The organism is Sulfitobacter sp. M85 (genome assembly GCF_029285915.1).
Lineage (GTDB): Bacteria > Pseudomonadota > Alphaproteobacteria > Rhodobacterales > Rhodobacteraceae > Sulfitobacter > Sulfitobacter faviae.
This window is the reverse complement of the sequence record NZ_JABECQ010000009.1, coordinates 1-57,671: the sequence shown is the minus strand read 5'-3', so window position 1 is coordinate 57,671 and position 57,671 is coordinate 1. Positions and strand designations below refer to the sequence as shown.

Below are 57,671 nucleotides of genomic sequence, written 5' to 3'. Positions count from 1 at the left end.
ACGCCAGATGCTGCAGGACAGCCTGCGGCGCTTCCTGCGCGACAAATACGACACCGAGACCCGCAACCGCATCCTTGAAAGCGAGACCGGCTATTCGACCGAGATCTGGGAAGGTCTGGCTGAACTGGGCGTGATCGGCGCGCTCTTCACAGAAGAGCAGGGCGGTTTCGGCGGCGCGGGTTTCGACCTTGCCGTGGTCTTCGAAGAACTGGGCCGCGCCGGGGTGGTTGAGCCGCTTCTGGACAGTGCCGTGCTGGCCGGGGGGCTGATCGCCGACCTTGGGACCGAAGAACAGCAGGAGCATATCGAGCAACTGATCGGCGGCGCGCGGCAACTCGCCTTCGCCCATGGCGAACCGGGCAGCCGCTATGACCTCGAGCGCGTCACCACTTCGGCCACGCAAAACGGCGACCAGATCGTGCTCAGCGGTCGCAAGGCCGTGGTGGCGAATGCCGAGGCCGCCGACATACTCGTCGTCTCCGCCCGCGAAAGCGGTGAGGCGGAGGGCCGCGACGGCATCTCGCTCTTCCTCGTGCCCGCCGATGCCAAGGGGCTCTCGGTGACCGGCTATGCGTTGCTTGCAGGTGGCCGCGCCGCCGAGGTAACGCTGGATGACGTGACCCTGCCGGAAAGCGCCCGTCTGGGCGCGGCGGGCAAGGCATTTGACGCCATCGAGACACGCACCGCCAAGGCCACCGCCGCGCTCTGCGCCGAAACGCTGGGCGCGATGGAGACCGCCTGCGACCTCACTCGCGAGTACCTCGGCACCCGCAAGCAGTTCGGCCGCCCCATCGGCAGCTTCCAAGCGCTGGCGCATCGCATGGCGGACCTGCTCATCGACCTCGAACAGGCGCGCTCGGCCGTGATCAACGCGGCGGGCCATCTGGAGGACGATCGCGCCAGCCGCGAGCGTCACGTCTCGGCGGCGAAGAACCTGATGGGCCGCGTTGGCCGTCTGGTCTCGGAGGACACGATCCAGATGCATGGCGGCATCGCCATGACGCAAGAGTACGAACTGGCGCATATCGCCAAGCGCATCACCATGGCGGACCACCGCTTTGGCGATGTTGACCATCATCTGGAGCGGTTCATTGCACTATCCGCCGCATAATGCACCGACCAGCGGGGTTCAGCAGCTGATCGGGTTTACCCCCGACCTGTCGAACCCCGATGGCAGCACCCGCGTGACGCTTGATCTCGGCCCGCAGCACCTCAATGTCTCGGGCGTGCTGCACGGCGGGCTGCATACGCTGATGCTTGACGTTGCTGCCGGTTTCGCCTGCGCGCGGCACTGCGCGATGAGCGGACCTTTCGTGCCGATGCTGACGCTCTCGCTGACCACCGATTACATCGGCGCGGTCCGCGAAGGGCAGGTCATCGCCACGGGGCGCGTCACCGGCGGGGGCTTCAAGATTCTCTACGCCGAGGCACAGCTTCACGATGCCGAAGGCCGCCTGCTGTCGCGCGCCACCGGCGTATTCAAGAGGGCCAAGACATGAGCGCAAGGATCGAGGACCGCGGCGACCGGCTGATCGTCTGGAACGGTAACGCCGAGAAACGCGGCGCGCTGACGCCCGCGCTCTACGACGCCATCGCCGAGGCGATGCGACTGGCCGAGGAGCCGCGCATTCGCACGGTGATCCTGACCTCCGAGGGGCGGTTCTTCTGCGCCGGGGGCGACCTCAACGTGCTGATCGAACGCCGTAAGCTGACCGAAGAGGTCCGCCGCGAGCGGGTCGATGCGCTGCATGATCTGGTGCGGTCGATCCGCGCCTGCCCGGTGCCTGTCATTGCCGCCGTCGAAGGTGGTGCCGCGGGCGCGGGCCTGTCACTGGCGCTGGCCTGCGACATGATCGTGGCCTGCGAGGACGCGCAGTTCACCGCCGCCTACGTCAAGGCCGGGCTTGTGCCCGATGCGGGGCTGACGGCGTCACTCGCACGGCTCCTGCCGCGCCCCTTGGCGATGGAGATGTGCCTGCTGGGCCGCCCGGTCATGGCCATGCGCTTTGCCGAACTGGGCGCGGTGAACCGCATCTGCCCGAACGGTCGCGCGCTCGACGAGGCGCTGATGCTGGCCGACACGCTGGCCGCGGGTCCGCGCGCGGCGCAAGGCACGATCCGGGCCTTGGTCGGGCAGGCCTATGAGACCGACGTGGCCGCGCAGCTCGACGCCGAGCGCAACGCCATGGCCCGCGCCGCAGGCGGCGACGAGGCCGCCGAGGGCATCGCGGCCTTTTTGGAGAAACGAAAGCCCCGGTTCTAGCCGGGCGGCGGCTGCCGGAGGAGGGGGCCGCTATTAGGCAGGAGGAGACACCCATGAATGCCAGGGTACAGGATTTTCTAGCTGAGCAATTGGCGACCCGCCCAGAGGCACCAGCGCTGAGCGACGCCAGCGGTGCGGCTTGGAGCTTTGCCGATCTGGACCGCGCGCGTCGGGCTTTGGCGGCGGAATTGCGGGCCGCGGGGGTGCAGGCGGGCGACCGCGTGCTGTTGATGGTGGAAAACTGCGTTTCCGCCGTGGCCGGGCTCTATGCCGCGTGGGAGTTGGACGCCGTGGCGATCCCCGTCAACGCCCGCCAGAGCGAGGCCGAGGTGAAACGCATTCTCGACCACGCCACCCCGGCGGCGGTGCTGCTGACCTGCGAAGTCTCGCCCGAGGCGGCGGCCCATGCAGCGCGGCTGGACGCACGCGAGATTGCGGGCGATTTCGGCAGCTTGCATCTGGCCACGCCACAGCCCAGCAGCCCGGATGCCGATCTGCATGACGTGGCGGTGCTGCTTTATACCACCGGCACCACGGGCGATCCCAAGGGCGTGATGCTGACCCATTCCAACCTGCGCTTCGGGGCGCGGGCCTCGGCCGATCTGCGTCAGATGGTGCCGGGGGATGTGGTCTATGGCGTCTTGCCGATGACCCATGTCTTTGGCCTCGTCTCGGTCCTGATGGCCGCCGTGAGCGCGGGCGCGAAGGTGCGGCAGGAGAGCCGCTTTTCCGCCGCGAAACTCCATGCCGCGACCCATGAGGATGTCACGATCCTGCCTGCGGTGCCGCAGATGCATGCGCTGGTCATGCAATACTCGCGCGAGCGCGGCATGCCGAAACTGGAAAGCCCGACCCTACGCTATGTCTCCTCCGGCGGTGCACCGCTTGATCCTGCGTGGAAGCGCAAGGCTGAGGCTTTCTACGAACTGCCCCTGCAAAACGGTTTCGGCATGACCGAGACCTGCTCGGGCGCCTCGGCCACGACCAATGCGCTTGGCTCCCCCGATACCTCCGTCGGGCCGGTGACGCCGGGCACCGAGTGCAAGATCGACGACCAAGCCCCCGGCGGCAATGGCGCGGGCGAGGGCGAGGTGCTGGTGCGCGGCCCGCATGTGATGAAGGGCTATTACCGCAACCCGACTGAGACCGACAAAGCCATCGACGCCGAGGGCTGGCTACACACCGGCGATCTGGGCAAGCTCGATAAGGAGGGGCGGCTGCACATCCTCGGACGTTCAAAAGAGCTGATCATCCATGGCGGTTTCAACGTCTATCCGCCTGAGGTGGAGGCCGCGTTGAACGATCACCCGCGCGTGGTGCAATCGGCGGTGGTCGGACGGCGGCGCGAGGGCGACGAAGAGGTGTTGGCCTTCGTGCAGGTGGCACCGGGGGACGAGGTCACGGCAGAGGAGTTGCGTGGTTTCGTCAAGGAACGGCTCACGGGCTACAAACGCCCGTCGCAGATCATCGTGGCGACCGATTTGCCCGCAGCACCCACGGGCAAGATTCTGAAGCACCGCTTGCTGACAGCCTTTGCCGATCAACTGGCGTGACAGGGCGGGGCGCAGAAGCGCCCCGCATCTCTATCAGACGTAGGTGCCTTCGGCAGCGGCGCGGATCGCGCGGATGTTCTCGCCGTAGGGTGCCGGATCGCTGACCGAGCCGCCCTTGAAGACGGCGGAACCCGCCACCAGCACATCGGCCCCGGCCTGCGCCACCAGCGGCGCGGTCTTGGGATCGACGCCGCCGTCGATCTCGATATGTACGGGCCGGTCGCCGATCATCGTGCGCAACTCGCGGATCTTGGCGGTCATGTCGATGAACTTCTGCCCGCCGAAACCGGGGTTCACGGTCATCACGCAGACCAGATCGACCATGTCGAGGATCTCGGCCACGGCGCTTGCCGGCGTGCCGGGGTTCAGCGCCACGCCCGCCTTGGCACCCGCGCCGCGGATCGCTTGCAGGGTGCGGTGGATATGGGGCGTGGCCTCCACATGGGCGGTGATGAAATCGGCGCCCGCCTTGGCGAAGGCTTCGATATAGGGATCGACCGGGGCGATCATCAGATGCACGTCCATCACGCCCTTGATATGGGGCCGGATCGCCGCGCAGGTGGCGGGGCCGAAGGTGATGTTGGGCACGAAATGCCCGTCCATCACATCCACATGCACCCAGTCGGCGCCTTGGGCTTCGATGGCTTCGCATTCGGCGCCGAAATTGGCGAAATCGGCGGCGAGGATGGAGGGGGCGATCTTGATCGAACGGTCGAAAGTCATGGGGGCAAGCCTTTGTTACGAGGGTTGGCCCCTCATAACGGCTGACCGCCCCCGGGGAAAGAGGGCTAGAGGTCGAGCTCCAGCACCCCGCCGGGCTGTGTTGCACGGGACTGGCAGAGGATGATCGCCCCCTCACGCTGCTTGGCGGAAAGCACGAAGTCGCGGTGCTCCACCTCGCCGCCGCGCAACCCGCATTTGCAGACCCCGCAGATGCCGTCGGAGCATTTCAGGTCCACCGGCACCCCCGCCGCGATAAGCGCCTCGGCGGCGGTTTCCTCGGGCCCCACCTCGATCTCGCGGCCCGAGGTGAGCTTTAGCGTGAAGGGGTGGTTTTCGTAATCCGGCACCTCGGGGGTCGAGAAATATTCCAGATGCCGGGCGTCCTCCGGGATGCCGGCGTCTTCGGCGGCACCCAGTACGGCCTGCATAAAGGGCTCGGCCCCGCAGGTATAGACATGGGTGCCTTCGGGCGCGCGGGACATGATCGCGGGCAGGTCGGCGCGGGTGCCCTCGGCGGAGATATGCAGATGCACCCGGTCGGCCCATGGCATCGCGGCCAGTTCCTTGGCAAAGGCCGCGGCTTCGCGGGTCGAGGCAGAGTAGTGCAGATCGAAAGGCCGCCCGAGCGCATGCAGACGATGCGCGAAGGCGATCATCGGCGTGATGCCGATGCCGCCACCCATCAGCAGGCTGTGGGGGGCGTCCTCGATAAGTTTGAAATGGTTCACCGGCTTGCCGACGAAGATGCGCCGCCCTTTGGAGAACACCCGGTGCAGCAGGGCCGAACCGCCGCGGCCTGCTTCCTCGCGCAGCACGGCGATGCGGTAACGGCTGCGGTCCTCGGGGTCGCCCAAAAGCGAATAGGGGCGCAGGTATTCCGGGGCCACCACCAGATCGAGATGCGCGCCTGCGGTCCATGCGGGCAGGTCATGCCCCTCGGGGTGGGCGATGTCGTAAAGTCGTGTGGTGGCGTTTAGCTCCTCCACCGCGGTGATCCGCAGGTCAAGCACCGGGGTATCGCTGCCGACTTTGTAGAGATGCAGGTGATCGGTCTCGCCCGCCGCCGTCTTGCGGCGGTGTTCATCGGCGCTGATCAGGGCGGCATGGGCCTTGATCCCGGCCTCGCGGTTCATCGGGTCGGGATAGGGCCAGGGGTGCGGGGCCAGCGGGGCGGGGTAGACGGCGAGGGTCTGGTCTTCAAACCTAAGGTCCAACTCCGGTTGCAGGTCGCGCGCGTTCACGGGTTGCGCGGGGGTATCGAACTGGCCCGAGGGCTTGCGCTCGATGTCCCACCACCATTTCTTCACCGGGTTCAGCCGGCCTTTGCCGACCTTGTCGTCGAGCTTGGCCAAGAGCGGTGCCGCGGCGGGAATGTTCGAGGCGGCCCAGCGGAAGGGCGCCTCGGCGAAGAGCCCTTCGAGGTTCCACGGGCAGGTCTTCATGCAGCGCCCGCACATGGCGCCGCCTTGGTTGGTGATCCGGTAGGTGGCACATTTCTGACTGTCGGATTTCCAAATCTCGTAGCCGTTGAACATCTTCTTCGGCCCGGCGGTGATCGCGCCGGAGGGGCATTCGCGGGCGCATTTGTTGCAGGCCTCGCAGAATTTCTGCAGCCCGAAGTCGATGGGCTTGTCGTGGGCGACAGGCAGGGTGGTGGTGACCACGCCAGATTTCAGACGCGGGCCGAGGAAGGGGTTCAGGATCACCTCACCGATGCGGCTGACCTCGCCCAAGCCCGCCAGCAGCAACAGCGGCGGTTGCAGCACGTCGCCGTCCATCACCGTATGCGCCTTTGCCGAATGGCCGAGGTTGCGCAGGTGCTGCGCCAGCACGCCGCCCAGCATCGAGAACCGCAGGTAGGCGCGCATGGATTGCGACACGGCGATCCAGTCATCGCCCGAAGACCCCTCCATCGTGTCGAAGCCCTGATCGATGATGAGGCTCAGCGCCTGATTATGCGGCGGGGTGATGGGGGTGCCGGTGGCGTCATGGCTGTACCATGTCCAGTCTGGGCAGGCCGACAAGCCCGCCGCGTCCGCGCCGAGGAAATAGCTCGCCGCCTTGAGGTTCGCGGCATTGCGGGCGGTATCCTCGACCTCAGGGGCGTCTTCGTTTACCGGCCCGTCCTGCAGCAGGATCAGCGCGCCCAGCAGGCGGCGTTGCGCGGCGGAGGGGGCGGATTTGATCACGTGATGCCCGCCCTTCATGGCGTTCTGCACCTTCGGCCCCATGTCGCCGAACTGGCCACGCGCGAAGAGGTCACCGCGTTTCGGCACGCGCGGGACGTTGGCGGCGTCGATGTAGGTCGTGGGCTCCTCGACCCGCTTCAACGTCTCGAAAGGATGCGGCCCCATGGCATAGTCGCGCCGGGCGTAAGGATCGACGTCGCGGGCGCTGACCCCGCCGTGGGTGCCCAACTGCCAATGCGGCCCCTTCAGCACCGACCACGGCTGCTCGGCCAGTGGGGCAAGCGGCATGTCGGGCGCGAGGGCCATGTCGGTCGTCACCACCGCAAGGCCGAAGCGCGGGCCGATCCATGGCGCTTGCAGGCTGCCGTCCTCCATCACCGCCAGCCCAGCCGCCACGGCCAGTTGGCCGAGGTTCACGTCGGAGGTGGTGGCCGAATGCACCTTGGCCGCGAAGCCCAACTGGCGGATGTATTCGGCGAGCACGGTGGCGTTCTCGGTCCCGCGCAGGCAGGCGCGCTCGGCTTGCGCGTCCATGATCCAGTCGCTGCCCGGCTCGCGCGCGCGCGGGTCGCGGGGGTAAGCGGTGAGGATCACCAGCGCATGACAGTGGCCGTCGATCGGGGTTTCCGGCGCATCCACGGCGTCGCGCAGGTTGGCCATAATGACATCGACGCCCGCCGCTAGCGTCTTGGTCTGGCGGCTGCGCAGACCTTCGGCCAATTGGGCGGTGCCTTGGCTGCGGCGCGGGTGGGGTAGCCGCGCCTCGCGCGGCAGGGCGCAGACGCCCATCATCGAGGCATCGTTGTAATAGCCAAAGGATTTCAGATGGTTGGCCCGCTCCTGCGGGCTGTCGGGGATCACCGCGCCCGCCCTGTTGACCGGCCCGTCGCGCAGCACGTCCATCATGGCCTGAAAGGGGGCCATGGCGTTGCAGATGCTCTGCGGCGTCTCGGGCCGCTCGAACCGCAGTTCCGGCTCGGGCGTCTTGGGCAGCCGGTCATGCGGTGCCTGCAACCGGCGCAGCCGTTCCAGCGGGAAGGGGCCGAGATGCATGGGGCGGGTCTTGGACGAAAAGAGCTTCATGGACAAATCGATGCCACGCTTTGGGATGATATGCTAGTCTTGGTTGTATTGGTAAACACCGCTCTCGCTTGACTTTTTGCGCAGCCGCCGACCATGCTGCGGCAAAATTGGAGGAGTAAGATCATGACCCTGTTCACCCGCCGTCAGGCCATCGCAACTTTGGGCGCCGCAACGGCTGTGGGGCTGGCGGCACCGGCACTGGCGCAGAACCGCAAGATCACCTTAGGCGCGCTGCGTTTCACCAGCCACGCGGGCAGCTTCGTCGGCTTTGAACGGGACTATTTCAAAGAGGCCGGTCTGGATGTCGAACTGCGCTTTTTCGAGGCCGCGCAGCCGATGGCTGTGGCGATTGCCAGCGGCGATGTGGACTATGCGATCACCGCGATTTCCGGCGGGCTGGTGTCGCTGGCGCAAAAGGGCGCGGTCAAGGTGATCGGCGGCGGCCTGCAAGAAGAGCAGGGCATCGACGGGCAAAAGTTCCTCGTCTCTGACGCGGCCTATCAGGCGGGCATCACCGCGCCGGGCATGTTGGACGGCAAGAGCTTTGGCATGACGCAGGCGGGGTCGTCTTTCCACTACATGGGATCCAAAATGGCCGCGGCCGAGGGGATCGACCTCAAGTTCAAGCCGCTGCAAAAGGTCGGTGCGGTGATCGGGGCGCTGAAGTCGGGCCAGATCGACGCATGGTCAATCGTGCCGCATATCGCCAAACCGCTGGCCGGGTCCGGTGCCGTGCATATCATCGGCGATGTGGCGACCTATCTGCCGGATTATCAGGTGACCACGGTCTTCACCTCGACCAAAAACGCCACGGATGAGCAGGAGATGACCAAGAATTTCCTTGCCGGTTATTCCAAAGGTGTCGCCGATTACAACGCGGCGATGATCGCCAAGGAAGGCGGCGATGGGGGCGTGGATGAGATGGTCGATCTGATCCATAAATATGTCTACACCGACCGCCCGCGCGACAAGGCCGCGCCTTCGATCATCAATGGCACCATGCGCCTGAACGAAGGGGCCAAGCTGAACGTCGCCTCGGTCCGCGATCAGTTGGAGTGGTTCCAATCCGAAGGGTTGGTCGATGCCGACATCACTTTGGAGACGCTGATCGACACCTCTTATGTCGAGACGGCGGGCAGCTAAACGCTCGCCCCTCTGGATGCTACGCTGTGCAAGGCGCGCTCCCCACTGGCGCGCCTTTTGCTTTCGGGCTTGCAAGGGGATTTCCGCCCCGCATGACTGGCAATGCCGCCGCGCCAAGATACCTATGATGCTGAGATGGGGCCAAGCCCCTGAGCAGAAAACGGGAATCGGCAGTGAGCGACGGCAGTTTTTTCGCCCTGAACGGCTATCATTTCGCATTGGGGGCCGTGGGGGCGGTGGTCATCCTTGCCCATTGGCTACCCCGCTTTTTCAGCCGTCGTGAGCCTGCGGCCTCGGGGCTGTTGATCCTTTTGGGCATGGGGGTCTTCGCCCTTGTCCCCGGCATGCCGACATTCCCCGACCCCCGCGCGATGCCCTTCCCATGGGAGGTCGTCTCGGAGCTTTGCGTGATCGTCGCGCTTTTCGCGACGGGGCTAAGGATCGACCGGCTTTCGGATTGGTCCCGCTGGGGGCCGACGGCGCGGTTGCTGGCGCTGACCATGCCGTTGACGATCCTGTCGGTCGCGCTGATGGGCTGGGCCTTTGCGGGGATGACCGCGGCGGGCGCGATCCTCTTGGGGGCGGTGATGGCGCCCACTGATCCGGTTCTGGCCGCCGATGTTCAGGTCGGCCCGCCGCATGAGGGCGGCGAGCATCCGGTGCGGTTCGCGCTGACCACCGAGGCGGCACTCAATGACGGCTTGGCCTTTCCTTTCGTCTACCTCGGCATTCTGGTCGCCGCTGAGGGGTTGGCCCCGGCGTCTTGGGGCGTGGAATGGCTGGCGCGGGACGTCTTTTGGCGCATCGCCGTGGGGGCCGCCATGGGGGCTGCGGGGGGCTGGGCCTTGGGGCAGGTTCTCTTCGCGGTGCCGCGCAATGCAGTACTGGCCGAAACCTCCTCGGGCGTGGTGGCCTTGGCGGGGGTGCTGTTGTGCTATGGCACCACCGAATTGGCCGAGGGCTATGGCTTTATCGCCGTGGCAATGGCCGGTCTGGTGATCCGGCGGGTCGAGGCGGATCACGCATTCCACCGCCGTTTGCATGACTTCACCACCGCTGTCGAACACGCGCTGACGGCGCTTTTGCTGGTGGCGATCGGCGCGGTGCTACCTGCATTGCTGAGCGATCTGACCCTTGCAGGCGCGGTGATCGTGCTGGCGCTGATCTTTGTCGTGCGCCCCTTGGCTGGGTGGCTGTCGCTTATGGGCACGCCGCTTGAGACGCGCCCCCGCTGGGTTATCGCGCTCTATGGGATACGGGGGATCGGGTCGATCTATTACCTTGCCTATGCGGCGGGGAAGGTTGAGTTTCTGGACGAGGAGCCGCTTTGGGCCATGGTGGGCTTTGCAATCCTTCTGTCGACCTTGGTGCATGGGTTTACCGCCGGGATCGCGGTGGACGGGCTGCGCGGCAAGGGGGAGCCGCCCTCCTAACCGACCCCGCGGTGCAAGGCGGTCGCGCCCGCTTGCGGATCGCACATTGCGCGCGGTGCGTTTTTGCTGAAAAAGGGCGGCATGGACCTCAAGCTTTCCTCCGTCAGCCATTACTATGGCGATACCCAAGTGCTGCGTGACATCACGCTCGACATTCCTTCCGGCCAGATCGTCTGCATCGTCGGCCCTTCGGGCTGTGGCAAGTCCACCCTGCTGCGGATGCTGGGCGGGTTGGAACGCCCCAGCGAAGGCCGTGTGCTGCAAATGGGCGATGCGCCCGAGGGGTGCCTGAACCCGCTGACCTACATCTTTCAGGATTTCGCCCTGCTGCCTTGGCGCAGCGTGCGCGGCAATGTGGCGCTGGTGCTGGAGGGGCATGGGCTGGGCAAGGCGCAGCGCGAGGCAATCATCGCCGATGTCTTGGCGCGGACCAAGTTGACCGATTTCGCCGATGCGCTGCCCAAGCAGTTGTCGGGCGGGATGAAGCAGCGGGTGGCGATTGCCCGGGCGCTGGCGGTGAACCCCGCCGTGATGCTGATGGATGAGCCGCTGAGCGCGCTTGATAGCCAGACCCGCGAATTGCTGATGGATGACCTTGTAGCGCTCTGGACGCGGCAGCCTTTCACGGCGGTCTATGTGACCCACAACCTCGCCGAGGCCGTGCGGCTGGGGCATAAGATCGTCGTCCTGTCGCGCCGTCCGGGTGAGCTGCGTGAGGTGGTGGAGTTGGACATGCCACTGGCCGAGCGGCGCCACGGCGACCCGGGTTTGGAGGCGCAGCAGCAGCACCTTTGGGGCTTGATGCGTGATGAGGCCGCGGCGGCGGATGCGGAGTTGATCGATGGCTGAAATGACGGATGTGAATGCCCGCGAGGTCACTTTTCGCGGCGGTGGCTTCCAGCCCGGCACGCGGCGCGGCGTGGGGCTTGCGGTTTTCGTGGTGCTGATCCTGCTGGCGGAATGGGGCACGCGCAGCGGTTTCATCTCCCCCCTGACCCTGCCGCGGCCCAGCGATGTCTTGCTGACCTTTCAAGAGCTTTACCAGTCGGGGATGCTGTTCAAACACCTCAGCCCCTCGCTGACCCGTTTGGCGGTGGGCGCGCTGATCGGTGCCTCATTGGGCATCGGCATTGGCGTGTTGATCGGGTTGTTCTCTTTGGTCCGCGCCGGGTTGGTGCCGCTGGTGGCCGCGATTTTTCCGATCCCCAAGATCGCGCTGTTGCCGCTTTTCGTCATCTGGTTCGGCATTGATGAGGCCAGCAAATACGCGCTGATCGCCTTTGGCACCTTCACGCCCACGGTGGTGGCGACCTATGCGGCGGTGGACAATGTGGACCGGGTGCTGATCCGCATGGGACAGAGTTTCGGGCTTGGCTGGTGGTCGATCGTGTCCAAGATCGTGGTGCCCGGTGCGATGCCGGGGATCCTTTCGGGACTGCGGATTTCGCTGACGATCGCGATTATCCTGCTGGTGGCGGCAGAGATGCTGGGCGCGGAATATGGGATTGGGGCGTATATCCTGCAGGCGGGGAGTCTTTATGACTTGGAGCGGCTGTTTGCGGGCGTGGTGATCTTGTCGCTACTGGGGGTGGCGGTGTCTGCGGCTGTGGCGGCGGTGGAGCGGCGCGTGTTGAGCTGGCGGGTATAACACAAGGGCCAGCGCCTGCCCGCGGGTCGGCGATCCAAACGGCGGTTCATGCCGCTTTATGGCTCAACCGTGATAAGACCTCGCCAGGGCGGGCCTAGCCTCACCAAATCGCCTACCCGTCCGGGCGGGCAGGCGATGGCCCGGCGCCTGCGGCTTGATTCCGGTCTTGGGGTGGTAGTCAATACCGGGGGAGGGCCGGGCGCCAAACACTCAGTTCCGGGCCGGGGTGGTAAGAGCGCATCATTTGCGTATCAATAGCGCCAACCGCCCTCACCAACGGACTCCACCATGACCGAACACACCACCACCCACGCCGCCGACGAAGACGCCCGCAACCGCGACATCAAGATCTACGTCAATGGCGACATCGTGCACCGCGACGCAGCCAAAGTCTCGGTCTATGACGCGGGCTTCATGCTGGGCGATGGCATTTGGGAAGGCATGCGCCTCTACAACGGCACATGGGCCTTCTTCGATGAGCATATGGACCGCTTCTTCAACTCCTGCAAAGCGATCTCGCTCGATGTGGGGATGGACAAGGCCGGCATCGCCGACGCCCTGCGCCGCACGGCGGAGGCGAACGACATGCATGATGACGTGCACTGCCGCCTGATGCTGACCCGCGGGATCAAGGACAAACCCTTCCAGCACCCGTCGCTCAGCACCACCGGGCCGACGCTGGTGATTATCATGGAGCATTCCAAACCCGTCGACCGGCTGCAGTCCAAGGGCATCCGTCTGGCCTCGGTCCCGCAGGTGCGCGGCCTGCCGCACAGCCAAGACCCGAAGCTCAACAGTCATTCCAAGCTCAACTGCATCATCGCCTGCCTGCAGGCCGAGGAAGCGGGCGCGGATGAGGCGCTGATGCTCGACCCGCATGGTTTCGTGAACACCACCAATGCCTGTAACTTCTTCATCGTGCGCCGGGGCGAGGTTTGGACCTCCACGGGCGACTACTGCATGAACGGCGTGACGCGGCAAAAGGTCATCGACCTCTGCCACGCGAATGGCATCCCGATGAAGGAAAAGAACTTCTCGCTCTACGAGGCTTACGGCGCGGATGAGGCTTTCCTCACCGGCACCTTTGGTGCGCAAACCCCGGTGGCCGAGATTGACGGCAAACCTATCGGCACGGGCGAGCGCCCTGTCACCAAACGCATCCAAGCGCTGTACAAAGAGCTGATCAAACAGCACACGGCCTGAACGCCGCGAGGGTGCCCGCCCCCGCAAAGGGGCGGGCGGCATCTTAGGAGACCATGCGCTTGAGCGCGGGCACGCGGCGCAGCAGGAGCCAATCCAGCAGCCCTACGGCCAGCAGAGTGACCCCCGCCATGGGAAAGGCCAGCGCCACGGCCAGACCGACCACAACCGCGCCTTTCCACAGCGTCATATTGCGCGGCGCGGGCGGGGCAGAGAGCCAACCGGCAGGATTTGCCGGGCGGCGTTTCCACCACATCACCACGCCGGAGACGCAAAGAAAGATCACCGACAGGCAAAACAGCGTATTGGCCAAAACGCTCGGCCAACCCAGGGTGCCCATATGCAGCGCGATGCCCACGGCCATCGCCTTGCCTGCCAGCGAATAATCCTCATAGCGCACATCGGCGAGGATCTTGCCCGTGTGCCGGTCGATATGCACCGTCCGGTCGCTGGTGGGGTCTTCGGCATCGGTGTTCATCGAATCCCGGCTCAGCGTCCAAACCCCGTCCTCGCCGCGCGGCAGGTTCATCTGATAGCGCGCGTCAAAGCCGATCTGACGGGCCAGCGCGTCAATGGTGTCGAGCGTGGCGGGCGTGCCTTCGGTCAGTCCTGCGACACCGGCATCGCTGCCCGAGGCGGGCATCGGGGTCTGCTCCAACGCCCAAGGCACCTCCTTAGGCCCGTGGTTCATACTGGCGTGGATGTCATCCGACAGCGGGGCCTCCCATTTCTCCGCCGGGAACTGGCTCCAAGCCTGCACCATTTTCTCGCCCCAGATACCGGCCCACGACAGCCCGGAGATCAGGAAGAAGAACAGCACGACCGACACCCAAAGCCCGATTGCCCCGTGCAGGGATTTCCACAAGGCCCGCCCACGGCCCAGTCGCGGCAGCAGTGCCGCGCGCCAGCCCGTCCCGCGTGGCCACCAGAGGTAGAGCCCCGTCGCGATCAGCACCATGCCGAGCGATGCCGCGATCTCGATCATGCGGTCGCCGGTGACACCCAGCAGCAGGCTGCCGTGGATGTTGTCGGCCATATCGTACCAGCCGCTGCGGCGTGGGAAGCTGGCGAGCACTTCGGCGGTATAGGGATCGACGGCGACCATGGTCGCTACGTCATGCGCGTCCACCCGAAAGATCGCGGCCAGATCATCGGCGCGGGGGGCGACATATTGCACAAGGGTGCCGCCTTCGATGCTGACCTGTGCGGCGGCGGCCTGATCGGAGAGGGCGAGGGGCGCGTCTTGGGGGGTGACGGCAATCCGCTCTCCGTCCCGCCCCCCGATGAAGGCGATCCAGAGCATCACAAGCCCCGTTAGGGCGAGCATGATGAAAAAGGGGATGACATAGACCCCGGCATAGAAATGCCAGCGCCAAGCGGCGCGGTAAAAGCTGTTCGCACGTTGCGTGTTGTCGTTTTGCAGGGCTGCCGCGCCTGCAGGATCGATGGAAACCATGTGTTTGGTCCTCTGACTGAATTGATATGTGGTTTGGAGGTCAGAGAACCCGTGGCGGCGCCCTTGCGCGTTTGACAGAGGCACGGCGCGGTTTGGGCTGTGTGGCTGGGGCAGGGGGCAGCGGTGGCGCCGGGTGAAAGGTGACGGCCAAGGGCTGTACCGCCAGCCCCCTGCGTAGGGCCGCGAGGGAGTGCTGGTTCCAGTCGCAGGGCTTGTGCTCGGGCTGCACCGGTTCGCCATCCGGCCCGATGGTCACCGTCTCCACCCCGTAGCCCGTGCACAGCACCATGGTCAGCGCGCCTTGCTGGCGCTCTGGCATGGTTCCGGGCGCGAGCGCCGAGAACGCCCCAAACAACAACACCACCGCCCAGAGGCAGAGGTGTTGAAGCGGGCCGGTCAACGCCTTGCGGCGCATCCTGCGATGGGCTGGGGCTTAGTGTTTATGCTCGTGCGAGGAGTGATCCATGCCGCCCGCGTCATGCCCGCGGCGGCTTTCGACATTGAACGTCACATCCAAGGTCCCGGCCTTTTCAAAGGTCAGGGTGGCGGGGATTTTCTCGCCTTCCTCAAAAGGGTCACCGTCGAGACCCATGAACATCACATGCAGCCCCCCGGGCTTGAGGGTGACGGTTTCGCCCGCGGGCAGGTCGATGAAGTCCACATGCGACATGCGCGCGACGCCCATGTCATCGGTGGTCGTCTCATGGAGAGAGACTTCGTCAAAGCCCTCAGCGCTGATGCTGACAAGACGGTCGGCAGTGTCGCCGCCATTGGTGATCGTCAGATAGCCGCCGCCCACGCGGGCGGTTTTCGGGGTCTCATAAGCCATCGGGTGATCGACGGTCAAAGCGCCTGCGGTGTACTCATGCGCGGCGGCGGGCAGGGCGAGGAGGGCAGCCAAAGCTGCGGTATAGAAAGATTTCATTGTCATGTTCCATTGTCTGAGATGTGCAAAAAAAGGAGGTGGCTCAGACGAAGGGAGGCCCCCGGACAGGCGGTGGCGCCCCGGCGGGGCTGCGTGGTGCGCCCAAGGCGCGGGTCAGGCGGGGCGTGGCAAAGTGCGGCGCCGCGCGCGGCAGCAAGACATCCGCCGGGCTGGGCAAGATCAGCGCATTGACGATGCGGCAGGCTTCGCAATCCAAAGCCGCATGGTTCTGCCCTTCGACCGGCCCGTCGCAAAGATCGCTCAACGTGCCGCCCGCTTGGATAAAGGCGATGAACGCCGGATCCTGCTGCACCTGCGCGGTCGCCCGATGGGCGAAAGGCAAGCTGGCAAGGGCCAGCAGCAGCAAGAGGGTCAGGCTGACCCGAAGCGAGGATATGCGCGAAACGGCGGACATACGCCCTGATACCCCGGCTGTCGCGGCAAGGCTATAGGGCGCTTTGATCTGCGACGCGATGTCGTAGGCCGGGCGCTGTGTGTGTGGGGGGGGGGCTATCGGGGGAGAGTGTTGGCTGGGATGGTAGGATTCGAACCTACGGTACACTGTACCAAAAACAGTTGCCTTACCACTTGGCTACATCCCAACACAGGGCGCTAACTAAAGTTCTCTGGCCCGGGGTGCAAGACCCGTTTTAAAGAAATTAGCCTATTCTTCGGCGGCATCAACAGAGAGCAGGTCTTTGCTGGGCAATTCGGCACGTTCCTGCGCGACGATGCGGGTCAATTCCCGCTCGGTTTGGGGCTCGACGGGCTGAACAGCGGCGGGATTCGTGGGTGCGGCTGCCGTTTGCGGCGAATCGATGGGCGCGTCGGAGGGCGATTCGCTTTGAGAGATCAGCTGATAGGCTGGTGGCCCCGCGGTGAGGCCCGCCGCATCGAAAGCTGAGAGGGTCAGGCGAATCGCTTCGCTGCGGGCGGCGAGCAGATCGGTGCTTTCTTGATTGATCCAAGCGGCGAATTGCATGTTGATCCAGTGATCGGCGACCTCGTCCACCCAAGCGGCGGCTTCGGGGCTGGACAGAACGAAGGGCAAACCGTTCAGCACCTCCAGCGCCAAATCACGCGCGCGGGCCAGATCGGCGTCGCTGGCGACCGAGAGGGTAAAGATGAACCGCCGCTCAGCGTTGCGTGAATAGTTGGTGATCCGGCTTTTAAAAACGGTGGCATTGGGGATGCGCAGGTGGTTGCCGTCAAAGGTCAGCAGGATCGTGGCACGGCTCGTCAGGCGGATCACCTTGCCGGTGTCGCCGTCGATCTCGACCGTGTCGTTAGGGCGAAAGGGCTGGCGGATCGACAGCATAATAGAGGCGATGAAATTCTCGACCGTGTCGCGCACCGCGAAACCGATGGCGAGGCCGACGATCCCCGCCGCGCCAAGGATGCCCGAGAGCAGCGCCGTGGCGCCGAGGATATCCAGCGCCACCACCAGTGCGGCGATGACAAAGGCCAGCCGGATGATCTGGCGGTAAATGTCAGCGATGAACGCGTTGGGGGCGAGCCGATCCCACGGGTTGCGCAGCCGCGCCAGCGCCAGCCCGGCGACGACGATCAGGCCAAAGACCCCAAGCGCCACCAAGGCCAGCGGGAGGAAGGCCACGGCCTGCGCCATCCGGTCGCGAAAACGCGCCACGGCGGGGTTAAGGCGCTCGGCCACATCGGTGCTTTCGCGCACCTCGTTGCGGATCGCCACCACCCCTTCGACACGGCCCGCCAAATCGTTCAGCCGCGCGGCGCTGGCGGTGTCGAGCGTGGTGCCGGTCAGCGTGACGATGCCGGAGGCGACAGAGACGCGGACCTTCTCGAACCCCTCAAGCTCGCGCAGGATGGCGCGGATGCGCTTGGCGATGGCGGCGTCCTCCGTGGCGTCGCCTTCGACGGCGATGGTGCCCTCGGGCTGGTCGCTGGTCTGCGCAAAGGCCGGGGTGAGGGGCAGCGCGCAGCTCAGCAGCAGGCAGAGGAACAGGCGGGGCAGGGCGGCGGTGAGGCGCATGGGGGAACTCCGTCAGCGGGATGGGCCACCGCCCCCGGGCGAGGGGGGCGGTGGCTTGGCCAATTAGCGCGTTACCCCTGACAATCGAGCAGCACCGCCCCGCTGCGCTGTCCGGCCTCGACCAACTCATGGGCGCGGGCGGCCTCAGAAAGCGGCAGGACCGTGTCGACGGGGCAGCGCAGGGCGCCGTCCTCCAACGCGTGGTGCAACCGGTTGATTGCCTGTTCGCGCGGGCCTGCGGGCAGCAGGTAGATCAAGATGATGTCGATGGTGACCGCTTTGAACAGCAGCGGATAGAAGGGCAGCACCGGCGACATTTCCGCCGCCGAGCCATAGGCGGCGATGCGGCCATTGGGCGCGATGACCTCGGTGTCGGTGGTGATGTTCAGGCCGAACTCCGTCTCGACGATGGTGTCGACCGGCTTGCCGCCATTGGCATCGAGCACGGCGGCGGCGAGATCGGGGTCGGCGTAGTTGAACACGGCATCGGCGCCTGCATCGCGCAGCAGATCGTTGTCGCGGGGGCTACAGGTGGCGATCACCTTGGCCCCGCCCCATTTGGCCAGTTGCACGGCAAGATAGCCCACCGTGCCTGCCCCGCCTTGGATCAGCACGGTTTCCCCGGCCACCCCGCCGCCGCCAAAGACGGCGTGGCAGGCGGTCAGCCCCGGAATGCCAAGCTGCGCGCCGACCTCGGACGAGACGCCATCGGGCAGGGGCACGGCTTGATGCGCGGGCAGGGTGATCTGCTGGGCCGCCGTGCCAAAGCCGCGTTGCCACTGGCCGTTCCAGATCCAGACCTTCTGGCCCACGCGGCTCGCATCAACGCCCGCGCCCACGGCGACGATCTCTCCCGCGCCGTCGCTATGGGGGATGACCTGCGGGAAGGGCGGTTTGCTGACGCCGGGGCGGGTGCCTGCGCGGGCCTTCACGTCCGACGGGTTCACGCCCGAATGGCTGAGCGCGACGCAGACCTCTCCGGCTTGCGGGGCGGGGCTGTCGACCTCCGACAGGCGCAGCACGTCGGCTGCGGCTCCGAATTGGTCATAGGTGATGGCTTGCATGGCGCTCTCTCCGGCTTGAATTTCGCGGGCAGAGTGGCGCATGCGCCGGGATCATGCAATTGCGGTGGCGAGGGCGGGCGTTACTCGCGCAGCTCCTTGGGGCCAACACCCCAGAGCCGCACCTTAGGCGCCCAGCCTGTAAAGCCGCCCGAGCGCAGCTCGCACCATTCCAGCGTGCATTCGCCCAGACGGGCCACCACGCCGAGTTCCAACCGTGCCACCACGGCGGCTTTGGGGTCGGGATTGATGCGCAGTTGCAGCATGTCCTGTTCGACCAGCACCGTGCGGGTGCCGGACAAAAGCGAGTAGTGGACCCAGCCGCCCATACCGTCGCGGTCTTCGACCCGGCGCCAGTGGCCATGTTCGGCGGTGATCCTCAGTGGCAGGTCGCGGCGTTTGTAGACCCAGTCGATCCGGTGCGATAGCGACGGGCCGCGGCGCACGTTGCCTTCGGAGGCTTTCATCGAAACGAAACGGGGCAGGGGCAGGTTCGTGACCTGACCACGCGCCTCTTCTGCAAAGCCGGAGGTCGGCTGTGCCAAAAGCAGCGCGCCCACCATCAGGGCGCTGCGAAAGAAAGCGGTTATCATGGAATTGCCTGCTATGCGGTTCACTGCTGTGGGTCGGTGCTGTGCAAATCTGCGGGTTATTGTTGCTCTTTTTCCGGCGCGAGTTCTTGTGCCTCGTCGCTGCATGAGACACCATGCCCGCGAAACGAGGCGACGCCAAGACCGGGAGAGCAGGCATGTCAAAGAAGCGGTTGAGTGTTGTAGTGACGCGACGGTTGCCAGAGGCCGTGGAAACACGGCTGTCAGAGCTGTTTGACGTGACCCTGCGCGAAGATGACAGGCCGATGACCCGCGAGGAATTGGGCGCGGCGATGCGTCAGGCCGATGTGCTGGTGCCCACCATCACCGATGAGATCGACGCGCCGCTAATCACCCAAGCGGGCGAACGGCTCAAGCTGATCGCCAACTACGGGGCCGGGGTCGATCACATTGATGTGGCCACCGCGCGCCAGCGCGGCGTGCTGGTGTCGAACACCCCCGGCGTGCTGACCGACGATACTGCCGATATGACCATGGCGCTGATCCTTGCCGTGACCCGCCGCATGCCCGAGGGCATGGCGGTGATGCAATCGGGCAATTGGGACGGCTGGGCGCCCACGGCGCTCTTGGGGGGCCGCGTAGGCGGGCGCCGTCTGGGCATTCTGGGCATGGGCCGCATCGGTCAGGCCGTGGCGCGCCGGGCGCGGGCCTTTGGCATGCAAGTGCATTACCACAACCGCAAACGCCTGCGCGAAGAGATCGAGGGCGAGCTAGAGGCCACCTATTGGGAGAGCCTTGATCAGATGGTCAGCCGGATGGACGTGATCAGCATCAACTGCCCCCATACCCCCAGCACCTTTCATCTGATGAACGCGCGCCGCTTGGGTCTGATGAAGCCCGACGCGGTGATCGTGAACACTTCCCGAGGGGAGGTGATCGACGAGAACGCGCTGACGCGGATGCTGCGATCTGGCGATATCAAGGGCGCGGGGCTGGACGTCTATGAACATGGTCGCGAGATCAATCCGCGCCTGCGCGAGCTAAAGAACGTCGTGCTGCTGCCGCATATGGGCTCTGCCACATTGGAAGGGCGGATTGAGATGGGTGAGAAAGTCCTGATCAACATCAAGACCTTCGACGACGGCCACCGCCCGCCGGATCAGGTCGTGCCCTCCATGCTCTGACCCACGGACGGCTGCGGCGACGCGGACCTTTCGTGTGATTAATTTACAAAGATGCCGCCGCAAGATTTTGCGGCGTGAGGATGCTATTGGGAGATAGAACGTGACGAAAATCGCAGATTTGCCGCGAAATGAGGTGGGGATCGCCGCCGCGCTGGATGAGTTGCAACAAGCCTTCGGGGACAATCTGCTGACCGGCCAAGCCATTCGCGAACAGCACGGCCACACCACCACATGGATCGACACGCAGGCGCCCGACGCGGTGGTCATGGCGCGCTCGACCGAAGAGGTGGCGCAGGCGGTGCGTATCTGCGCCGCCCATCGGGTGCCGGTGATCCCCTTCGGCACGGGCACCTCTCTCGAAGGGCATGTGAACGCCCCGGCGGGCGGGATTTGCATCGATGTCATGCAGATGGACCGCGTGCTTGAGGTCAATGCGGGTGATCTGGATTGCCGGGTGCAGCCCGGCGTGACCCGCGAGGCGCTCAACACCCATCTGCGCGATCAGGGGCTGTTCTTTCCGATCGACCCCGGCGCCAATGCGTCGCTCGGGGGGATGACCGCGACGCGGGCCAGCGGCACCAATGCGGTGCGCTATGGAACGATGAAGGACAACGTTCTGAGCCTTGAGGTGGTTCTGGCTGATGGCCGGGTGATCCGCACCGGCGGGCGTGCGCGGAAATCTTCGGCGGGCTACGATCTGACGCGGCTTTTCGTGGGCTCGGAAGGGACGCTTGGGATCATCACCGAGATCACCCTGCGCCTGCAAGGCATCCCCGAGGCGATGTCCTCGGCCCGCTGTTCCTTCCCGACGGTACAGGCCGCCTGCGAGACCGTGATGGCGGTCATCCAATACGGCCTGCCGGTGGCGCGGATCGAGCTTCTGGACGCCGATGTGGTCAAGGCCGTGAACGCCTATTCCAAGCTGACCCTGCCCGAAACGCCGCTTTTGCTGCTGGAATTCCACGGCTCCGAGGCGGGCGTGGTGGAACAGGCCGAGACCTTTGGCATGCTCTCGGAAGAGTTCGGCGGCAGCGGCTATGCGGCGACGACGACCCCCGAAGAACGCAGCAAGCTATGGCAGGCCCGCCATGACGGCTATTGGGCGGTGCTGGCGCTGAGACCGGGCTGCAAGGCGGTGGCCACCGATGTCTGCGTGCCGATCTCGCGCCTCGCCGATGCCGTGGTGGCGGCCCAAGCGCGGGCGGAAGAGTTGCAGTTGATCGCCCCCATCGTGGGCCACGCGGGGGACGGGAATTTCCATGCGTCTTTGTTGATCGACATGGACGACCCCGAAGAAGTCGCGCGCGGCGAGGCTTTCGTCAGCTGGTTGGCGGAACTGGCGATTTCGATGGATGGGACCTGCACCGGCGAACATGGGATCGGGCAGGGCAAGCGGCCCTATCTGCGCAAGGAATTGGGGGCTGCGGTGGATGTGATGGCGACCCTAAAGGCGGCGCTGGATCCGCAGAATATTTTGAACCCGGGGAAGATTTTGCCGGGGTGAGTTGGGTGTTTTTCCCTGATGTTGTGCGGCGGGAGGGGTCGTGCAGGGTATTTGGGAAAGGATGAAGGTGGGGGGGCGGTGTGTTCTGCCTTGATGTTGTGCGGCAGGAGAGGTGGTGCAGGGTATTTGAGAAAGGATGAAGGTGAGGGGGCGCGCTGGGGCTGAGGTGGCGCTTTGGGGGAGCGGGTGAGGTCGGTTTTTGGCGATGTTGGGTCGGCTGTTGCCTGCGGGGCGTGGTGCTGCTGCGTACAACGGGAGTGGGCCTAGCGCAGGGGGATTGGCAGATGAAAACGCAAGTCAAAGCATTGGTTGTCGGGGGCGGGGCGGTTGGCACGTCGATCGCCTATCATCTGGCGAAGGCCGGTTGGGATGATGTGATGCTCTTGGAGCGGGACGAGTTGACCTCTGGCTCGACTTGGCATGCGGCGGGGCTTTTGCCCTTGTTCAACATGTCTTATGCGACGACCCATATTCATCAATATTCGGTCGAGTTTTATAAGACGCTGGAGGCGGAGACGGGGTTGAACGCGGGCTTTGCCGTGGTGGGCAATCTGCGTATGGCCCAGACGGATGCGCGGATGGATGAGTATATGCTCTATGCCTCTACCGCCGAAACCTGTGGTGTGCCCTATCAATGGTTAACCCCCGATGAGATCAAGGCGAAGTGGCCCCTGATCGAGACATCGGATTTGAAGGGGGCGCTTTATCATCAGACTGATGGCTATATTAACCCCGCCGATGTGACGATGGCGATGGCCAAGGGCGCGCGGCAGCGTGGTGTGGCGATCGAGCGCAAGTGGCAGGCGGATGGGTTCCATTGGAATGGGACGCATTGGGAAGTGACCTGCACCAAGATGGTCGAGAAGGGCGGCAACCTTGTCCCGTCGGACGAGCAGATCGTCATCACGGCGGAACATGTGGTGACCGCGAGCGGCAACCATGCGCAGCGCACGGCGCGGATGCTGGGCATCAAGATGCCAGCGATTCCCGTGGAGCATCAGTTCATCGTCATGGACCGCGATCCGGCCTTGGTCGATTACCGGGCGGCGGGCAATGGGGAGCATCCGGTGATCCGCGATGCCGATGCGCAGAGCTATGTGCGCGAAGAGCGTGGTGGCTGGATCCTTGGGGTCTATGAGAAGGGCGCGCCGGCGCGGTTTGAATATGGCGTGCCGGATAGTTTCCGGGCCGATCTGTTTCAGCTCGATCTTGAGCGGATCGAAGAGCAATATATGGCGATGAACCACCGTATTCCCTCGGCCGAGGATTGCGGGCTGAAGGATGATTTCAACGGGCCGATTTGCTACACGCCCGATGGCAACCCCTTGGTGGGGCCAGCGCCGGGACTGCGCAATATGTGGCTGGCGGAAGGGTTTTCCTTTGGGATCACGGCGGCGGGCGGCACCGGCTATTATCTGGCGCAGATGATGGTGGAGGGCGAGGCCGAGATCGATATGGCGAGCCTCGATCCCAAACGCTACGGCGATTGGATGACCACGGAATATGCCGCGCGCAAGAATGAGGAAGCCTACGACCACGTTTATATCCTGCACCATCCTGACGAGGAGCGGCCCGCGTGCCGTCCGCTGCGCACCTCGCCCGCCTATGACCGGCAGGCGGCGCGGGGGGCGCAATTCGGGCAGGTGAATGGTTGGGAGCGACCGAATTATTTCACGCCGGAGGGGTTTAGCGATCATGACAGCCGCTCGTTCCGGCGCGGGGGCTGGTGGCAATATGCGGTGGAAGAGGCGAAAGCCATCCGTGAGGGTGTGGGTCTGATTGATGCCACGGCCTTTACCAAACATCTGGTCCGCGGGCCGGGGGCAACGGCGTTTCTGGATTGGTTTACCTGCAACAAGCTGCCTTCGGTGGGGCGGATCAACCTGACTTATGCCTTGACCGGGGCGGGAACGACGCGGACGGAATATACCATCGTGCGTTTGGCGCAGGACGAATATTACCTTGTCTCGGCGGGGGCGTGGACGGCCTATGACAGCGATTATCTGCGCAAGGCGATTGCCGATAAGATGCCCGAGGTCGGCTATATTGAGTGCCATGACGTGACCACGCAGTGGGGTGTTTTCGCGATTGCCGGGCCGAAGTCACGCGATGTTTTGGGTGCTTTGGTGCGGGATGCGGCGCCGGAGACGGTGTTGGGCAACAAGCGGTTCCCGTGGCTCACCATGCGCGACATCGAGTTGGGCATGGTGCCGGTGCGCGCGATCCGGGTGGCCTATACCGGGGAGCTCGGCTGGGAGTTGCATCATCCGATCGAGATGCAGAACCATCTGTTCGACCAGTTGGAGAAGGCCGGCAAGCCGCATGGGATGAAGCTGGTCGGCGCGCGGGCGCAGAACTGGCTGAGGCAGGAAAAGAGCTATCGCGCCTTTGGGCATGAGTTGGGCCGGGATGCGACGCCTTTGGAAGCGGATTTGCCGCGCTTCGTGGACCTGAACAAAGAGTTTCACGGGAAGCAGGCGATGGTCGATCACGGCATCCGCGCGAAATGCGTGACCGTGCTGATCGACGGGCCGGAGGATGCCGACCCTTGGGGCCGTGAGGTGCTTTACAATGGCGAGACCCGGACCGGGCGGCTGACCTCTGGGGGCTATTCCGTGGCCTTCGGCAAGAGCATCGGCATGGGCTATGTCAAACCCGAGGATGCGGTGGTAGGCACGAGGCTGAAGGTAAAGATGCTTGATCAACTGTGGGAGGCCGAGGTGGTCGAAGACAGCCCCTATGATCCGAAGAACCAGCGCATCCGGGTGGACGGTTGATCCGGCGCGGGCTGCTTGCACTCTTTTGCGTATTGGCGCTGACGGCGGCGCTGCTGCGCGACAATCCCGTGGTCGGCGCGGCGCAGGGCTATGCCGCGGATGTGGCGACCACGGCGGCGGCCTCCTATGTCACGCTGCGCACGTTGAACGCCTTTCTCTCCACCGCGCAGGAGATCGAGGTGGGGCTGTCCTTCATCGCCTCCGGCTCGGCGCGGCCACTAAAGGTGTTGGAGCCGATTGACGACACGGTGGAGCGGATCGCGGGGCTGGTTTTCGGTGTCATGGTGGCCACGGGGGTGATCGCCGTGGCGCTTGGTCCGGTGAGTGCGATCGGGTTGGGGCTGTTGTCTGTCGCGCTGGCGGTTTGGGCTTTGAGCAAGCGCGGTCATGCCGGGCTGCCCCGGCGGTTGGCGTGGTATGGCGGGTTTTTGGGGCTGGCGCTTCCGCTTGCCTTGGTTGTGTCTGAGCCGCTGGCGGGGACGCTCACCGAAGGGGTCTATCTGCGGAACATGGAGGTGATCGAGGAGATCACCGCCCATGTTGGCGGCAGCGAGGCTTTGGGTGAGGAAGAACCGGGTTTGACGGAGTATCGGCAGCTTGCCAGCAACCTTTGGAGCCGCGCGGATGAGTTGATCGGCGCGCTTTTGACGGTGGTCGGGGTGCATGTATTTCGGATATTCTTGTTGCCGCTTTTGTTGGTGGGCGGGCTGTTCGTTGTGGCGCGGTATTATGCGCGGGGGTGAAGGGTGGCGTGGCGTCTGGGGTGGACGTTGTGCAGAGGTATTTGGGAAAGGATGAAGGAGGGAAGGGGCGCTCCCCCCTTTAGGTTTAGCGCAGGGCGCGGGTGGCGACCCAGTTTTGCCACTCGGCGCGGCTGCCTGAGAAGGCGTTGAGGTCCACGTCGCCGCCGATGCCGGGGACGATGCCCGTGGCGCTGTATTGCCAGAAGCGCCAAGCTTGGCCGGGGTAGGCCTCGGCCGGGGTTTTGGCGGTGGTGCGCAGCCAGAAGTCGTATCCCCGGAAGCGGCCAAGGTCGTTCTCGCGGTAGAATTTGGGTGTGGTGTAGATGATGGGGCGTTGGCCGTAATGCGCTTCCACCACGCGCAGCCAGCGGCGCATTTGATCGCGGACGTCGGCGGCGGGCGGGCGGACATGGGCGCAGGTGGGGGAGAAGGGGTTCCATTCCATATCGAGCACTGGGGGCAGCATACCGCCTGTCTTGGGCACGTTGCGGATGAACCAGCGGGCCTGATCTTCGGGCGCGGTGCAGAAATAGTAGAAATGATAGGCGCCGCGTTTCACGGCGGCTTGGCCCGCGCCTTGCCAGTGGCTGTCGAAGTTGATGTCTTTGAGGTCGCCGCCTTCGGTGGCCTTGATGAAGGCGAAGTTCACTCCGGCGCGGCGGGCGGTGTTCCAGTCGATATCGTTTTGGAAACGGGCCACGTCGATGCCGTGCACGGGGTAGGCAGCGGGGGTGTGGCCATTGAAACTCACCGGATCGCTGTCGCCGAAGGCGGCGGGGAAGAGCACGCCGGGCGGGGCCGGGGGCGGGCTGCCGGGGGAGCCGCAGGCGGCGAGGCCGAGGAGCGAGAGGATCAGGGCGCGGCGGAGGATCATGGGCTGGGCTTTCTGGCGATGAAGGCGAGGTTGTTGGCGGGCATGTCCACTTCGTCGATCGGGCTGAGGGCTGCATCGCTGAGCCAGCGGGCCATCTCGGTATTGTCCTTATAGCCGATCGCGGGGTCGGCGGCGCGCAGTTGTGCGTCAAAGCGGGTATCGCCGGGGGAGGTGGTTTGGCCGTCGCGTTTGAACGGGCCGTAGAGGATCAGCGTGCCGCCGGGGGCGAGGGCTGCGGCGGTCTCATCGATCAGGCACCGGGTGGCGGGGGGCGAGATCAGATGCAGCAGATTGGCCAGCATGATCAGGTCGAAGGGGCCGTGGTCGCCCGCCCAGCCGGGCGCGGTCGCGTCGAGCGGCAGGGCGGGGGCGATATTGGGCAAGGCGGCCTCGGCTGCATAGGCGTTGATGCTGGCGCGGCGGGCGGTGTCGATGTCGCTGGGTTGCCATCTAAGGCCCGGCAAGCGTTTGGCGAAGCCCACGACATGCTGGCCGGTGCCGCTGGCGATTTCCAGTGCACGGCCCCGGGGCGGGGCATGGGCGGCCAGCAGGTCGCAAAGCGCGTCGAGATTGCGCGCGGCAGCGGGGGCGAAGAGCCGGTCGCCGCCTGCGTCTTCGGCGACGCTGGCGTTGGAGGGTAGGCGGCTCATGCCTGCTCTTCCAGCCGGTCGGTGGCCGGGGGCGGTGTCGGCGACAGGGCCGAGATGGCGGCGTAGGTCTGCGGCGTCATTAGGTAGGTTAGCGCGGCGAGCGACGGCTCTAGTTGGGCCAAGGAGCGGGCCGAGATGATCGGCGTCGGCTTCGTAGGATGCGATGCGGCCCATGCGACGGCGAGGGTTGCGGGATGGGTGCCGAGATCGCGCGCGAGGGCGGCCAGTCCGGCAGCGGCGCCGTGCATCACCTCTTGCCCGTAGCGGGCGGCATAGCGGTCATCCTCGCTGAGGCGACCGGTGCCGCCTGTGGCGTATTTCCCGGTCAGCAAGCCGCCGCCCAGCGGTGAGTAGGGGGCGACCAAGATGTCGAGATCGTCGGCCATGGGGAGGATCTCGACCTCGGCCTGACGTTTGACGAGGTTGTACATCGGTTGGATCACCGCGATCTCAAGCCCGAAGTCGGCGGCGATATGGGCGGCTTTTACGACCTGCCATGCGGCGAAGTTCGACAGGCCCACTTGGCGGATATGGCCCTGTTTTTGCAGGTCGGCCAGCGCGGCGAAGCTTTCGGTCAGCGGGGTGCCGGGATCGAAGCGGTGGAGGTAGAGCACATCGAGCGTATCAAGCTGCATCCGCTGGCGGGATGTCTCGGCAGAGGCGAGGATATTGGCCCGGCCCGCGCCCCCGGTATAGGCGGCTTTGGTGGCGACGATCAGGCTTTCGCGGCGGTCTTGGACGAACTGGCCCAACAGCCGCTCTGACGCCCCGTCGGTATAGACATGGGCCGTGTCGAAATGGGTGATCCCGGCCTCGATACAGGCGTCGAACATCGCGCGGGAGGCTGCCGCATCGGCGCGCCCGCCGAACTGCATGGTGCCGAAGGCGAGGCGGCTGGCGGGGGTGCCATCAAGGCTGGTGAGCATCTGTATCATGCCAGATTGGTGGCATGTGCGCTGCCCGCGCGCAATGGGTTTACGCAGGGGCAGGCGGCGGCGCGCTTGGGGACCGCACGCATGGGGCCCCGACCGGTGCGGCGACGAAAAAGGGGCGCGCGGTTGCCCGTGCGCCCCTGTCGTCGGTCAGCCAGTGCGGCTTACTCAGGAATGGTGCCTTCGATGCCTTCGACATAGAAGTTCATGCCCGCCAGCGTGCCGTCATCTGCGGTCTCGCCTTCGGCCAGCCATGCGGAACCGTCCTGTTTGTTGATCGGACCGGTGAAGGGGTGGTACTCGCCCGATGCAATTTTCTCTTTCAGTTCCAGCGCTTCGGCTTTCACATCTGCGGGCACGGCGTCGGTGATCTCACCAATGCCGACCATGCCCGGCCCGATGCCGTCCCATGTGTCTTGGCTTTCCCATGTGCCGTCCATCACCGCTTTGACGCGGTCGATGTAATAGGGCGCCCAGTTGTCGATGATCGAGGACACGCGCGGCTTGGGTGCATATTGCGCCATGTCGGAGGCTTGGCCAAAGGTGATCACGTTGCCCGCTTCCTGTGCAGCCGCTTGGGGTGCCGTGGAATCGGTGTGTTGCAGCACCACGTCGGCGCCCTGTTCGATCAGCACCTTGGCGGCGTCGGCTTCCTTGGCCGGGTCAAACCACGTGTAGGCCCAGACGATTTTGAACTGAACGTCGGGGTTTACCTTCTTGGCGTGGAGATAGGCGGAGTTGATGCCGCGGATCACTTCCGGGATCGGGAAGGAGCCGATGTAGCCGATGATGTTGCTCTCGGTCATGGAGCCCGCGATGTGGCCCTGAATGGCGCGGCCTTCGTAGAAGCGCGCGGAATAGGTCGAGACGTTGTCGGCGCGTTTGTAGCCGGTGGCGTGCTCGAATTTCACATCGGGGAATTTCTTGGCGACATTGATGGTGGGGTCCATGTAGCCAAAGGAGGTGGTGAAGATCAGGTCGGCACCGTCGAGCGCCATCTGCGTCATCACACGTTCGGAATCGGGGCCCTCGGCGACGCTTTCGACGAAGACGGTTTCGACCTTGTCGCCGAACTCTTCTTCGACGGCCAAACGGCCTTCGTTATGCTCATAGGTCCAGCCGCCGTCGCCCACGGGGCCGACAAAGACAAAGCCGACCTTGGTCTTGTCTTGGGCCACAGCGCCCGAAGCAAGGCCGAGCGCAAGGGCCGCGCTGGTCATAAGGGTGGTTAGTTTCATGAGGTTTCCCCTGTTTGCGTGCCCCTTTGCCGGGGCTTGATGTGCGGGCGATGCCGCGTGACGTGATGCCCCTAGTTCGAGGCGTGGAAGGTACGGCCCAGCGAGGCCGGCGCGGCGCTTTTGTCCGCCGACAGCACCACCAGAACGATGATGGTGATGATATACGGCGACATTGCCAGATACTCTACCGGAATGGCAACGCCCGCGCCTTGCAAGTTCAACTGCAACTGGGTGATGCCGCCGAAAAGATAGGCACCCAAGAGGGCGCGCCATGGCTTCCATGAGGCGAAGACGACGAGGGCGAGGGCGATCCAGCCGATCCCGGCGGTCATCCCTTCGGTCCATTGCGGCACGCGAATGAGGCTGATGTAGGCCCCGCCCAGGCCCGCGCAGGCGCCGCCAAAGAGGATCGCCGCGGTGCGGATGCGCTTGACCTTGTAGCCGAGCGCATGGGCTGCGTCGTGGCTCTCTCCTACAGCGCGCAGGATCAGGCCCGCGCGGGTGAATTTCAGCACCGCCCAGACCCCGGCGACCAGCGCGATGCCGAGGTAGAGGATGATGTCATGGGTGAAGAGGATCGGCCCAATAACGGGGATATCGGCCAGCGGGCCGAAGTCGATGTCACCCAGCCGCGGCGGCTTGATCCCGACGTAGCTCTGCCCGATCAGGGCCGAGAGGCCGAGACCGAAGAGCGTGAGCGACAGGCCCGAGGCCACCTGATTGGCCAGCGCCACTTGGGTCAGGAAGGCGAAGAGCAGGCTGAGCACGGCACCGCCCGCGGCGGCGGCGGCGAAGCCCAAAAGCGGCGAACCGGTCTCGACCGCCGTGGCAAAGCCGCAGATCGCGCCGGTGATCATCATGCCTTCGACGCCGAGGTTCAGAACGCCGGATTTCTCGACCACCAATTCGCCGATGGCGGCGAAGATCAGCGGCGTCGCGGCCACGAGGAAACCGGCGACGAACAAGAGCGGGTTGATTGCGGAAAGATCCATCAGGCAGCCTCCGCCGCGCCAAAGCGCAGCCGGTAATGAGTGAAAACGTCCAGCGCGAGCAGGAAGAACAAGAGCATGCCTTGGAACACCTGAATGGCGGCGGCGGGCAGGCCAAGGTTGGACTGCGCGATGTCCCCGCCGATGTAGGTGAGCGCCATCAGCGCCCCGGCGAGCAGGATGCCAATCGGGTGCAACCGGCCAAGGAAGGCCACGATGATGGCGGTGAAACCATAGCCCACGTTGAAGTCGATGGTGACCTGCCCTGAGGGGCCAGCGACCTCGAACATGCCCGCAAGACCGGCAAGCAGGCCAGAGGTGCCGAGGCAAAACAGCACCAGCCGCGCCGGGTTCACGCCCGAGAAACGCGCCGCGCGCGGCGCCTCTCCGGTGACGCGGATGGCAAAGCCAAGCCGGTGCCGCGCCAGCAAGACATAGGCAAAGATCACCGCGATCAGTGCTGCGACCACGCCCCAGTGCATCCCAGAGCCTGCGAAGAGTTCGGCGTTATGGGCAGAAGCGTATTGTTGCAGGTTGCGCGAGCCGGGAAAGCCGTAGCCTTCGGGGTTTTTCAGCAATCCGAGTGACATGGAGGCAAGGAATTGTTCCGCCACATAGACCAGCATCAGCGAGACGAGAATCTCGTTGGTGCCGAAACGCACCTTGAGTAGGGCCGGGATCATCGCCCAGAGCCATCCGCCGAGCGCCCCGGCGAGGACCATCAGCGGGAAGATATACCACGCCTCAAGCGGGTAGAAAGCCAGCCCCACGCCCGCGCCAAAGAGGGCGCCCATGATGTACTGTCCCTCGGCCCCGATGTTCCAGATGCCCGCCTTGAACCCAAGGCTGAGGCCGATGGCGATCAGCACCAAGGGTGCGCCTTTGATCAGCAGTTGGGGGCGGTAGTAAAAGGCGTAATCGCCAAACAGGGGTTGCCAAAAGATCGTTTGCAGCGCCTCGATCGGGTCTTTGCCCAAGGCCGCGAACAAAAGCCCGCCGAAGATGAAAGTGGCCAGCACCGCCATGATCGGTGTCGACAGCGAGAGGGCCCGGCTGGGCTGCGGACGCTTTTCAAGGCGGATCACAGATCACCCCCAATGGTCAGAGTGAAAGATGAGAGGCTCGGCTTAGACATGCGCGACCTCCATACCATGTGCGCCGCCCATCATCAGGCCGATCTCTTCGACGGTCAGCCCCTGCGCGGGGCGAGAGGGCGACAGGCGGCCTTCGTTCAGGGCGGCGAAATTGTCGGAAATCTCCATCAGCTCATCAAGGTCTTGGCTGATGACGATCACGGCGGTTCCGCCCGAGGCGAGATCCAAAAGCGCCTGCCGGATCGCGGCGGCGGCAGAGGCATCAACCCCCCATGTGGGCTGGTTCACCACCAAAAGCTCGGGCCGTTGCAGCACCTCGCGCCCGATGACGAATTTCTGCAGGTTGCCGCCTGAGAGCGAGCGCGCGGCATTGGCGGGGCCGGGGGTGCGCACGTCGAAGGTCTTGATGATCTTCTCGGCAAAGCTGCGCGCCTTGCCCCAGTCGAGCATGCCGCCGCGCTCCAGCCCCTCACGGGCGGCCCCGGTCAGCATGGCGTTTTCCGTCAGCGACATGTCCGGCACGGCGGCATGGCCCAGCCGCTCTTCGGGGGCGGTCAGGACGCCAAGCGCGCGGCGGGCGGTGGGGCCGAGCAGGCCAATGTCGCGCCCGTCAAAGGTGATCATGCCCGCGCCGACCAGTGTTTCGCCCGAGAGCGCGTTGAGCAATTCGTCCTGCCCGTTGCCCGCGACGCCGCCGATGCCCAGCACCTCCCCGCGCCGCACCTCGACGGAAATATCCCGCAGCGGCATGCCAAAGGCATGGGCCGACCGGGCCGAGAGGTTGTTCAGCGTCAGCGCCACTTCGCCCGGTTCCTTGCTGTCGCGGGTGGGCGTTTTCAGCGCGGAGCCCACCATCATCTCGGCCATGTCGCGGGCCGAAGTCTCACGCGGGGTGCAATGGCCGACGACCTTGCCCAAGCGCAGGATCGTGGCGCTGTCGCACAGGCTGCGGATCTCTTCGAGCTTGTGGGAGATATAGAGGATCGCAGTGCCTTCGGCGCTGAGTTTGCGCAGGGTCTTGAACAGGATTTCAACCTCTTGCGGCGTGAGGACCGAGGTCGGCTCGTCCATGATCAGCAGTTTCGGCTCTTGCAGCAGGCAGCGGATGATCTCAACCCGCTGACGCTCCCCCGCCGAAAGGTCACCGACGGTGCGGTCCGGCGCAAGCGGCAGGCCATAGGTGTCCGAAACATCGCGGATCTGCTGGCTCAGCTCGCGCATTCGCGGCGGGTTTTCCATGCCGAGGGCAATGTTTTCCGCCACGCTGAGCGCATCGAAAAGCGAGAAATGTTGAAACACCATGCCCACGCCCGCCTGCCGCGCCGCATGGGGGTCGGTGGGGGCAAAGCTCTCGCCCCGCATCCGCATCTGGCCCGCGTCTGGTTTGACCAGCCCGTAGATCATTTTGACCAAAGTGGATTTGCCCGCGCCGTTCTCGCCCAGCAGGGCGTGAACCTCGCCCGGGGCGATCCGCAGGGAAACGTCATCGTTCGCGACGACGCCGGGGTAGGCCTTGGTCAACCCGGTGAGGTCGAGAAGTGAAACAGTCATGCGGAAACCTTTGTCTGGGTCCGGGCGATGAGGGCGATCAGCGCGCCATGGGCAATTTGCGCAGGCAGCTTGCCCAGCGATTTATCGCCAATTGGACAGGTGATGCCAGAGGGATCCAACCCCATGTCACGCAAGCGGCGGGAAAACCGTGACTTTTTTGTGTCAGAGCCGATCAAGCCGACGCTCGCAGCGCCGCGTTTGAGCAGCGCGGCACAGAGTGCGAGGTCGATTTCATGGGAATAGGTGAAGATCAGGTGGTGCGCCTCGCGCGGCGCATGGGCGGCCAACCGCGGCATGTCGGCGGCGGGGGTGACGGTGACATGGGGCGGGATCTGGTCGGGGAAACGATCGCGGGCGCTGTCGATCCATGTCAGATCGAAGGCCCGGGGCGGGCAGGCCGCCACCACCGCCCGGCCCACATGCCCCGCGCCCCAGAGCCAGAGCGGCACGCCGCTTTGCACATCCGGAAGGGGCAGGGGGGTGGCCGCGTCCAGCGGGCGCGGCGTCGTGGTGTAGCGCAGGCTGACCGCGCCGCCGCAGCATTGGCCCAAACCGGGGCCGAGCGGCAGGGTCTGGCTGTCTTCGCACCGCCCCTCGGCCAGCATCTGGCGGGCGTGCGCGATGGCCTGATGCTCAAGCGCGCCGCCGCCGATGGTGCCCGCGATTGCATCAGACGTGACCTTCATCGCCGTGCCCGCATCCCGCGGGGCCGATCCGCGCGTGGCGGTGACCTCGATGAAGATCGCGGTCATTTCCGCGCCCGTCCAACGGCGGCGAGCACGGCCTCGGCGGTGGCCGGGGCTTGCAGGTCGCCGTAATGCGGGCCGCAGGCCGCCACCGCATCCGACAGCGCCATGAAGGCCGAGATGCCCAGCATGAAGGGCGGCTCGCCCACGGCCTTGGAGCGGTAGACCGTTTGCGCCGGGTTCGGCTGGTCCCAGAGCGCCACGTTGAAGACTGGCGGGCGGTCCGAACAGGCGGGGATCTTGTAGGTCGAGGGCGCATGGGTGCGCAGGGTGCCACTCTCGTCCCAGACTAGTTCCTCGGTCGTGAGCCAGCCCGCGCCCTGCACGTAGCCGCCCTCGATCTGGCCGATGTCGAGCGCGGGGTTCAGCGAGGCCCCGGCGTCATGCAGGATATCGGTGCGCAGGATGCGGTTTTCGCCGGTCAGCGTGTCGATCACCACCTCGGTGCAGGCCGCGCCATAGGCGAAATAGTAGAACGGTCGCCCGCGTCCGGCGATCCGGTCCCATTCGATCTCGGGCGTCTTGTAGTAGCCAGTGGCGGAAAGGCTCACGCGGTTCTCATAGGCCGAGGCGGCGGCGGCGGCGAAGGTAATCTCCTCCCCGGCGATGCGCACCATGCCTTCGGCGAATACCACCTGATCGGGGGTGGTCTGGTAGCGTTCGGCCAGATGCGCGGCCATGCGGTCGCGGATCGTGTCGCAGGCGTTCTGCGCCGCCATGCCGTTGAGGTCCGAACCCGAAGAGGCTGCCGTGGCCGAAGTATTGGGCACCTTCGCGGTATCCGTGGCGGTGATCTTGACCACCTCGGGCGAGACGCCGAAGCGCGCGGCGGCGACCTGCGCCACCTTCTGGAACAGCCCTTGCCCCATCTCGGTGCCGCCGTGGTTCAGGTGAATCGAGCCGTCTTGGTAGACATGCACCAGCGCGCCCGCCTGATTGAGGTGGGTGAGCGTGAAGGAGATGCCGAATTTCACCGGCGTGATGGCAATGCCGCGTTTCATTAGCGGGTTTGCGGCGTTCCACTCGGCGATGGCGGCGCGGCGCGCCTCGTAATCGCAGCTCTCGACCAGCCGGTCGGTCAGCGCGTTGACGATGCAGTCGGTCACCGGCTGCTGGTAGGGTGTGGTCTGCACATCGGATGGCGTGGCCGGGATCGACGGTTGCGCGCCGGGCGCAGGGGGCGCGCCGCGTGACGACAGATCGGCCTCGGCATCCGGCGGGGTGCGGTTGTCGATCGCGGTGCCGGTGTTTTCCACCTCGGTCGGTCGGTGGGCGTTGTCGCTGTAGTAGTTGGCGCGACGCACGGCGAGCGGATCGAGGCCCAGCTCATGCGCGATATGGTCCATCACCCGTTCGATGCCGACGATCCCCTGCGGGCCGCCGAAGCCGCGAAACGCCGTGGCGCTGGCGGTATTGGTCCGCAAACGATGCGAGGTGATGCGGATGTCGCGCAAGTGATAGGCGTTGTCGGCATGCAGCATGGCGCGGTCGGCGACCGGCAGGCTGAGGTCCATCGACCACCCACAGCGGGTGTAATGGGTCACGTCCAGCGCGGTGATGCGGCCCGTCTCGTCAAAGCCCACGTCATACGCGACACGAAAATCATGCCGCTTGCCGGTGATGATCATGTCGTCATCGCGGTCATAGTGCATCTTGCAGGGCTTGCCGGTCATTGCCGCGGCGACCGAACAGGCCACCGCCAGCGCGTTGCCCTGGCTTTCCTTGCCGCCGAAACCGCCGCCCATGCGTCGGGTTTCGACCCGGACGGCATGCATCGGACGGCCAATGGCATGGGCTACTTTATGCTGAATTTCGGTCGGGTGCTGGGTCGAGGAATGCACCAGCATGTCGCCATTGTCCTGCGGCAGCGCCATAGCGGCCTGACCTTCGAGGTAGAAATGCTCCTGCCCGCCCATCTCGATCTGGCCCGAGAGGCGGCGGCTGGCTTTCGAGAGCGCGGCCTCGGCATCGCCCTTCTGGTAAATCCGGGGGCCATCCTCGAAACGGCTGTTGGCCGCGAGCGCCTGTTCGACCGTCAGGATCGGATCGCGCGGGGTGATCTGCGGCTTGCCCAGCTGGGCCGCCCGGCGCGCGGCGAGGTGGCTGGTGGCCACCACCAGATAGAGCGGCTGGCCCGCGTAATGCACCTGATCGGTCGCCAGAAGCGGCTCGTCATGGTTCGAGGGCGAGGTGTCGCAGTCATGCGCGAGGTCATCGGCGGTCAGCACCGCGACGACGCCGGGAGCCTCGCGCACGGCGGAGAGGTCGAGCCCGGTCAACGCACCCGCCGCGACGGGGCTTAGGCCAAAGGCTAGATGCAGCGTGCCGCGCGGGGTGGGGATGTCGTCAACATAACGCGCGGCGCCGGTGACATGCAGCTTCGCGGCGTCATGGGGAAGGGGCTTTGCAACGCTCATGCCGAGACCTCCAGCAGATTGGTGGGGGTGCCATTGGCGTCGTGGAAATAGCGTAGCAGCATGTTCTGCGCCGCCTGCATCCGGTAGGCGGCGGAGGCGCGCATGTCCGAAAGCGGGGTGAAGTCCTGCGTCATCGCCTCCATCGCCTTGCGGATGGTCTCTTCGTTCCATGGCTGGCCGACAAGGGCGGCCTCCGCCGCGGCGGCGCGTTTCGGGGTGGCGGCCATGCCGCCGAAGGCCACGCGGGCGGTGAGGATTTCAGAGCCATTGCCGGTGATCGAGATGCAGCCGCAGACCGCGGAGATGTCCTGATCAAAACGTTTGGACAGCTTGTAGCAGCGCAGCGTGTCGTGCTGGCGCGGCACGGTGATGGCTTCGACAAATTCGCCCGGCGCGCGGTCCTGCTTGCCGTAGTCGAGGAAGAAGTCCTCCAGCGGCAGTTCGCGGCGCGCATCGCCACGGCGCAGGTGCAGGGTGGCACCAAGCGCAATGAGCGCGGGCGGGCCGTCGCCGATGGGCGAGCCGTTGGCGATATTGCCGCCCAGCGTCGCCGCGTTGCGCACCTGCGTCGAGCCGTAGCGCCGCAGCATCACGCCCAAGCTGGGAAACAGCGGGGAAAGCTTTGCCTCCACCTCGGTCAGGGTCGTCATCGCCCCGATGCGCAGGCCGGTCTCATCCTCCGTAATGCCGCGCAGATCGGCGCAGCGGTTGAGGAAGGCGACGGGGCCAAGATCGCGGAAACCCTTCGTCACCCAGAGCCCCACGTCCGTCGCCCCGGCGATCAGCGTCGCTTCGGGGTGGTCGAGGTACCACGCGGCCAGCTCGTCACTGCTCTCGGGCTGCACATGGGGCGCGCCCTCGGCCTTGGCAGGGGCGGGGATGTCCTGCTTGAGCTTCGATCTGAGGCCCAGCAGATGCTCCGGCACGGGCTTGTCCTCGGCGGCCTCCGCCGCGCGGATGATCGGCGCGTAGCCCGTGCAGCGGCAGAGGTTGCCCGCAAGTTGCACGTCATGGTTCCGCGCCCCGTTGAGATGCGCCGTGGCCATGGAAACCACGAAACCCGGCGTGCAGAAACCGCATTGGCTGCCGTGGTGTTCGACCATCGTCTCCTGCACCGGGTGCAGCGCGCCATCGGTGCTCGCCATGCCTTCGACCGTGGTGACGGCCTTGCCGTTGATCTGCGGCAGGAACAGGATGCAGCCGTTCAGCGCGCGGTGACCGCTCTCGTCGGTGATCATCACCGAACAGGCTCCGCAGTCGCCCTCGTTGCAGCCTTCCTTGGTGCCGGTCAGGCCGCGCTCTTCGCGCAGCCAGTCAAGCAGGGTGGTGGTCGGGGACACGTTGGAGAGTGACACGACTTCTCCATTGAGAAGAAAAGTGATGTCCATTGGTTCTCATCCGCCGCGGTACAAAGTGGCCCGTTAACATGCGCGGGGTTCGATGCGGCGTAGAACCGGGCGCGGGCGAGGTAGAGGTCAGGCTAGCGGGGCGGGGGGCGTTTTGGCAAGAAAAAATACCTTGGGCGAAAAATGCAGCACCGCCGCATCCGGCGCTGGCGCCGGGCAGGTGGCTGGCATAGTTTGCGCCCATGTCAAATGCTCCGCGATTCATTCACCTGCGCAGCCATTCCGAGTATTCCTTGCTGGAGGGCGCGCTGCGGCTGAAAAAGCTGCCCGGCATGTGCCGTGACGCGGAAATGCCCGCGCTGGCGCTGACCGATACCAACAACATGTTCGCCGCGCTCGAGTTCTCTGTCGCCATGGCCGGGGCGGGCGTGCAGCCGATTATCGGTTGTCAGGTCGATGTGGCCTATGTCGAGGTGCAGCCGGGCGAGAAACCGCGCCCGCCCGCGCCGGTGGTGCTGCTGGCGCAGAGCGAATTGGGCTACGAGAACCTGATGAAGCTGAACTCCTGCCTCTACCTCGACAAGGGCGGGGCAGCGGCGGAGGTGACGCTGGCGGAACTCGAGGCGCTGAGCGCCGATCTCATCTGTCTCACCGGCGGCCCTTCGGGGCCGGTGGGGATGCTGTTGCAGGGCGGTCAGCGCCCGGCGGCGGAAGCATTGATGGCGCGGCTGCACCGCGCCTTCGGCGAACGGCTTTACGTCGAGTTGCAGCGCCATCCGGAGGACGGCGGCCAGCCCGAGGCCGAGCGTCTGACCGAGCGCGGCTTTGTCGAGATGGCCTATGCCATGGACATTCCGCTGGTCGCGACCAACGACGTCTATTTCCCCAAGCCCGACATGTACGAGGCGCATGACGCGCTGATCTGCATCGCCGAAGGCGCCTATGTCGACCAGAGCCAGCCGCGCCGCCGTCTGACCGCGCAGCATTACTTCAAGTCGCAGGCCGAGATGGCGACCCTCTTTGCCGACCTGCCCGAGGCGCTGAGCAACACCGTCGAGATCGCCAAGCGCTGCGCCTTCATGGCCTATCGCCGCGACCCGATCTTGCCGAAGTTCGCCGACGACGAGGTCGCCGAGCTGCGCCGCATGGCCAACGAGGGGCTGCAGGCGCGTCTGGCGGTGATCCCCCACGCGGTAAGCGTGGAGGAATACCAAAAACGCCTCGATTTCGAGCTTGGCATCATCGAGGGCATGGGCTTCCCCGGCTATTTTCTGATCGTTGCCGACTTCATCCAATGGGCTAAGGATAACAACATTCCCGTCGGCCCGGGGCGGGGCTCGGGTGCGGGTTCGCTGGTGGCCTATGCGCTGACCATCACCGACCTCGATCCATTGCGCTATTCGCTGCTGTTCGAACGCTTCCTCAACCCCGAACGGGTCTCGATGCCCGACTTCGACATCGACTTCTGCATGGACCGCCGTGAGGAGGTGATCCGCTACGTGCAGGAGAAATATGGCCGCGACAAGGTGGGCCAGATCATCACCTTTGGTGCGCTTTTGTCGAAAGCGGCCGTGCGCGACATCGGGCGCGTGTTGCAGATGCCCTACGGGCAGGTCGACCGGCTGTCCAAGATGATTCCGGTGGAGGGGGTGAAACCCGTCTCCATCGAGAAAGCCTTGGCGGATGAACCGCGCCTGCGCGAGGAGGCCAAGAACGAAGAGGTTGTGGATCGCCTGCTGACCTACGGCCAGCAGGTCGAGGGGCTTTTGCGCAACGCCTCGACCCACGCTGCGGGCGTGGTGATCGGCGACCGGCCGCTGGATCAGCTGGTGCCGCTCTACCAGGACCCGCGATCGGACATGCCGGCGACGCAGTTCAACATGAAATGGGTCGAACAGGCCGGGCTGGTGAAATTCGACTTTCTCGGCCTGAAGACCCTCACCGTCATCCAGAACGCGCTCGACCAGATCAAGGCGGGCGGGCGGCATCTGCATATCGCCGCGGACGGGCGCCAGATCTACGAGCCGCCCGAGGGCCATGTCGACGACGTCGCCACCATCCCGCTCGACGACAAGGCGACCTACGATCTTTATTCCAGCGCCAAGACCGTCGCGGTCTTTCAGGTGGAATCGAGCGGCATGATGGATGCGCTCAAGCGCATGAAGCCCACCTGTATCGAGGACATCGTCGCCCTCGTGGCGCTCTATCGTCCTGGCCCGATGGAGAACATCCCGGTCTATTGCGAGGTCAAGAACGGCAAGCGCGAGCTTGAATCGGTGCATCCCAGCATCGACTACATCCTCGAAGAAACCCAAGGCATCATCGTTTACCAAGAACAGGTGATGCAGATCGCGCAGGTCATGGCGGGCTACTCGCTCGGTGGCGCTGACCTGTTGCGCCGTGCGATGGGTAAGAAGATCGCCGAGGAGATGGCCAAGGAACGCCCCAAGTTCGAAAAAGGCGCGATGGCCAATGGCGTCGACAAGAAGAAGGCGGCGGAGGTCTTCGACCTTTTGGAGAAATTCGCCAACTACGGCTTCAACAAGTCCCACGCCGCGGCCTATGCGGTGGTCAGCTACCAGACCGCATGGCTGAAGGCGAACCACCCCGTGGAGTTCATGGCCGGGGTGATGAACTGCGATATCCACCTCACCGACAAGCTGGCGATCTATTTCGAAGAGGTGCGCAAACATCTCGAACTGCCTTGGGTGCCGCCCTGCGTGAACCGCTCTGATGCCACTTTCAAAGTGGTCGACGGCGCGCTTGTCTATGCGCTGGGCGCGCTGAAGAACGTCGGGCTGGAGGCGATGCGGCTGGTGACCGAGGGGCGCAAGGTGGATGGTGTGGACAAGCCCTTTGCTACGCTCTTTGACCTCGCCCGTCGGGTGGACCTGAAACGTGTGGGCAAACGTCCCTTGGAGATGCTGGTGCGCTCTGGCGCGTTCGACCAGCTCGACAGCAACCGGCGGCGGGTGTTCCAATCGCTCGACGGGTTGGTGAGCTATTCGGCGGCGATTCACGAACAGAAGGCCAGCAATCAGGTCTCGCTCTTCGGGGAGGCGGGCGACGACCTGCCCGAGCCGCGGATGCTGCCCTGCGACGACTGGCAGTCGGCGGAGCGTCTGGCCGAGGAGTTCAAGGCCGTGGGCTTCTACCTCTCGGGCCATCCGCTGGACGACTACATGCCGCCTCTGAAGCGCAAATGGGCGCGGGAGACCGGTCTGCCTTTCCTCACGCTTGATGAGCTCAACGAGAAGGTCAGCACCCGCGGCGCGATGAACGCGCGGCTCGCGGGCGTCGTGGCGGGCCGTCAGGAGCGCAAGTCGGCGCGGGGCAACCGCTTTGCCTTTGCGCAACTCTCGGACCCCACGGGCGGCTACGAGGTGACGATCTTCTCCGACGTGCTCGAAGCCTCGCGCGATCATCTGGAGGTCGGCTCCAAGGTCGTCGTCACCGTGGAGGCCACGATGGAAAGCGACCAGCTTAAGCTTTTGGCACGCGGCATCGGCCCGATCGACGCGGCGGTGGCGGATGCGGGCAGCATGGGGTTGCGCGTTTTTATCGACGGGCCGGGGGCCATTCAATCGGTGGCCGATGTGCTCGACGGCGCGCGTCAGGCAGTGAAGGCGGCGGGCAAGGGGCCGGTGCAGTTCTGCCTGATGGATCCAAGCCTGCCCGGTGAGGTCGAAGTCGATCTGGGGCGCGAGTTCCCGGTGACACCGCAGATCAAGGGCGCGATCCGCTCGCTCGACGGGGTGATGGAGGTTGAGGAAATCTGACCTCCGCCGCCTCGGCGGCCTCCCGCGTTGCCGCATCCAGTGGACGGCGGCGGGTGGCTGCGCTACCTGCCTGCCAAGCTATGGGGAGCAGAGCATGAAACGACGCATCGGCCTTTTGATTATGGGGACGTTGCTCTCCGCCTGCGCCATGGCTCCCTCAGCGCCGAACCCGCAGGTCTCCGAGGTTTCATTCGGCACCGTACTGCCGTTTGGCGAGGTGGCCCGTGTCTGCGATCTGGATCTGAGCGAATTGGGGCAACTGGTCGAGGAACCTGCGGCGCGGGGCTACCGGTTGTTCGATTCGCAGCCCGGCAGCGCCGGGGCGCGCAGTTTCTACATCACCGGCTTTGCGGATGATTCCGCGCGTCAGTTGACGGCGGCCAATGTGCTGTTCGGCAAACCTTCGGTCTATGAACAACTGCACTACGGCCCGGGGGGAGAGAACCTGCCCACCGCCGAGACCGACGCGGCCTATGAGGCGATCAAGGCCCGCGTCTGCGGTGCGGGGCGCGGGAAACCCTGCGGGCGGCAGATCGGCAAACTCGACAAGACCACCTTTTTCGTCAGCGCCTATGAGCGTTTGGGCCAGACCGCGCGCTGGTCCGAAGTGCTGGTGCATGACGGGGCCGTCGCCGCCGTGGCAATGAAATCAGCCAATTGACGGGTGCGCGGCGCTGTCGTTCAGTAATGCGGGGGGCGCTCATCGCCCAAAAGCACCGCGCCACCGCCCGAGGCGTCCCGCTCTCCTTCGCGCTGCATTAGCATATGGACGCGGCGGTTCAGGGTGACGATCTCGGCCTCCTGACGGGTGACAATCTCTGACATATCGTCGACCGCGCGGGTCAGATGGGCGATCTGCTCTTCAAGGCGGCTGATATGCTCGGCTGTTTGGTCTGGGGTGTGATCAGGGCTTTGGTCAGTCATGGCGCGCATCCTTTTTGCGCGATCTAGCACGGACCGGCGGCGCGGGACAGGGGCGGGATGCCGCGTTACTTGCTCTTGCGGGGGGCTTGGGCTAGACGCGAGGCCAACTGATGCACCGAGGATCCTTGCCATGGCAAAGCCCAAGAAAACCCCCCGTCCCAAGGCGCAAACCCCGAAAGGGTTCCGCGATTATTTCGGGACCGAGGTGACCCATCGGGCCGAGATGCTGAACAAGATCGCCGCCGTCTATCACCGCTATGGTTTCGACGCGCTGGAAAGCTCGGGCGTGGAGACGGTCGAGGCGCTTGGCAAGTTCCTGCCCGATGTGGACCGCCCGAACGAGGGTGTCTTTGCTTGGCAAGAGGATGCCGAAGGTGACAAGCCCGGTGACTGGCTTGCGCTGCGCTATGACCTGACCGCGCCCTTGGCGCGGGTCTATGCCCAGCACCGCAATGAGTTGCCGATGCCCTATCGGCGCTACGCGATGGGCCCGGTCTGGCGCAACGAGAAGCCCGGGCCGGGGCGGTTCCGGCAGTTCTACCAGTGTGACGCCGATACCGTGGGCGCGCCTTCGGTGGCGGCGGATGCGGAGATCTGCGCGATGCTGGCCGATTGTCTCGAAGAGGTCGGGATCGCACGCGGCGATTATGTGGTGCGCGTCAACAACCGCAAGGTGCTCAACGGCGTGCTCGAAGTGGCCGGGCTTTCGGGCGACGACAAGGAAGCCGAGCGCGGTATCGTGCTGCGCGCCATCGACAAGCTCGACCGGCTGGGGCCGGAGGGCGTGCGCGCGCTTTTGGGTGAAGGGCGCAAGGACGAGAGCGGCGATTTCACCAAAGGTGCAGGGCTGGGCGAGGCGCAGGCCGAAGTCGTGATGGGCTTCATGCAGGCCAAGCGCGAGACCGGGGCCGAGACCGTGGCGCGGCTGCGCGACTTGGTGGCAGGCTCCGAGGTCGGCGTGCAGGGCGTGGATGAGTTGCAACTCATCTCGGACCTGTTGGCAGCGGGTGGCTATGGCCCCGACCGGGTGGAGATCGACCCCTCCGTCGTGCGTGGCCTTGGCTATTACACCGGCCCGGTCTTCGAGGCCGAACTGACCTTCGAGATCAAAGACGAGAAGGGCCGCGCGCGGAACTTCGGCTCGGTCGCCGGCGGCGGACGCTACGACGATCTGGTGAAGCGTTTCACCGGGCAGGAAGTGCCAGCGACCGGCGTCTCCATCGGTGTTGACCGTCTGCTCGCCGCGCTGGCCGCCAAAGGCCGGCTTGAGGCCGAAGCGACAGGCCCCGTCGTCGTCACCGTGATGGACCGCGACCGCATGGCTGATTATCAGGCCATGGTGGCCGAGCTGCGGCAGGCGGGCATCCGGGCGGAGGTTTATCTGGGCAATCCGAAGAACTTCGGCAACCAAATGAAATACGCCGACAAGCGGCAAAGCCCCGTGGTCGTCATCGAAGGCGGTGACGAGAAGGACCGCGGCGTGGTGCAGATCAAGGACATGGTGCTGGGCGCGCAACTGGCGCAAGAGGCCAGCCATGACGAGTGGAAAGAGCGCCCCAACCAATATGAGGTGCCACGCGGCGATCTGATCAAAGCGGTGCGCGATATTTTGGATCGGACAAGCTGATGCCCACACGTTCCGAAACACTGGCGCGCGCGGCCTCCCTGCGCGCGATCTTCGAGGGGCAGGGCGCCGTTCTGGTCGAACCGCCGATCTTGCAACCGGCGGACACGCTGCTGGACCTCTATGGCGAGGATATCCGCGCGCGCGCCTATGTCACCTCGGACGCGCTGCGCGGGGAGCAGATGCTGCGCCCCGATTTCACCGTGCCCGTGGTGCAGATGCATATGGCCCATGGGGCCGAGCCCGCGCGCTACACCTATTCAGGCGAGGTTTTCCGCCGTCAGGAACATGACCCGAACCGCGCCAACGAATACATTCAGGTGGGTTTCGAGGTCTTCGACCGCGCCGATCCGGCGGCGGCGGATGCCGAGGTTTTCGCCCTGATCGCCGAGGCGATGCAGGGGCTGCCGGTACGCCCGGTGACCGGCGACATCGGCGTGCTGATGGCGGCGGTGCAGGGCTTGGGCACATCGGCTGCGCGTAAACAGGCGTTGATGCGCCACATCTGGCGCCCACGCCGCTTTCGCGCACTGCTTGACCGTTATGCCGGGCGCAGCCCGGTGCCCGCGGGGCGCAAGGCGTTGCTGGCCGAGGCCGAGGTGACATGCGACGCGCCGATGGTGGGGCTGCGCTCCCGCGCCGAAATTGAAGCCCGCGTCGCGGCCCTGCGCGAGGATGCGCAGACACCGCCGATCTCCGCGCAGCAGGTCGACCTTTTCGAGGCGCTGTTGGAGGTGCGGGAAACCCTGCCCAACGCGCTGAGCCGCCTGCGCGATCTGGCCGTCGACATGCCCGCCATCGGCGATGCCGTGGCCCGTGTCGCGGCCCGCGCCGATGCGATGCGCGCCCGCGGGATCGACACCGACGCGCTGCTCTTTGAGGCCAGCCATGGCCGGTCATCGATGGAATATTACGACGGTTTCGTCTTTGCTTTCCGCGCGGCCTCACGGCCCGATTTGCCCAGCATCGCCACCGGCGGGCGCTACGATGCGCTGACCCGGCGGCTGGGTCAGGGCGATGAAATCCCGGCGGTGGGCGGTGTGATGCGCCCCGGCCTGATGCTGGAACTGGAGGCCGGGCAATGACGCTGAAGCTGGGTGTGCCGTCCAAGGGGCGGCTGATGGAGAAGACTTTTGAATGGTTCGGCGCGCGCGGCGTCAGCCTGCAACGGACCGGGTCCGACCGCGAATATGCGGGCAAGGTCGAAGGGATCGAGGATGTCTCGCTCGTGCTGCTTTCGGCGGGTGAAATCCCGCGCGAACTCTCGGCGGGGCGGATCCATTTGGGCGTCACCGGCACCGATCTGGTGCAAGAGAAACTGGCCCTTTGGGACCAGTTGGTCGAGCCGGTGGAAGAGCTGAACTTCGGTCATGCCGACCTGATCATCGCCGTGCCGCAGGCTTGGGTCGATGTGGATACGCTAGATGATCTGGATGCCGCCGCCGCGGCCTTCCGCGCCGAACATGGCTTCCGCCTGCGCATCGCCACCAAGTATCACCGGCTGGTGCGGGAATTCCTGCGCACCCATGGCGTGGCCGACTACGCGCTGGTCGACAGCCAAGGCGCGACCGAGGGCACGGTGCTGAACGAGACCGCCGAGGCCATCGCCGACATCACCTCCAGCGGGGAGACCCTGCGCGCCAATCACCTGAAGATCCTCAGCGACGGTTTGATCCTGCAATCGCAGGCGACGCTATGGCGCTCGCGCATGGCGCCCCTAGAGGATCACAGCCGCAAAGCGCTGAAAACCCTGATCGCACAGCTGACCTGACGTAGCGTCACAGCCCCGGGTTTTTCCCTTGCCTTCCATGGCATTGCACCTTCCGAGCCGCTCCCGGCGCGGGGGCGCTTTGCCGCGCGTCTTATCGAAAGACTTGCGAGATGCCGCGCTTCGGATAGCGTGAAAGGGTCAACAGGCCGATACCACAAGCACCGCCAAAAGGGGCAGGGGTCGGGACATAGGGAGGATCCGTCGATGATCGGATGTCACGCGCCCCTTGCGGGGGGCCGCAGCCGTCGCCGCATGGGAGTGAGCGATTGCTGAGGGTTGAGGATTTGCATCTGTCCTTTGGCGGCATCAAGGCGCTGCAGGGGGTGAATTTCGAAGCCAAAGCCGGAGAGATCACCGGGGTGATCGGCCCCAACGGCGCGGGCAAAACCTCACTTTTCAATGCGATTTCAGGGTTTTATAGGCCTGACCGGGGCAGCGTGTCCTTTGAGGGTCAGGATATCACAACGCTCAGCCCCGACAAGCGCGCGGGCCTTGGCCTCGCACGGACTTTTCAGAACATCGCGCTGTTTCGCGGCATGACAGTGCTCGACAATATCAAACTCGGCGGGCACACGCGGCTCAAGACCAATGTCTGGCAGGCGCTGCGCTATTTCGGCGCGGCGCAGAAGGCCGAGCTGGAACTGCGCCGCGAGATCGAGGAGCAGGTGATCGACTTTCTCGAGATCGACCACATCCGCAAATATCCCATCACCATGCTGCCCTATGGTCTGCAAAAGCGGGTCGAACTGGGCCGCGCGCTGGCGATGCGCCCGCGCGTGTTGCTGCTGGACGAGCCGGTGGCCGGTATGAACCGCGAAGAGACCGCCGACATGGCGCGTTTCATCCTCGATGTGCAGGAGCAGTTCGGCACCACGATCCTGCTGGTGGAACATGACATGCATATGGTGATGGACATCTGTAGCCGCATCGTTGTGCTGAACTTCGGCCAGCAGATCGCCAGCGGCACGCCTGAGGAGGTCTCCAACAACCCGGCGGTGATCGAAGCCTATCTGGGGGCCGCGGCATGACGCCGATTTCTTTTAAAGAAATCGGGCCGGAATTTTTGAAAAATTCCGAGGGTAAGGAAAGGGAGGCGCTTTGATGGGGCAGTTCGTGCAATTCGCGATCAACGGGCTGATGGCCGGGGCGATCTACGCGCTGATCGCCGTGGGCATCGTGAGCGTCTACAAGGCCACCAAGGTGGTGAATTTCGCCCATGGCTACCTGATCATGTTCGGGGCCTATTTCTATTTCACCTTCGCCGTGATCGTCCCCGGCCAGCCTTGGGCGCCCGGCTGGCTGGCCTCATGGCAGCCCGGCTGGATGGTCGAGATGCGGGGCGATTTGCCGATGTTCTCACCCGTGGCGGCGGTGCTCGACTGGGTGGCGAACCTGCCGCGCATTCTGCTGGGACTGGCGGGGGCGCTGGTCTGCAACGCGATCCTCGGTCGGGTGATCGAACGCGTGTTGATGCGCCCGCTGATGGGGCAGTCGATCTTTGCCATGATCATGGTGACGGTCGGTCTAATCTCAATCCTGTCGGGCGCGGCGCAGTTGATCTGGACGGCGGATGCCGCAAGCGTGCCCTATATCGCGCCTAACATGCCGATCCGGTTCGAACTGTTCGGCACGATGATTTTCCTCTTCGGTACCGATCTGGTGAATATGGCCGTGGCGCTGCTGCTGTTTGGTGGCATCGTCGCCTTCGTGAAGTTCACCAAGGGCGGCATCGCCATCCGCGCCACCGCCGAGGACCAGTCCACCGCCTATTCCATGGGCATCTCGGTGCCCAAGGTCTTTTCGCGCGCCTGGGTGCTGGCCAGCACCACCGGCGCCATCGCGGGCGCGATCCTCGCCACGCGTAACGGCATCTCGCCGAGCCTCGGGCTTTTTGGCTTCTCGGTTCTGGCGATCGTGCTGATGGGCGGGCTGGATAGCTACGTGGGCGTGCTGATCGCGGCGATGGTGGTGGGCGTGCTGGAGGCGATGACCCAGTGGCAGATGGGCGGCGGCTGGGCCGAGATCGTGCCTTACGTCACCGTGCTGGTGGTGCTGATCTGGCGCCCGCACGGGCTGATGGGGCAAAAGGAGGTCGAGCGGATATGATCAACGCCAATCTGAAGTCCAGCTATGCCGCCGACGAGCGGGTGCTGAACAACCGCTACAAACAGGCCTTCGTCTACGGCTCGATCCTCGCGCTTGTGCTGTTCACGCTGTTCGGCAACGACTACCTCATTCTGATCGCGAGCCAGATGGGCATCCTGCTGATCGCCGTGGTGGGGATCAACATCCTCACGGGCTATACCGGTCTGGTGTCGCTGGGCCATGGCGCCTTCGTCGCCATCGGCGCCTATGCGGTGACGATCTTCGGCAACCTCGGGGCGGGGGTGATCCCGGCGGGGCTGATGCCCTTTGTCTCGGTGCCCTTGGCTGTAGCGCTGGCGGCAGCCGTGGGCGTGCTGGTCGGCCTGCCGAGCCTGCGGGTCAAGGGGCTTTACCTCGCCGTGGCGACGCTGGCGGCGAATTTCATCGTGATCTTTCTAATCGAGGAAGACCTCTTCGCGCCATGGACCGGCGGCATGGTTGGGCTTAACACCAATGTGCCCAACCTGCTGGGATGGGAGCTCGACACCAAGCGCGAGATGTTCGGGCTGATCGCCGTGGTGGGGCTGATCTCGCTGCTGGCGGCGCAGAACCTCATCCGCACCCGGGTGGGGCGCGCCTTCATCGCGATCCGCGACCGGGACTATTCCGCCGAGATCCTCGGCATCTCGCTTCTGCGCTACAAGTTGATGAGCTTTGCTCTCTCGGCGGCCTACTGTGGCCTCGCCGGGGCGCTTTTCGCCTATTTCTACGCCCGTATCCTGCCCGAGCAGTTCGAACTGGCGCTCTCGCTCAACCTCGTGGCGGCGCTGATCATCGGGGGCATGGGGCGCACGATGGGGCCGGTCTTCGGCGTTATCATCGTCGTCATGGTGCCCGAGGTGATCAAGGTGCTCTTCGGCGCGCTCGCCGGGGACAGCGCCGGGGCGGGGCAGCTGCGCGCGCCCCTTCAGCAGATCGCCTTCGGCGTCCTGCTGGTGTTGTTCCTGCTCAAGGAGCCCCTGGGCATCAACCAGATCGTCGACCGCATCCTGCGCGCCACAAACCGTTGGCCGTTTGCGCGCGGGTAATCAAAAGGCCACATCAGGGAGAAGACAGATGACCATGAACCGCCGATCCTTCCTCGCCACCACGGCTGCCGCGACGGCGGCCATCGGCACGCCGATGATCCTGCGCGCCCAGCCCAAGGAATACGTGCTCGGCGCCTCGCTGCCGCTCACCGGGCCCTTCGCCACGGCGGGGCAACTCGTCGCGCCCGCCTTCGCTATGGCCGCGAAACTGTTTAACGATGAGGGCGGCGTGGCGGGCGTGCCCATTCGCTTCGTCACCGAGGATTCCGGCTATGTGCCGCAGAACGCGCTCAATAACTACCAGCGCGCGCTGGCCTCGGAAGGCAAGAACATGATTGGCTATTTCGCCGACAGCACCGGCGCGATGAAGCTGATCGCGCCCGAGTTGAAGGGCGAGAATGCGCGGATCATGGGCTCCACGTCCTTCGCCTCGGAACTGGCCGACCCGGCGACCCACCCCTACCAGTATCTCTCGGGGCCGACCTATCAGAGCCAGTTCGACATCCTGCTGCAGAACATCAAGAACGAGGGCGGGCAGAAGGTGGCCTTCATCTTCTCCAACACCGAGTTCGGGCGCGATCCGATCGAACACGGCCGCAAGACCGCCGAGGAGCTTGGCCTCGAGGTCGTGCTGGAGGAAAGCACCAAGGCCGAGGGCGCGGACATTCCCACCCATGTCACCAAGCTGGCGCAATCCGGCGCGGATCACTGCATCCTGCAGGGCTATGTCACCGGCGTCTGGCCGCAGCTCATCGGCGGCGCGCGGCAATTTGGCCTGCCGGTCAAGTTCAAGGGCACCTTCTGGGGTATGGAGAAGCTCATCGCCGACCGCATCACCGCCGAGGCCGGGCCCTTCCTTGCGGGCTACGAAGGCGTCATGCCTTACCGCTATTTCTACGACCGCGAAGACGCGCCGCGCTACCAGCAGTACGCCGAACTCAGCAAGCAAATGTTCGCGGGCACGCCTCTGGAGAACTACATGTCGACTTGGGCGATCCAGACCATGTGCGGGCTGGAAATCGCCATGAAGGCCTTCCGCGACACCGCCGAGGCCGGGCTGGAACTGACGCCGGACAATATCGCCGAGAAGCTCTCGGGCATCTCAAACTGGGATTCGGGCGGCTTCTTTGGCGGGCCGGTGAGCATGGAGAACAACGCCATCGGGACCGGCCGTGTCTATGGCTACAACCCCGAGGACGGGCTGTTCACGCCGAAATCGGACTGGTTCACGGTGTAAACGAAGGAGGTTCGGGGGCGCTGCCCCCGGACCCCCGAAGTATTTTTTGGCCAAAAAGAGAGAGGGCCCGCGGTGCTGACCATCGAGAACATCGAAGTGACGTATCACCACACGGTGCAGGCGCTGCGCGGGCTGTCGCTTGAGGTGCCGGACGGCAAGATCGTCACGCTTTTGGGCACCAATGGCGCGGGCAAGACCACGACGCTGAAGGCGGCGAGCAACCTGCTGGCGCTTGAGAACGGCGAGGTCGGCGAGGGGCGGATTTCCTTCAAGGGGCAGTCGATCATGTCGATCCAGCCGGACCGATTGGTGCAGCAGGGGTTGTTCCACGTGCGCGAGGGGCGGCGGATCTTCAGCGAGATGACGGTGGAGGACAATCTGATCGCCGCCTCATACGCATTGGACCGGCGGCAGGCGAAACCCGATTACGACAAGGTCTATGCGTTTTTCCCGCGGCTGAAGGAGCGGCGGCGGCAGATCGCGGGCTATCTTTCAGGCGGTGAGCAGCAGATGCTGGCCTTTGGCCGGGCGATGATTGCGCGGCCCGAGTTGATCCTGATGGACGAGCCGTCGCTCGGCCTTGCCCCCAAGGTGGTGGCTGAGATTTTCGACACGATCAAGCGGCTGAACCAAGAGGACGGCACCGCGATCCTGCTGGTGGAGCAGAACGCGGGCGTGGCGTTTTCGGTCGCCGACTACGGCTACATCATGGAAAGCGGCCAGATCGTGATGGAGGGCGATGTCGAAAAACTGCGCGGCGACAAGGACATCCAGTCTTTCTACCTCGGCATGGGCGAAGAGGGCGGTGCGCGGCAGTCCTTCCGTGACGTGAAACACTACAAACGCCGCAAACGCTGGCTCAGCTAAGGAGGCCCGAGATGGCATTCGACGAGTTCAAGGGCGATTTCGCGCCGCTGGTGCGCATGGTGCACAACCATGCCCAGAACCGCCCCACGGGCGTGGCCATGCGGCAAAAGGAATTCGGCATCTGGAACGAGATCACCTGGGCCGGGCTGCAGGAGATCATGCAGGCCGCCGCCGCGGGGCTTGTCGATCTGGGTCTGAAGGCGGGCGATCATGTCGGCATCCTGAGCGAGAACCGCAGCGAATGGGTGCAGGCGCAGTTCGGCATCAACGCGGCGGCGGGCGTGGTCGTGGGCATGTATCCCACCAGCCCGGCGGCGGAACTGGAGCATCTGATCAACGCCTCGGACAGCACGGTGCTCTTCATCGAGGATCAGGAACAGCTCGACAAGATCAAGGAGTTGGGTGACCGGGTGCCGCAGCTGCGGCAGTTGGTGATCTTCATCCCCAAGGGCACGCGGGGCGAGGATCTGCTGGGGCTGATCAGTTTCGACGACCTGCTTGAGCGGGGCCGGGCGCGGCTATCGGGTCTCGCCGACGACCTGCGGGCGCGGCAAGCGGGGATCGAGCCCGACGACACGGCGATGATGGTCTTTACCTCGGGCTCCACCGGCCTGCCCAAGGCGGCGGAGATTTCCTATGGCAACATCCACGCGGGCGTGGGTGTGGCGCGGGATGTTTTCGGGGACTACCCGCCCGGGACGGATGTGCTGAGCTACCTGCCGTTGTGCCACATCGCGGAACAGGCGGTGACGGTGATCAACGGATTGGCGCAGCAATTCGTGATGAACTTCGGCGAGAGCCTTCGGACCATCACGCTCGACCTGCGGGAGATCGCGCCGCAGGTCTTCTTCGGCGTGCCGCGGATCTGGGAGAAGATGCAGGCGGGCGTCCTGGTGCAGGCGCAGACCGCAGGTAAGATCAAGGGGCCGATGACGCTGATGGCGCTGAAGGGCGCGCAGCGGCGCGGCATGATCCGACGCGACAAATGGAGCGCCGGGGACCGGTTAGCCCACGCCTTTTGGGACGCGCTGATCTACCGTCATATCCGCAGCTATCTCGGCCTCGGTCGGACCAGTTTCGCGATCTCCGCCGCCGCGCCGATCAGCGCCGAGCTCTTAGGTTTCATGCGCGGCATCGGCGTGAATATCCGCGAGGCTTGGGGCATGTCCGAAACCTCGGGCGTGGGCACGATCCAGCGCTCATGGGGCCAATGCGACGGGCGCATCGGCTTTCCGGTCAGCGGGGTGCGCACCAAGATCGCTGAGGATGGCGAGGTGCTGTTCTCGGGCGGGACCATCTTCAAGGGCTATTACAAGAACCCCAAGGCCACCGCCGAGACGCTCCGTGACGGCTGGCTGCACACCGGCGACGTGGGCCGCGAGGAAGCCGACGGTTCGATCACGCTGATCGACCGCAAGAAGGACATCATGATCAACGCGGCGGGCAAGAACCTCGCGCCTGCGCATATCGAGAATGTCATCAAGGCCAGCCCCTTCATCAAGGAGGTGGTCGCCGTGGCCGACAAGCGGCCCTATGTGACAGCACTGGTGCAGATCGACATGGACACGGTCCGGCTCTGGGCCGAGGGGCAGGGGATCGCCTATACCACTTTCCGCTCGCTGGCCGAGCACCCCAAGGTGCAGGAATTGATCGACGCGGAGGTGGCCAAGCAAAACCGCGATTTGGCGCGGGTCGAGCAGGTCAAGAAGGTCTGGCTGATGCGCAAGGAGCTTGACCACGACGACGGCGAGGTGACCGCGACGATGAAGGTGCGCCGGGCCAAGGTCTACGAACTCTATGGGGATCAGATCGAGGGGCTCTACGCCGACTGAAGCTCAGAGCACGCCGATCTCGGCCAGTGCGCGGTTTAATTCCACGGGCAGTTCCGCCTCGGCCTCGCGGCCCTCGGGCAGGTCGGGCGGCGCGTCCTCGGGCTTGAGGTAGCGCCAGCCTTGGAAGGCCCGGCGCAGGCTGTTCTGGGTGCGGATGATCTCGGGGTCGAGCACGATGGCGCAGCGGCGGATGCCGTCGGCGCGGGTGACCTCTTCCAGCCGGACGATGCGCTGGCGGGCTTGGATCACGCCCTTGATGACCCAGTAGATCGAGCCGCCGTTGAGAATTTCGGCCTCGCGCTTGGGCCACATGCGGGTCACATGGCGCGGCAGCCCGTCATGCGTGCGCACGTCCTTGCGCGCCTGCCATTTGGCAAGGCTTTCGACGCCTTCGGTGCCGACCGAAAGCTTTATTAGGTTCGTTTTACCGGTCACATCGCCCCCCAGCGATTCCTTTGGTCCACGCCATATAAGGTAGTTGGATTTCAATCACATGCAAATTCTTGTATGATGGAGGGTAATTTTCCGGTTTTCTCTCAGGCGGAGCCTAGTTAATAAGAGCCCCTGCCACTGACCTCAGGAGTTACCCCATGTCCCGCTTTACCGCCCCGATCGCCGAACAAATCTGGGATATGAAATACCGTTTTAAAGGGGCCGATGGCACCCCGAAGGACGTCACGGTGGAGGACACATGGCGCCGCATCGCCCGCGACCTCGCGCAGGTCGAATCGAAGGCGGACGTTTGGGAAGACAAGTTTTTCAACGCGCTGGAGGATTTCAAATACCTCCCCGCGGGCCGCATCACCGCAGGCGCCGGCACCGCGCGCCGCGTGACGCTGTTCAACTGCTTCGTCATGGGCACCGTGCCCGACAGCATGTCCGGCATCTTCGACATGCTGAAAGAGGCCGCGCTGACCATGCAGCAGGGCGGGGGAATCGGCTATGACTTCTCCACCATCCGCCCGCGCGGCGCGGATGTGCTGGGCGTCTCGGCGGATGCCTCCGGCCCGCTGTCCTTCATGGACGTCTGGGACGCCATGTGCCGCACCATCATGTCCGCAGGCTCGCGCCGCGGCGCGATGATGGCGACCATGCGTTGCGACCATCCGGATGTGGAGGATTTCATCGCCGCCAAGTCCGACCCCGCGCGCCTGCGCATGTTCAACATGTCCGTGCTGGTCACCGACCCCTTCATGGAGGCCGTGAAGGCCGACGGGTCTTGGGACCTCGTCTTTGGCGACAAGGTCTACAAGACCGTGCAGGCGCGCGATCTGTGGAACAAGATCATGCAGGCGACCTATGATTACGCCGAGCCGGGCGTGATCTTCATCGACCGCATCAACGCCGCGAACAACCTGAACTATTGCGAGACCATCGCCGCCACCAACCCCTGTGGTGAGCAGCCGCTGCCGCCCTATGGCGCCTGCCTTCTGGGCTCGATCAACCTTGCCCGTCTGGTTGCCCAGCCTTTCGAGGACGACGCCCATCTCGACCAAAACGCGATGAGCGAGTTGGTCGCCACCGCCGTTCGCATGATGGACAATGTGGTCGATGTGTCGAACTTCCCGCTGCCCGAACAGGCTGCCGAGGCGCAGAACAAGCGCCGCATCGGTCTGGGTGTCACCGGCCTTGCCGATGCGCTGTTGATGGTCGGCCTGCGCTATGGCTCTGATGAGGCGGCGGCGCAGACCGAGGCATGGCTCAAAGCCATCGCCCGCGCCTCCTATCTGGCGAGCGTGGACCTGGCGAAAGAGAAGGGGGCCTTCCCGCTGTTCGATGCTGAGAAATTCCTCGCCTCCGGCACCATGCAGCAGATGGACGATGACGTGCGCGAAGCGATCCGCGAACACGGTATCCGCAACGCGCTTTTGACCTCCATCGCGCCGACCGGGACGATCAGCCTCTACGCGGGCAACGTGTCTTCGGGGATCGAGCCGGTCTTTGCCTATGCCTACACCCGCAAGGTGCTGCAAAAAGACGGCAGCCGGACCGAGGAAGAGGTCGTCGACTACGCCGTGCAGATGTGGCGCGAGCTGAAGGGCGATGCACCGCTGCCCGACTATTTCGTCAACGCCCAGACCCTGCCGCCCGCCGATCACGTCAAGATGCAGGCCGCAGCGCAGAAGTGGATCGACAGTTCGATCTCCAAGACCATCAACTGCCCCGAGGACATCTCTTTTGATGCCTTTAAGGACGTCTACATGCAGGCGTGGGACACAGGCTGCAAAGGCTGCACCACCTATCGCCCCAACGACGTGACCGGTTCGGTTCTGAGCGTCTCTTCCGAGAAGAGCGACAAGGCCCCCGCCGACAGCCCTGATCAGGTCAGCGAAGGCGGCGAGATCGTCTATATGTCCGACCCGCTGGACCGCCCCGCCGAGTTGGAGGGCAACACCTACAAGGTCAAATGGCCCGATAGCGAGCACGCGCTCTACATCACCATCAACGACATCGTGCTGAACGGCCATCGTCGCCCCTTTGAGGTCTTCATCAACTCCAAGAACATGGAGCATTTCGCCTGGACCGTGGCGCTGACGCGCATGGTCTCGGCCGTGTTCCGCCGCGGCGGCGACGTGTCCTTCGTGGTGGAAGAGCTGAAAGCCGTCTTCGACCCGCGCGGCGGGGCTTGGATGCAGGGTAAATACATCCCCTCGATCCTCGCGGCCATCGGCGGCGTGATCGAGCGCCACATGATCGCCACCGGCTTCATCGCTGGCGAGGGCATGGGTCTGAAGACCGACCCGCAGGCGAAGGTCGTCGGCCTCGACGCCCCGCGCGGCAAATCCTGCCCGTCTTGCGGTCAGTTCGACATGCGGATGGTCGAGGGCTGCATGACCTGCGGGAGCTGCGGGCATAGTAAGTGTAGTGGTTAGATGGCTTAGTCCAGTTGCAGGCAGAAAAAGGAATAGTCTTCTCAAAAGCAAGAAATAGCGTGCGCAAGGCCTGTCAAGAGTTAGTTCTCTTGACGGGTCTTTTCTTGGTCTGTCCAGATTTATCTATTAAAGTCAGTGGCTTGTCGTGATGGGGGGCTTTTGGAAAGGGTGTTCGCGTGGATGATGCGCGGCTACTTCGGTCGCGGCTTTCGATAGGGCGTAGGAATGACCCTGCAGTGAGGGAGGTGGTGCGCGCGGTTCGTCCGCCGGCATGGGGCCGACCTTGGTGCTCAAGATATAATGAAGCGTGGGTGTTTTTGCGCCGCACGCCACCCGGTGGCCGCAAAACCGATGGAGAGTTGACACGGGCTAAGAAGGCGGCCTATCCCAATTGCACCATGACCTACAGTATTCGGCATATTCAGCGCGCAATACGCGCCATTTGAACCCCGCTCCGGGGGCCGGTCACTTCTGTCATTTCACTAACAGCGCTGACGCCAATATGGCCGGGTCGATGCCCGCGGCCCTCCCGGTTTTCAACCCGAGGAGATCTATCCATGTTCCCAAAGTCTAATACCAGCGCCACCTTCCAAATCATTGGTCGTGTCAGAACACTTCGCCGCGCCGAACGGCATCGCGTAGGGGTTGGTCATGGTTAAGCACTCGAACAACCGCTTTGCCGTGTTGTCCAATGACCTTGTGGTCCCACGCCTCGAAGAATTGGAGCGTAATTTCACAAGCGCCTTGAGCCGGATGAAAGGGAACCTCCGTGCCGGGGCGGCGACAAAGCTTGGCTACCAACAGGAGCAAAAGGCAAAGCGTTTGGCGGCGGATGCCCATTCCCGGCGTTTGCGGCAAGCGGGATTGAGTGCTTTGTCCAAGGAGGCTTTGGCGCAAGTCACAGCTTTGGCCAAAGAAGGGGCTGCACTTTCAGGGCCAGCAAACAAGGATCAGGTTTATCAGTTGGCAGCTGACCTTCATGCCGAAAGTCCATGGATGCGAGACGTATCTACGTGGATCATGCGACAGATGTTGGCGCATGTTGCTGCCGGCAACAGTGGTCTGGCCATATCCCCCATGATCCTTTCTGGTCCGCCTGGCATCGGGAAATCACATTATGCGCGCCGTCTGGCAGAGCTGGCAGGGGCACCGGCACGACTGATCGACGTTGGAAGTGGAAGCGCCGGCTTTCGGATTACCGGCGTCGAGAAAGGTTGGAACAGCACGCAGGCAGGCATCCCGGTCGAGACGATCCTGTCGACCCATGTCGCTAATCCAGTGATGGTGGTGGATGAAGTCGACAAGGCTGGCGCGATGCGAAGCAGAGCAGGATCTACGACGAGCCTGACGACGTCCTTGCTAACGTTGCTGGACCCGGGAACAGCTGCGCGCTTTGAATGTCCGTTCCACCGGCTGCGCTTTGATATGTCCCGCGTGATCTGGATCATGACGGCAAATGACGCTGACCTCATCCCCGCGCCACTGCGTGATCGTGCGCATGTATTTCACCTTGCCGGGCTAAGTGCCGAAGATGCCGTTGATCATTTCGAGCGATTGACGGCAGGGTATGGCGATAGAGCGGAACGTGATCAGTGCTGTGCCTTTATCGCGCGGATGGCACAGGCCTCGCCTGGGATCAGTCTACGTCAGATCCGCCAGCTTGCTGGGACGTTACAGTCTTCGGCAGCTCCGAACATGCATTGATACTGTGTCGGTTCCAATCGCGGGGCCGGCATCTGTTTTGATACAACAACAAGCGCGAGGCGGGAGCGAATTTCAGCGGTTTTCGTCTTGCGGCACCGGCCGGTTAGCAATGCCGCACGCCTCCAGGACCGACCATTGAAAAACAGGACCGTAGTCAAGACCATCAGGGCTGAATTGAGAGACTTGGTCCTTTTTGAGCGCCGCCCGCAGGGATTGCCAACTTTGCCCCCGCAGGATCGCCAATTCGCGGAGCGTGACGAAGTTGCCCTTGAACGCAGCAATATCCTGCTCTTGCATATAGTATTGTCGGGCGTGGGTCTTGGGATTGCGGGCCATTGTTGCCGAGGTATGCCCCTTCCTGATCAACCTCCCCGCTTGCCGCGGTTTCAGGCCGACGGAACGGGCGAAGGCGTCAATTGTCATTCCGGGAGCATTGGGGCGGTTTAAGACGTTTTTGAGCTCTTCGAAAAAAACAAGGATGTTGATTGTCACTGAGAGCTGACCCGGTATTTTCACCGAGATTTGACCCACCCTCAGTTATGCGTCGTGGTTTATGACGCGGTCAATGTTTTGGCTCCTTTCGTGTTTTCTTTGCAGCCTCAGCGC

Annotated in this window: 48 protein-coding genes and 1 tRNA gene (1 of these 49 running past the window's edge); 26 read left to right on the top strand and 23 right to left on the bottom strand. The window is 64.6% G+C overall.

Annotated elements, in window-relative coordinates; translation table 11 throughout:
- The 4 genes in view from HKX24_RS15625 to HKX24_RS15610 are tightly spaced (at most 53 nt apart) and all read left to right on the top strand, a layout consistent with a single transcriptional unit that may run on beyond the window.
- Nucleotides 1-1,111, top strand: the 3' portion of a protein-coding gene (locus HKX24_RS15625) for an acyl-CoA dehydrogenase (RefSeq protein WP_276154096.1). It extends 23 nt beyond the left edge of the window; only the last 1,111 of its 1,134 coding nucleotides appear in the window; its start codon lies beyond the left edge, outside the window; the stop codon is at nucleotides 1,109-1,111.
- Nucleotides 1,092-1,499 carry a PaaI family thioesterase gene (locus HKX24_RS15620; RefSeq protein ID WP_271692216.1) on the top strand — a complete coding sequence of 136 codons (408 nt, stop codon included), beginning with the start codon at nucleotides 1,092-1,094 and terminating at the stop codon, nucleotides 1,497-1,499. Before HKX24_RS15625 ends, HKX24_RS15620 begins: the two co-directional genes overlap by 20 nt.
- Nucleotides 1,496-2,263 carry an enoyl-CoA hydratase family protein gene (locus tag HKX24_RS15615; RefSeq protein WP_271692215.1) on the top strand — a complete coding sequence of 256 codons (768 nt, stop codon included), beginning with the start codon at nucleotides 1,496-1,498 and terminating at the stop codon, nucleotides 2,261-2,263. The genes HKX24_RS15620 and HKX24_RS15615 overlap by 4 nt, the downstream gene beginning before the upstream one ends.
- A gap of 53 nt (nucleotides 2,264-2,316) precedes the next feature.
- Complete coding sequence (locus HKX24_RS15610; protein WP_271692214.1) at nucleotides 2,317-3,816, top strand: class I adenylate-forming enzyme family protein; 1,500 nt, start codon at nucleotides 2,317-2,319, stop codon at nucleotides 3,814-3,816.
- 33 nt (nucleotides 3,817-3,849) lie between these two features.
- On the opposite strand, the gene rpe is transcribed toward HKX24_RS15610, so the two are convergent.
- Both rpe and HKX24_RS15600 read right to left on the bottom strand, forming a co-directional pair.
- Nucleotides 3,850-4,539 (bottom strand): ribulose-phosphate 3-epimerase, encoded by a 690-nt coding sequence (rpe, locus tag HKX24_RS15605; protein ID WP_271692213.1) that lies wholly within the window; start codon nucleotides 4,537-4,539, stop codon nucleotides 3,850-3,852.
- A gap of 65 nt (nucleotides 4,540-4,604) precedes the next feature.
- Nucleotides 4,605-7,811, bottom strand: coding sequence for a 4Fe-4S double cluster binding domain-containing protein (locus tag HKX24_RS15600; RefSeq protein WP_276154095.1), 3,207 nt, complete (start codon nucleotides 7,809-7,811; stop codon nucleotides 4,605-4,607).
- Between the two features lie 123 nt (nucleotides 7,812-7,934).
- On the opposite strand from HKX24_RS15600, the gene HKX24_RS15595 reads away from it, so the two are divergent.
- From HKX24_RS15595 to HKX24_RS15575, 5 genes are all read left to right on the top strand, one after another.
- Nucleotides 7,935-8,954 carry an ABC transporter substrate-binding protein gene (locus HKX24_RS15595; protein WP_271692211.1) on the top strand — a complete coding sequence of 340 codons (1,020 nt, stop codon included), beginning with the start codon at nucleotides 7,935-7,937 and terminating at the stop codon, nucleotides 8,952-8,954.
- A 173-nt stretch (nucleotides 8,955-9,127) separates the two neighbouring features.
- Entirely contained in the window at nucleotides 9,128-10,387 is a 1,260-nt protein-coding gene (locus tag HKX24_RS15590) for a cation:proton antiporter (RefSeq protein ID WP_271692210.1), read from the top strand.
- A gap of 81 nt (nucleotides 10,388-10,468) precedes the next feature.
- Nucleotides 10,469-11,236, top strand: a complete 768-nt coding sequence (locus HKX24_RS15585; protein WP_271692209.1) for an ABC transporter ATP-binding protein — start codon at nucleotides 10,469-10,471, stop codon at nucleotides 11,234-11,236.
- Nucleotides 11,229-12,035: an ABC transporter permease gene (locus HKX24_RS15580; protein ID WP_271692208.1), complete on the top strand. Its 807-nt coding sequence runs from the start codon at nucleotides 11,229-11,231 to the stop codon at nucleotides 12,033-12,035. Before HKX24_RS15585 ends, HKX24_RS15580 begins: the two co-directional genes overlap by 8 nt.
- Nucleotides 12,036-12,323: 288 nt before the next feature.
- Nucleotides 12,324-13,238 (top strand): D-amino acid aminotransferase, encoded by a 915-nt coding sequence (locus HKX24_RS15575; protein ID WP_271692207.1) that lies wholly within the window; start codon nucleotides 12,324-12,326, stop codon nucleotides 13,236-13,238.
- A gap of 43 nt (nucleotides 13,239-13,281) precedes the next feature.
- Here the strand turns inward: HKX24_RS15575 and HKX24_RS15570 are convergent, their stop codons facing one another.
- The 8 genes from HKX24_RS15570 to HKX24_RS15535 form a co-directional block, all read right to left on the bottom strand.
- Nucleotides 13,282-14,691, bottom strand: coding sequence for a PepSY domain-containing protein (locus HKX24_RS15570; protein ID WP_271692206.1), 1,410 nt, complete (start codon nucleotides 14,689-14,691; stop codon nucleotides 13,282-13,284).
- A gap of 40 nt (nucleotides 14,692-14,731) precedes the next feature.
- Nucleotides 14,732-15,091 (bottom strand): hypothetical protein, encoded by a 360-nt coding sequence (locus HKX24_RS15565; protein ID WP_168612334.1) that lies wholly within the window; start codon nucleotides 15,089-15,091, stop codon nucleotides 14,732-14,734.
- Nucleotides 15,092-15,124: 33 nt separating this feature from the next.
- Nucleotides 15,125-15,616: a copper chaperone PCu(A)C gene (locus HKX24_RS15560; RefSeq protein ID WP_271692204.1), complete on the bottom strand. Its 492-nt coding sequence runs from the start codon at nucleotides 15,614-15,616 to the stop codon at nucleotides 15,125-15,127.
- Between the two features lie 43 nt (nucleotides 15,617-15,659).
- Nucleotides 15,660-16,031, bottom strand: a complete 372-nt coding sequence (locus tag HKX24_RS15555; RefSeq protein ID WP_168612332.1) for a polyketide synthase — start codon at nucleotides 16,029-16,031, stop codon at nucleotides 15,660-15,662.
- A 112-nt stretch (nucleotides 16,032-16,143) separates the two neighbouring features.
- Nucleotides 16,144-16,218 (bottom strand) — tRNA-Gln (locus HKX24_RS15550).
- Between the two features lie 62 nt (nucleotides 16,219-16,280).
- Nucleotides 16,281-17,624 (bottom strand): mechanosensitive ion channel family protein, encoded by a 1,344-nt coding sequence (locus tag HKX24_RS15545; RefSeq protein WP_271692203.1) that lies wholly within the window; start codon nucleotides 17,622-17,624, stop codon nucleotides 16,281-16,283.
- 71 nt (nucleotides 17,625-17,695) lie between these two features.
- On the bottom strand, nucleotides 17,696-18,688 hold the full coding sequence (locus HKX24_RS15540; RefSeq protein ID WP_276154107.1) for an NADPH:quinone reductase: 993 nt from the start codon (nucleotides 18,686-18,688) through the stop codon (nucleotides 17,696-17,698).
- Nucleotides 18,689-18,768: 80 nt separating this feature from the next.
- Nucleotides 18,769-19,248: an SH3 domain-containing protein gene (locus HKX24_RS15535; RefSeq protein WP_271693850.1), complete on the bottom strand. Its 480-nt coding sequence runs from the start codon at nucleotides 19,246-19,248 to the stop codon at nucleotides 18,769-18,771.
- Nucleotides 19,249-19,433: 185 nt separating this feature from the next.
- On the opposite strand from HKX24_RS15535, the gene HKX24_RS15530 reads away from it, so the two are divergent.
- From HKX24_RS15530 to HKX24_RS15515, 4 genes are all read left to right on the top strand, one after another.
- Nucleotides 19,434-20,420 (top strand): D-glycerate dehydrogenase, encoded by a 987-nt coding sequence (locus tag HKX24_RS15530; protein ID WP_067262987.1) that lies wholly within the window; start codon nucleotides 19,434-19,436, stop codon nucleotides 20,418-20,420.
- A 100-nt stretch (nucleotides 20,421-20,520) separates the two neighbouring features.
- Nucleotides 20,521-21,924, top strand: a complete 1,404-nt coding sequence (locus HKX24_RS15525) for an FAD-linked oxidase C-terminal domain-containing protein (RefSeq protein WP_271692202.1) — start codon at nucleotides 20,521-20,523, stop codon at nucleotides 21,922-21,924.
- A gap of 284 nt (nucleotides 21,925-22,208) precedes the next feature.
- On the top strand, nucleotides 22,209-24,701 hold the full coding sequence (locus HKX24_RS15520) for an FAD-dependent oxidoreductase (protein ID WP_271692201.1): 2,493 nt from the start codon (nucleotides 22,209-22,211) through the stop codon (nucleotides 24,699-24,701).
- A complete protein-coding gene (locus HKX24_RS15515; RefSeq protein ID WP_271692199.1) occupies nucleotides 24,698-25,444 on the top strand; it encodes a hypothetical protein in 747 nt (248 codons plus the stop codon). Before HKX24_RS15520 ends, HKX24_RS15515 begins: the two co-directional genes overlap by 4 nt.
- 85 nt (nucleotides 25,445-25,529) lie before the next feature.
- On the opposite strand, the gene HKX24_RS15510 is transcribed toward HKX24_RS15515, so the two are convergent.
- The 10 genes from HKX24_RS15510 to xdhA form a co-directional block, all read right to left on the bottom strand.
- Nucleotides 25,530-26,318, bottom strand: a complete 789-nt coding sequence (locus HKX24_RS15510; RefSeq protein ID WP_271692198.1) for a GH25 family lysozyme — start codon at nucleotides 26,316-26,318, stop codon at nucleotides 25,530-25,532.
- Nucleotides 26,315-26,968, bottom strand: coding sequence for a DUF938 domain-containing protein (locus HKX24_RS15505; protein ID WP_271692197.1), 654 nt, complete (start codon nucleotides 26,966-26,968; stop codon nucleotides 26,315-26,317). The genes HKX24_RS15510 and HKX24_RS15505 overlap by 4 nt, the downstream gene beginning before the upstream one ends.
- Nucleotides 26,965-27,903, bottom strand: a complete 939-nt coding sequence (locus tag HKX24_RS15500) for an aldo/keto reductase (protein ID WP_271692196.1) — start codon at nucleotides 27,901-27,903, stop codon at nucleotides 26,965-26,967. Before HKX24_RS15500 ends, HKX24_RS15505 begins: the two co-directional genes overlap by 4 nt.
- Nucleotides 27,904-28,064: 161 nt before the next feature.
- Nucleotides 28,065-29,138 (bottom strand): BMP family ABC transporter substrate-binding protein, encoded by a 1,074-nt coding sequence (locus tag HKX24_RS15495; protein ID WP_209217188.1) that lies wholly within the window; start codon nucleotides 29,136-29,138, stop codon nucleotides 28,065-28,067.
- 71 nt (nucleotides 29,139-29,209) lie between these two features.
- On the bottom strand, nucleotides 29,210-30,130 hold the full coding sequence (locus tag HKX24_RS15490) for an ABC transporter permease (protein WP_067935773.1): 921 nt from the start codon (nucleotides 30,128-30,130) through the stop codon (nucleotides 29,210-29,212).
- Nucleotides 30,130-31,212: an ABC transporter permease gene (locus HKX24_RS15485; protein WP_209217190.1), complete on the bottom strand. Its 1,083-nt coding sequence runs from the start codon at nucleotides 31,210-31,212 to the stop codon at nucleotides 30,130-30,132. The genes HKX24_RS15490 and HKX24_RS15485 overlap by 1 nt, the downstream gene beginning before the upstream one ends.
- Nucleotides 31,213-31,254: 42 nt before the next feature.
- Nucleotides 31,255-32,772 (bottom strand): ABC transporter ATP-binding protein, encoded by a 1,518-nt coding sequence (locus HKX24_RS15480; protein WP_271692195.1) that lies wholly within the window; start codon nucleotides 32,770-32,772, stop codon nucleotides 31,255-31,257.
- Entirely contained in the window at nucleotides 32,769-33,524 is a 756-nt protein-coding gene (gene xdhC / locus HKX24_RS15475) for a xanthine dehydrogenase accessory protein XdhC (RefSeq protein WP_271692194.1), read from the bottom strand. Before xdhC ends, HKX24_RS15480 begins: the two co-directional genes overlap by 4 nt.
- The gene (xdhB, locus tag HKX24_RS15470) at nucleotides 33,521-35,935 is read right to left on the bottom strand and encodes a xanthine dehydrogenase molybdopterin binding subunit (RefSeq protein ID WP_271692193.1); all 2,415 of its coding nucleotides are present in this window, start codon (nucleotides 35,933-35,935) and stop codon (nucleotides 33,521-33,523) included. Before xdhB ends, xdhC begins: the two co-directional genes overlap by 4 nt.
- Nucleotides 35,932-37,323, bottom strand: a complete 1,392-nt coding sequence (gene xdhA, locus HKX24_RS15465) for a xanthine dehydrogenase small subunit (protein WP_271692192.1) — start codon at nucleotides 37,321-37,323, stop codon at nucleotides 35,932-35,934. The genes xdhB and xdhA overlap by 4 nt, the downstream gene beginning before the upstream one ends.
- 200 nt (nucleotides 37,324-37,523) lie before the next feature.
- Here xdhA and dnaE point away from each other — a divergent pair, with 200 nt between their 5' ends.
- Nucleotides 37,524-41,060: a DNA polymerase III subunit alpha gene (dnaE, locus tag HKX24_RS15460; protein ID WP_271692191.1), complete on the top strand. Its 3,537-nt coding sequence runs from the start codon at nucleotides 37,524-37,526 to the stop codon at nucleotides 41,058-41,060.
- A gap of 94 nt (nucleotides 41,061-41,154) precedes the next feature.
- Nucleotides 41,155-41,721 (top strand): hypothetical protein, encoded by a 567-nt coding sequence (locus tag HKX24_RS15455; RefSeq protein ID WP_276154094.1) that lies wholly within the window; start codon nucleotides 41,155-41,157, stop codon nucleotides 41,719-41,721.
- A 20-nt stretch (nucleotides 41,722-41,741) separates the two neighbouring features.
- Here the strand turns inward: HKX24_RS15455 and HKX24_RS15450 are convergent, their stop codons facing one another.
- Entirely contained in the window at nucleotides 41,742-41,936 is a 195-nt protein-coding gene (locus HKX24_RS15450; RefSeq protein WP_082851915.1) for a SlyX family protein, read from the bottom strand.
- A 178-nt stretch (nucleotides 41,937-42,114) separates the two neighbouring features.
- Here HKX24_RS15450 and hisS point away from each other — a divergent pair, with 178 nt between their 5' ends.
- From hisS to HKX24_RS15405, 9 genes are all read left to right on the top strand, one after another.
- Complete coding sequence (gene hisS, locus HKX24_RS15445) at nucleotides 42,115-43,611, top strand: histidine--tRNA ligase (RefSeq protein WP_271692189.1); 1,497 nt, start codon at nucleotides 42,115-42,117, stop codon at nucleotides 43,609-43,611.
- Entirely contained in the window at nucleotides 43,611-44,693 is a 1,083-nt protein-coding gene (locus HKX24_RS15440; RefSeq protein WP_271692188.1) for an ATP phosphoribosyltransferase regulatory subunit, read from the top strand. Before hisS ends, HKX24_RS15440 begins: the two co-directional genes overlap by 1 nt.
- On the top strand, nucleotides 44,690-45,379 hold the full coding sequence (gene hisG, locus HKX24_RS15435) for an ATP phosphoribosyltransferase (protein ID WP_067260848.1): 690 nt from the start codon (nucleotides 44,690-44,692) through the stop codon (nucleotides 45,377-45,379). The genes HKX24_RS15440 and hisG overlap by 4 nt, the downstream gene beginning before the upstream one ends.
- 212 nt (nucleotides 45,380-45,591) lie before the next feature.
- Nucleotides 45,592-46,407 (top strand): ABC transporter ATP-binding protein, encoded by an 816-nt coding sequence (locus tag HKX24_RS15430; RefSeq protein ID WP_271692187.1) that lies wholly within the window; start codon nucleotides 45,592-45,594, stop codon nucleotides 46,405-46,407.
- 73 nt (nucleotides 46,408-46,480) lie between these two features.
- Nucleotides 46,481-47,485 carry a branched-chain amino acid ABC transporter permease gene (locus HKX24_RS15425; RefSeq protein ID WP_276154093.1) on the top strand — a complete coding sequence of 335 codons (1,005 nt, stop codon included), beginning with the start codon at nucleotides 46,481-46,483 and terminating at the stop codon, nucleotides 47,483-47,485.
- Complete coding sequence (locus tag HKX24_RS15420) at nucleotides 47,482-48,552, top strand: branched-chain amino acid ABC transporter permease (RefSeq protein WP_271692184.1); 1,071 nt, start codon at nucleotides 47,482-47,484, stop codon at nucleotides 48,550-48,552. Before HKX24_RS15425 ends, HKX24_RS15420 begins: the two co-directional genes overlap by 4 nt.
- A gap of 28 nt (nucleotides 48,553-48,580) precedes the next feature.
- On the top strand, nucleotides 48,581-49,789 hold the full coding sequence (locus tag HKX24_RS15415; RefSeq protein WP_271692183.1) for an ABC transporter substrate-binding protein: 1,209 nt from the start codon (nucleotides 48,581-48,583) through the stop codon (nucleotides 49,787-49,789).
- Between the two features lie 72 nt (nucleotides 49,790-49,861).
- A complete protein-coding gene (locus HKX24_RS15410) occupies nucleotides 49,862-50,656 on the top strand; it encodes an ABC transporter ATP-binding protein (protein ID WP_271692182.1) in 795 nt (264 codons plus the stop codon).
- An 11-nt stretch (nucleotides 50,657-50,667) separates the two neighbouring features.
- On the top strand, nucleotides 50,668-52,488 hold the full coding sequence (locus HKX24_RS15405; protein ID WP_276154092.1) for an AMP-binding protein: 1,821 nt from the start codon (nucleotides 50,668-50,670) through the stop codon (nucleotides 52,486-52,488).
- 3 nt (nucleotides 52,489-52,491) lie between these two features.
- Here the strand turns inward: HKX24_RS15405 and HKX24_RS15400 are convergent, their stop codons facing one another.
- Nucleotides 52,492-52,923 (bottom strand): DUF1489 domain-containing protein, encoded by a 432-nt coding sequence (locus HKX24_RS15400; RefSeq protein WP_271692180.1) that lies wholly within the window; start codon nucleotides 52,921-52,923, stop codon nucleotides 52,492-52,494.
- Between the two features lie 155 nt (nucleotides 52,924-53,078).
- Here HKX24_RS15400 and HKX24_RS15395 point away from each other — a divergent pair, with 155 nt between their 5' ends.
- A complete protein-coding gene (locus HKX24_RS15395) occupies nucleotides 53,079-55,361 on the top strand; it encodes an adenosylcobalamin-dependent ribonucleoside-diphosphate reductase (RefSeq protein ID WP_276154091.1) in 2,283 nt (760 codons plus the stop codon).
- Between the two features lie 651 nt (nucleotides 55,362-56,012).
- Nucleotides 56,013-57,065 carry an AAA family ATPase gene (locus HKX24_RS15390; RefSeq protein WP_271692177.1) on the top strand — a complete coding sequence of 351 codons (1,053 nt, stop codon included), beginning with the start codon at nucleotides 56,013-56,015 and terminating at the stop codon, nucleotides 57,063-57,065.
- 72 nt (nucleotides 57,066-57,137) lie between these two features.
- On the opposite strand, the gene HKX24_RS15385 is transcribed toward HKX24_RS15390, so the two are convergent.
- Nucleotides 57,138-57,557, bottom strand: coding sequence for a hypothetical protein (locus HKX24_RS15385; protein WP_276154090.1), 420 nt, complete (start codon nucleotides 57,555-57,557; stop codon nucleotides 57,138-57,140).
- Nucleotides 57,558-57,671 lie beyond the last annotated feature (114 nt).

Bases quoted from the DNA above. Each gene is read 5' to 3' on its own strand.
- HKX24_RS15495 (WP_209217188.1), bottom strand. From the start codon at position 29,138: ATGAAACTAACCACCCTTATGACCAGCGCGGCCCTTGCGCTCGGCCTT.
- HKX24_RS15480 (WP_271692195.1), bottom strand. From the start codon at position 32,772: ATGACTGTTTCACTTCTCGACCTCACCGGGTTGACCAAGGCCTACCCC.
- HKX24_RS15455 (WP_276154094.1), top strand. From the start codon at position 41,155: ATGAAACGACGCATCGGCCTTTTGATTATGGGGACGTTGCTCTCCGCC.
- HKX24_RS15580 (WP_271692208.1), top strand. From the start codon at position 11,229: ATGGCTGAAATGACGGATGTGAATGCCCGCGAGGTCACTTTTCGCGGC.
- HKX24_RS15520 (WP_271692201.1), top strand. From the start codon at position 22,209: ATGAAAACGCAAGTCAAAGCATTGGTTGTCGGGGGCGGGGCGGTTGGC.
- HKX24_RS15535 (WP_271693850.1), bottom strand. From the start codon at position 19,248: ATGGTGGGCGCGCTGCTTTTGGCACAGCCGACCTCCGGCTTTGCAGAA.
- hisS (WP_271692189.1), top strand. From the start codon at position 42,115: ATGGCAAAGCCCAAGAAAACCCCCCGTCCCAAGGCGCAAACCCCGAAA.
- HKX24_RS15415 (WP_271692183.1), top strand. From the start codon at position 48,581: ATGACCATGAACCGCCGATCCTTCCTCGCCACCACGGCTGCCGCGACG.
- HKX24_RS15595 (WP_271692211.1), top strand. From the start codon at position 7,935: ATGACCCTGTTCACCCGCCGTCAGGCCATCGCAACTTTGGGCGCCGCA.
- HKX24_RS15490 (WP_067935773.1), bottom strand. From the start codon at position 30,130: ATGGATCTTTCCGCAATCAACCCGCTCTTGTTCGTCGCCGGTTTCCTC.
- rpe (WP_271692213.1), bottom strand. From the start codon at position 4,539: ATGACTTTCGACCGTTCGATCAAGATCGCCCCCTCCATCCTCGCCGCC.
- xdhC (WP_271692194.1), bottom strand. From the start codon at position 33,524: ATGACCGCGATCTTCATCGAGGTCACCGCCACGCGCGGATCGGCCCCG.
- HKX24_RS15575 (WP_271692207.1), top strand. From the start codon at position 12,324: ATGACCGAACACACCACCACCCACGCCGCCGACGAAGACGCCCGCAAC.
- HKX24_RS15430 (WP_271692187.1), top strand. From the start codon at position 45,592: ATGTCACGCGCCCCTTGCGGGGGGCCGCAGCCGTCGCCGCATGGGAGT.
- HKX24_RS15500 (WP_271692196.1), bottom strand. From the start codon at position 27,903: ATGATACAGATGCTCACCAGCCTTGATGGCACCCCCGCCAGCCGCCTC.
- HKX24_RS15440 (WP_271692188.1), top strand. From the start codon at position 43,611: ATGCCCACACGTTCCGAAACACTGGCGCGCGCGGCCTCCCTGCGCGCG.
- HKX24_RS15405 (WP_276154092.1), top strand. From the start codon at position 50,668: ATGGCATTCGACGAGTTCAAGGGCGATTTCGCGCCGCTGGTGCGCATG.
- HKX24_RS15600 (WP_276154095.1), bottom strand. From the start codon at position 7,811: ATGAAGCTCTTTTCGTCCAAGACCCGCCCCATGCATCTCGGCCCCTTC.
- HKX24_RS15420 (WP_271692184.1), top strand. From the start codon at position 47,482: ATGATCAACGCCAATCTGAAGTCCAGCTATGCCGCCGACGAGCGGGTG.
- HKX24_RS15610 (WP_271692214.1), top strand. From the start codon at position 2,317: ATGAATGCCAGGGTACAGGATTTTCTAGCTGAGCAATTGGCGACCCGC.
- HKX24_RS15425 (WP_276154093.1), top strand. From the start codon at position 46,481: ATGGGGCAGTTCGTGCAATTCGCGATCAACGGGCTGATGGCCGGGGCG.
- HKX24_RS15560 (WP_271692204.1), bottom strand. From the start codon at position 15,616: ATGAAATCTTTCTATACCGCAGCTTTGGCTGCCCTCCTCGCCCTGCCC.
- HKX24_RS15505 (WP_271692197.1), bottom strand. From the start codon at position 26,968: ATGAGCCGCCTACCCTCCAACGCCAGCGTCGCCGAAGACGCAGGCGGC.
- HKX24_RS15390 (WP_271692177.1), top strand. From the start codon at position 56,013: ATGGTTAAGCACTCGAACAACCGCTTTGCCGTGTTGTCCAATGACCTT.
- HKX24_RS15615 (WP_271692215.1), top strand. From the start codon at position 1,496: ATGAGCGCAAGGATCGAGGACCGCGGCGACCGGCTGATCGTCTGGAAC.
- HKX24_RS15585 (WP_271692209.1), top strand. From the start codon at position 10,469: ATGGACCTCAAGCTTTCCTCCGTCAGCCATTACTATGGCGATACCCAA.
- HKX24_RS15555 (WP_168612332.1), bottom strand. From the start codon at position 16,031: ATGTCCGCCGTTTCGCGCATATCCTCGCTTCGGGTCAGCCTGACCCTC.
- HKX24_RS15570 (WP_271692206.1), bottom strand. From the start codon at position 14,691: ATGGTTTCCATCGATCCTGCAGGCGCGGCAGCCCTGCAAAACGACAAC.
- dnaE (WP_271692191.1), top strand. From the start codon at position 37,524: ATGTCAAATGCTCCGCGATTCATTCACCTGCGCAGCCATTCCGAGTAT.
- HKX24_RS15395 (WP_276154091.1), top strand. From the start codon at position 53,079: ATGTCCCGCTTTACCGCCCCGATCGCCGAACAAATCTGGGATATGAAA.
- HKX24_RS15540 (WP_276154107.1), bottom strand. From the start codon at position 18,688: ATGCAAGCCATCACCTATGACCAATTCGGAGCCGCAGCCGACGTGCTG.
- xdhA (WP_271692192.1), bottom strand. From the start codon at position 37,323: ATGGACATCACTTTTCTTCTCAATGGAGAAGTCGTGTCACTCTCCAAC.
- hisG (WP_067260848.1), top strand. From the start codon at position 44,690: ATGACGCTGAAGCTGGGTGTGCCGTCCAAGGGGCGGCTGATGGAGAAG.
- HKX24_RS15545 (WP_271692203.1), bottom strand. From the start codon at position 17,624: ATGCGCCTCACCGCCGCCCTGCCCCGCCTGTTCCTCTGCCTGCTGCTG.
- HKX24_RS15510 (WP_271692198.1), bottom strand. From the start codon at position 26,318: ATGATCCTCCGCCGCGCCCTGATCCTCTCGCTCCTCGGCCTCGCCGCC.
- xdhB (WP_271692193.1), bottom strand. From the start codon at position 35,935: ATGAGCGTTGCAAAGCCCCTTCCCCATGACGCCGCGAAGCTGCATGTC.
- HKX24_RS15530 (WP_067262987.1), top strand. From the start codon at position 19,434: ATGTCAAAGAAGCGGTTGAGTGTTGTAGTGACGCGACGGTTGCCAGAG.